The 57,671-nt window shown below is 36.7% G+C and carries 59 protein-coding genes and 1 pseudogene (1 of these 60 running past the window's edge); 5 read left to right on the plus strand and 55 right to left on the minus strand.

What is annotated here, in order from left to right:
* Positions 1-82: 82 nt before the first annotated feature.
* The 12 genes from BMW37_RS09175 to BMW37_RS09230 all read right to left on the minus strand — a co-directional run bounded on the left by BMW37_RS09175 (position 83) and on the right by BMW37_RS09230 (position 15,759).
* On the minus strand, positions 83-568 hold the full coding sequence (locus BMW37_RS09175; RefSeq protein WP_093320040.1) for a DUF2247 family protein: 486 nt from the start codon (positions 566-568) through the stop codon (positions 83-85).
* 218 nt (positions 569-786) lie between these two features.
* On the minus strand, positions 787-1,947 hold the full coding sequence (locus BMW37_RS09180; protein WP_093320043.1) for an SEL1-like repeat protein: 1,161 nt from the start codon (positions 1,945-1,947) through the stop codon (positions 787-789).
* Positions 1,948-2,314: 367 nt separating this feature from the next.
* Positions 2,315-2,713 (minus strand): hypothetical protein, encoded by a 399-nt coding sequence (locus BMW37_RS09185; protein ID WP_093320046.1) that lies wholly within the window; start codon positions 2,711-2,713, stop codon positions 2,315-2,317.
* A gap of 457 nt (positions 2,714-3,170) precedes the next feature.
* Positions 3,171-3,659, minus strand: coding sequence for a hypothetical protein (locus BMW37_RS09195; protein WP_093320051.1), 489 nt, complete (start codon positions 3,657-3,659; stop codon positions 3,171-3,173).
* Positions 3,656-4,015 carry a hypothetical protein gene (locus BMW37_RS09200; RefSeq protein WP_093320053.1) on the minus strand — a complete coding sequence of 120 codons (360 nt, stop codon included), beginning with the start codon at positions 4,013-4,015 and terminating at the stop codon, positions 3,656-3,658. The genes BMW37_RS09195 and BMW37_RS09200 overlap by 4 nt, the downstream gene beginning before the upstream one ends.
* 193 nt (positions 4,016-4,208) lie before the next feature.
* Entirely contained in the window at positions 4,209-4,397 is a 189-nt protein-coding gene (locus BMW37_RS14940) for a hypothetical protein (RefSeq protein ID WP_143047628.1), read from the minus strand.
* Positions 4,384-4,767, minus strand: a complete 384-nt coding sequence (locus tag BMW37_RS15960) for a hemagglutinin repeat-containing protein (RefSeq protein WP_093320244.1) — start codon at positions 4,765-4,767, stop codon at positions 4,384-4,386. The genes BMW37_RS14940 and BMW37_RS15960 overlap by 14 nt, the downstream gene beginning before the upstream one ends.
* Before the next feature lie 215 nt (positions 4,768-4,982).
* Positions 4,983-5,498: a DUF2247 family protein gene (locus BMW37_RS09210; RefSeq protein WP_093320056.1), complete on the minus strand. Its 516-nt coding sequence runs from the start codon at positions 5,496-5,498 to the stop codon at positions 4,983-4,985.
* A 99-nt stretch (positions 5,499-5,597) separates the two neighbouring features.
* Positions 5,598-6,638 carry a hypothetical protein gene (locus BMW37_RS09215; protein ID WP_093320059.1) on the minus strand — a complete coding sequence of 347 codons (1,041 nt, stop codon included), beginning with the start codon at positions 6,636-6,638 and terminating at the stop codon, positions 5,598-5,600.
* Positions 6,616-13,566 (minus strand): hemagglutinin repeat-containing protein, encoded by a 6,951-nt coding sequence (locus BMW37_RS09220; RefSeq protein ID WP_093320062.1) that lies wholly within the window; start codon positions 13,564-13,566, stop codon positions 6,616-6,618. The genes BMW37_RS09215 and BMW37_RS09220 overlap by 23 nt, the downstream gene beginning before the upstream one ends.
* A gap of 38 nt (positions 13,567-13,604) precedes the next feature.
* Positions 13,605-13,973 carry an ESPR-type extended signal peptide-containing protein gene (locus BMW37_RS09225; protein ID WP_093320065.1) on the minus strand — a complete coding sequence of 123 codons (369 nt, stop codon included), beginning with the start codon at positions 13,971-13,973 and terminating at the stop codon, positions 13,605-13,607.
* Between the two features lie 88 nt (positions 13,974-14,061).
* Complete coding sequence (locus tag BMW37_RS09230) at positions 14,062-15,759, minus strand: ShlB/FhaC/HecB family hemolysin secretion/activation protein (RefSeq protein WP_245711053.1); 1,698 nt, start codon at positions 15,757-15,759, stop codon at positions 14,062-14,064.
* Positions 15,760-16,996: 1,237 nt separating this feature from the next.
* On the opposite strand from BMW37_RS09230, the gene BMW37_RS09235 reads away from it, so the two are divergent.
* Positions 16,997-17,674 (plus strand): hypothetical protein, encoded by a 678-nt coding sequence (locus tag BMW37_RS09235; protein WP_093320068.1) that lies wholly within the window; start codon positions 16,997-16,999, stop codon positions 17,672-17,674.
* Positions 17,675-17,790: 116 nt separating this feature from the next.
* On the opposite strand, the gene BMW37_RS09240 is transcribed toward BMW37_RS09235, so the two are convergent.
* Positions 17,791-18,246 (minus strand): tetratricopeptide repeat protein, encoded by a 456-nt coding sequence (locus BMW37_RS09240; protein WP_177168629.1) that lies wholly within the window; start codon positions 18,244-18,246, stop codon positions 17,791-17,793.
* Positions 18,247-19,254: 1,008 nt separating this feature from the next.
* Here BMW37_RS09240 and BMW37_RS09245 point away from each other — a divergent pair.
* On the plus strand, positions 19,255-20,919 hold the full coding sequence (locus tag BMW37_RS09245; RefSeq protein ID WP_093320073.1) for an alkaline phosphatase: 1,665 nt from the start codon (positions 19,255-19,257) through the stop codon (positions 20,917-20,919).
* A 173-nt stretch (positions 20,920-21,092) separates the two neighbouring features.
* On the opposite strand, the gene BMW37_RS09250 is transcribed toward BMW37_RS09245, so the two are convergent.
* From BMW37_RS09250 to BMW37_RS15115, 5 genes and pseudogenes are all read right to left on the minus strand, one after another.
* Positions 21,093-21,515, minus strand: a complete 423-nt coding sequence (locus BMW37_RS09250; RefSeq protein ID WP_093320075.1) for a type II toxin-antitoxin system HicB family antitoxin — start codon at positions 21,513-21,515, stop codon at positions 21,093-21,095.
* Between the two features lie 61 nt (positions 21,516-21,576).
* Positions 21,577-21,760: pseudogene (locus BMW37_RS09255) on the minus strand (type II toxin-antitoxin system HicA family toxin).
* A 175-nt stretch (positions 21,761-21,935) separates the two neighbouring features.
* Positions 21,936-22,076 (minus strand): hypothetical protein, encoded by a 141-nt coding sequence (locus BMW37_RS15110; protein ID WP_177168631.1) that lies wholly within the window; start codon positions 22,074-22,076, stop codon positions 21,936-21,938.
* Positions 22,077-22,115: 39 nt separating this feature from the next.
* On the minus strand, positions 22,116-22,736 hold the full coding sequence (locus tag BMW37_RS15575; protein ID WP_093320078.1) for an antA/AntB antirepressor family protein: 621 nt from the start codon (positions 22,734-22,736) through the stop codon (positions 22,116-22,118).
* 172 nt (positions 22,737-22,908) lie between these two features.
* Positions 22,909-23,079 carry an integrase arm-type DNA-binding domain-containing protein gene (locus BMW37_RS15115; protein WP_177168632.1) on the minus strand — a complete coding sequence of 57 codons (171 nt, stop codon included), beginning with the start codon at positions 23,077-23,079 and terminating at the stop codon, positions 22,909-22,911.
* A gap of 344 nt (positions 23,080-23,423) precedes the next feature.
* Between BMW37_RS15115 and BMW37_RS09265 the strand changes: the two genes are divergently transcribed.
* The 3 genes from BMW37_RS09265 (at position 23,424) to BMW37_RS09275 (ending at position 25,051) form a co-directional block, all read left to right on the plus strand.
* On the plus strand, positions 23,424-24,323 hold the full coding sequence (locus BMW37_RS09265) for a tyrosine-type recombinase/integrase (RefSeq protein ID WP_093320080.1): 900 nt from the start codon (positions 23,424-23,426) through the stop codon (positions 24,321-24,323).
* A 78-nt stretch (positions 24,324-24,401) separates the two neighbouring features.
* Positions 24,402-24,593, plus strand: a complete 192-nt coding sequence (locus tag BMW37_RS09270; RefSeq protein WP_093320083.1) for a hypothetical protein — start codon at positions 24,402-24,404, stop codon at positions 24,591-24,593.
* A gap of 77 nt (positions 24,594-24,670) precedes the next feature.
* On the plus strand, positions 24,671-25,051 hold the full coding sequence (locus tag BMW37_RS09275) for a hypothetical protein (protein ID WP_093320085.1): 381 nt from the start codon (positions 24,671-24,673) through the stop codon (positions 25,049-25,051).
* Between the two features lie 33 nt (positions 25,052-25,084).
* Here the strand turns inward: BMW37_RS09275 and BMW37_RS09280 are convergent, their stop codons facing one another.
* The 37 genes from BMW37_RS09280 to BMW37_RS09460 all read right to left on the minus strand — a co-directional run.
* Positions 25,085-25,471 (minus strand): hypothetical protein, encoded by a 387-nt coding sequence (locus tag BMW37_RS09280; RefSeq protein ID WP_143047629.1) that lies wholly within the window; start codon positions 25,469-25,471, stop codon positions 25,085-25,087.
* Between the two features lie 169 nt (positions 25,472-25,640).
* Positions 25,641-27,305, minus strand: coding sequence for a pyocin knob domain-containing protein (locus tag BMW37_RS09285; protein ID WP_093320090.1), 1,665 nt, complete (start codon positions 27,303-27,305; stop codon positions 25,641-25,643).
* A 41-nt stretch (positions 27,306-27,346) separates the two neighbouring features.
* On the minus strand, positions 27,347-28,069 hold the full coding sequence (locus BMW37_RS09290; protein ID WP_093320093.1) for a hypothetical protein: 723 nt from the start codon (positions 28,067-28,069) through the stop codon (positions 27,347-27,349).
* A 2-nt stretch (positions 28,070-28,071) separates the two neighbouring features.
* A complete protein-coding gene (locus BMW37_RS09295; protein WP_093320095.1) occupies positions 28,072-28,365 on the minus strand; it encodes a hypothetical protein in 294 nt (97 codons plus the stop codon).
* A 12-nt stretch (positions 28,366-28,377) separates the two neighbouring features.
* On the minus strand, positions 28,378-31,800 hold the full coding sequence (locus BMW37_RS09300; protein WP_093320098.1) for a TipJ family phage tail tip protein: 3,423 nt from the start codon (positions 31,798-31,800) through the stop codon (positions 28,378-28,380).
* Positions 31,787-32,401, minus strand: coding sequence for a tail assembly protein (locus BMW37_RS09305; RefSeq protein ID WP_093320101.1), 615 nt, complete (start codon positions 32,399-32,401; stop codon positions 31,787-31,789). The genes BMW37_RS09300 and BMW37_RS09305 overlap by 14 nt, the downstream gene beginning before the upstream one ends.
* Positions 32,402-32,443: 42 nt before the next feature.
* Positions 32,444-33,145: a C40 family peptidase gene (locus tag BMW37_RS09310; RefSeq protein ID WP_093320104.1), complete on the minus strand. Its 702-nt coding sequence runs from the start codon at positions 33,143-33,145 to the stop codon at positions 32,444-32,446.
* Positions 33,146-33,196: 51 nt separating this feature from the next.
* Entirely contained in the window at positions 33,197-33,679 is a 483-nt protein-coding gene (locus BMW37_RS09315) for a DUF2971 domain-containing protein (protein ID WP_093320106.1), read from the minus strand.
* A 427-nt stretch (positions 33,680-34,106) separates the two neighbouring features.
* A complete protein-coding gene (locus tag BMW37_RS09325) occupies positions 34,107-34,856 on the minus strand; it encodes a phage minor tail protein L (RefSeq protein WP_093320112.1) in 750 nt (249 codons plus the stop codon).
* Positions 34,853-35,191, minus strand: coding sequence for a phage tail protein (locus BMW37_RS09330; protein ID WP_093320114.1), 339 nt, complete (start codon positions 35,189-35,191; stop codon positions 34,853-34,855). The genes BMW37_RS09325 and BMW37_RS09330 overlap by 4 nt, the downstream gene beginning before the upstream one ends.
* A gap of 63 nt (positions 35,192-35,254) precedes the next feature.
* Positions 35,255-36,187, minus strand: coding sequence for a reverse transcriptase family protein (locus BMW37_RS09335; protein WP_093320118.1), 933 nt, complete (start codon positions 36,185-36,187; stop codon positions 35,255-35,257).
* The gene (locus tag BMW37_RS09340; protein ID WP_093320121.1) at positions 36,153-36,473 is read right to left on the minus strand and encodes a helix-turn-helix domain-containing protein; all 321 of its coding nucleotides are present in this window, start codon (positions 36,471-36,473) and stop codon (positions 36,153-36,155) included. Before BMW37_RS09340 ends, BMW37_RS09335 begins: the two co-directional genes overlap by 35 nt.
* A 35-nt stretch (positions 36,474-36,508) precedes the next feature.
* Positions 36,509-36,655: a hypothetical protein gene (locus tag BMW37_RS15120; protein ID WP_177168633.1), complete on the minus strand. Its 147-nt coding sequence runs from the start codon at positions 36,653-36,655 to the stop codon at positions 36,509-36,511.
* Positions 36,656-37,184: 529 nt separating this feature from the next.
* Complete coding sequence (locus BMW37_RS09345) at positions 37,185-37,973, minus strand: tetratricopeptide repeat protein (RefSeq protein ID WP_093320124.1); 789 nt, start codon at positions 37,971-37,973, stop codon at positions 37,185-37,187.
* A 94-nt stretch (positions 37,974-38,067) separates the two neighbouring features.
* Positions 38,068-41,622, minus strand: coding sequence for a phage tail tape measure protein (locus BMW37_RS09350; protein ID WP_093320127.1), 3,555 nt, complete (start codon positions 41,620-41,622; stop codon positions 38,068-38,070).
* Positions 41,623-41,687: 65 nt separating this feature from the next.
* Complete coding sequence (locus BMW37_RS09355) at positions 41,688-42,092, minus strand: hypothetical protein (RefSeq protein WP_093320130.1); 405 nt, start codon at positions 42,090-42,092, stop codon at positions 41,688-41,690.
* Positions 42,092-42,871 (minus strand): hypothetical protein, encoded by a 780-nt coding sequence (locus BMW37_RS09360; protein WP_093320132.1) that lies wholly within the window; start codon positions 42,869-42,871, stop codon positions 42,092-42,094. The genes BMW37_RS09355 and BMW37_RS09360 overlap by 1 nt, the downstream gene beginning before the upstream one ends.
* A gap of 370 nt (positions 42,872-43,241) precedes the next feature.
* Positions 43,242-44,102, minus strand: a complete 861-nt coding sequence (locus BMW37_RS09365) for a BRO family protein (RefSeq protein ID WP_093320135.1) — start codon at positions 44,100-44,102, stop codon at positions 43,242-43,244.
* Between the two features lie 450 nt (positions 44,103-44,552).
* Complete coding sequence (locus BMW37_RS09370; RefSeq protein ID WP_093320137.1) at positions 44,553-45,047, minus strand: hypothetical protein; 495 nt, start codon at positions 45,045-45,047, stop codon at positions 44,553-44,555.
* 110 nt (positions 45,048-45,157) lie between these two features.
* On the minus strand, positions 45,158-45,631 hold the full coding sequence (locus BMW37_RS09375) for a hypothetical protein (protein WP_093320141.1): 474 nt from the start codon (positions 45,629-45,631) through the stop codon (positions 45,158-45,160).
* A 93-nt stretch (positions 45,632-45,724) separates the two neighbouring features.
* A complete protein-coding gene (locus BMW37_RS09380) occupies positions 45,725-46,123 on the minus strand; it encodes a HEPN domain-containing protein (protein ID WP_093320144.1) in 399 nt (132 codons plus the stop codon).
* Positions 46,107-46,895, minus strand: coding sequence for a hypothetical protein (locus tag BMW37_RS09385; RefSeq protein ID WP_093320147.1), 789 nt, complete (start codon positions 46,893-46,895; stop codon positions 46,107-46,109). The genes BMW37_RS09380 and BMW37_RS09385 overlap by 17 nt, the downstream gene beginning before the upstream one ends.
* Before the next feature lie 480 nt (positions 46,896-47,375).
* Positions 47,376-47,951 (minus strand): phage antirepressor N-terminal domain-containing protein, encoded by a 576-nt coding sequence (locus tag BMW37_RS09390; protein ID WP_093320149.1) that lies wholly within the window; start codon positions 47,949-47,951, stop codon positions 47,376-47,378.
* 152 nt (positions 47,952-48,103) lie between these two features.
* Positions 48,104-48,445 carry a DUF1799 domain-containing protein gene (locus BMW37_RS15755; RefSeq protein ID WP_093320153.1) on the minus strand — a complete coding sequence of 114 codons (342 nt, stop codon included), beginning with the start codon at positions 48,443-48,445 and terminating at the stop codon, positions 48,104-48,106.
* A complete protein-coding gene (locus BMW37_RS09400; protein WP_093320156.1) occupies positions 48,406-48,723 on the minus strand; it encodes a phage tail assembly chaperone in 318 nt (105 codons plus the stop codon). The genes BMW37_RS15755 and BMW37_RS09400 overlap by 40 nt, the downstream gene beginning before the upstream one ends.
* An 83-nt stretch (positions 48,724-48,806) precedes the next feature.
* Positions 48,807-49,466: a phage tail protein gene (locus BMW37_RS09405; protein WP_093320158.1), complete on the minus strand. Its 660-nt coding sequence runs from the start codon at positions 49,464-49,466 to the stop codon at positions 48,807-48,809.
* A gap of 65 nt (positions 49,467-49,531) precedes the next feature.
* On the minus strand, positions 49,532-49,933 hold the full coding sequence (locus tag BMW37_RS09410) for a phage tail terminator-like protein (protein WP_093320161.1): 402 nt from the start codon (positions 49,931-49,933) through the stop codon (positions 49,532-49,534).
* Entirely contained in the window at positions 49,933-50,346 is a 414-nt protein-coding gene (locus tag BMW37_RS09415) for an HK97 gp10 family phage protein (protein WP_093320163.1), read from the minus strand. Before BMW37_RS09415 ends, BMW37_RS09410 begins: the two co-directional genes overlap by 1 nt.
* Complete coding sequence (locus tag BMW37_RS09420) at positions 50,347-50,709, minus strand: hypothetical protein (protein ID WP_245711055.1); 363 nt, start codon at positions 50,707-50,709, stop codon at positions 50,347-50,349.
* Between the two features lies 1 nt (position 50,710).
* Positions 50,711-51,172, minus strand: coding sequence for a DnaT-like ssDNA-binding protein (locus BMW37_RS09425; RefSeq protein WP_093320166.1), 462 nt, complete (start codon positions 51,170-51,172; stop codon positions 50,711-50,713).
* Between the two features lie 8 nt (positions 51,173-51,180).
* A complete protein-coding gene (locus tag BMW37_RS09430; RefSeq protein WP_093320168.1) occupies positions 51,181-51,555 on the minus strand; it encodes a HeH/LEM domain-containing protein in 375 nt (124 codons plus the stop codon).
* A gap of 81 nt (positions 51,556-51,636) precedes the next feature.
* Positions 51,637-52,596, minus strand: coding sequence for a major capsid protein (locus BMW37_RS09435; RefSeq protein WP_093320171.1), 960 nt, complete (start codon positions 52,594-52,596; stop codon positions 51,637-51,639).
* A gap of 11 nt (positions 52,597-52,607) precedes the next feature.
* Entirely contained in the window at positions 52,608-53,411 is an 804-nt protein-coding gene (locus BMW37_RS09440) for a hypothetical protein (protein WP_093320174.1), read from the minus strand.
* Positions 53,412-53,480: 69 nt separating this feature from the next.
* Positions 53,481-54,560 carry a phage minor head protein gene (locus tag BMW37_RS09445; RefSeq protein WP_093320177.1) on the minus strand — a complete coding sequence of 360 codons (1,080 nt, stop codon included), beginning with the start codon at positions 54,558-54,560 and terminating at the stop codon, positions 53,481-53,483.
* Between the two features lie 8 nt (positions 54,561-54,568).
* Positions 54,569-55,936: a DUF4055 domain-containing protein gene (locus tag BMW37_RS09450; protein WP_093320180.1), complete on the minus strand. Its 1,368-nt coding sequence runs from the start codon at positions 55,934-55,936 to the stop codon at positions 54,569-54,571.
* Positions 55,936-57,426, minus strand: coding sequence for a terminase (locus tag BMW37_RS09455; protein ID WP_093320183.1), 1,491 nt, complete (start codon positions 57,424-57,426; stop codon positions 55,936-55,938). The genes BMW37_RS09450 and BMW37_RS09455 overlap by 1 nt, the downstream gene beginning before the upstream one ends.
* 3 nt (positions 57,427-57,429) lie before the next feature.
* Positions 57,430-57,671: the 3' portion of a terminase small subunit gene (locus BMW37_RS09460; protein WP_093320186.1), read on the minus strand. 796 nt of this gene lie beyond the right edge of the window; 242 of the gene's 1,038 nt are visible here — the last part of the coding sequence; its start codon lies off the right edge, out of view; its stop codon occupies positions 57,430-57,432.

Consider the following 57,671-nt stretch of genomic DNA (forward strand, 5'->3'; position numbering starts at 1 on the left):
GCTAAATTAACCTTTCCAGAGCGTTGGAATACTCGAGATACAAGAGACTGGGATTATGAAGATGAAATAGTATTTAACCCAGTTAAAGAAAATAAGGCAAATAGCAGTGAAAAAACGGACAGGTTGCTTGACATCTATCGTTTGGAGTCATTGTATTACTAACACCTTGAATTATATTTGGACTATTATTGGGTTCACCCCATTTATTCCAAAAATCATTTAGAGCCAATGGTCCATACAAACTATCGTCTGGTAAATGATTTATTAATTCTTTTATGGCAAATACAACCCACTTTTTCTTTGAAAGAGTTAAATCAATATTGTTCAAATCACAAAGTTCACTAATTGTAACAATAACCTCATCGTTTATTTCTGTACAAAAAGACAATTCAGAAACTGAAATAAAAGATGCATCATTCAACTCCATAACAGCTAACTGTCTACATGCAAAGTCACTAATATTATTTGGTGAGAATGTCCCTATAGGGAAACTTTTACAGCCTAAATAGAGCACTTCCCAGTCAACTATTTTGAACTTTTTAAGCTCATTAAATATTTTATTTACCATGGCTTAGATGGGATCCTATTTATTAGCCAATTTGGTACAAACATACGATGGCTTACACCTCCTAGTATAGGATCTGCTATCAATTCAAATCTATAAGTGTACTATTTTTTTAACATTGAGAATGTATTAAATGCGAGTCAATTAATCATGTATGCAATAGTTCATCATATGTCGTCTTGCATACATCGAAGCCTAATTAATTATTCACGCGTCAACATTTAAACCTTTTTTTGATTAGATCGCTTTAACTTGTTTAACCTAGTTAACGAGAGTCGTTTATAACATTTGCAAGCATCTTGATTTCCATTTTCACAAGCAGTTTGGTATAATTGTTCAGCTTTTAACAAATCTATCTCAACCCCGCCATCACCATACTCATAAATGATTGCTAAATTAAAACATGAGCTTGCATTATTACGCGCTGCAGCAAACTCATAATAACGGCACGCTTTTTCAAAATCTTGCTCAACACCTAACCCTGAAGTAAACATACACCCAAGATTATAATGCGCGACAACATGACCTTGACATGCAGCGAGTTCATAGTAATATTTAGCTTTGAAATAATCATTACTGCCTAAATATCCTCTTTCATAAAAAACACCAAGGATAAACATTGATTCCACATCCCCTTGTGCAGCTGAAGCTACAAGGTACTCCTCAGCTTTACGCATGTCTGTAGGAACCCCCTCACCATGCATATAGATAACGCCTAACATATTTTGTGCACTCGCATTACCAAGTTCAGCGGCTGCTTCATAATACTCAATAGCTTTAGGGATGTCTCTAGGGACCACTCGTCCCCGAAAAAAAGTTTCTGCGCACATATAAAGAGCGCCAGGCATGTTGTACAATGCTGAACGTTCAAAATATTCATGTGCTTTTGCTTCATCAATTACGACACCATGACCATAAAAATACATCAAACCCAAATTAAATAATGCTTCTGGATGTTCTTTTTCAATAGATGATTCGTAATACGCTCTCGATTTTGCATAATCAGGTGGGTAATGTTCTCCTGAGGAATAAATGACGCCTAATTGAAATTGTGCTTTTTCATTACCCTGCTCTGCTGCCATCAAAAAATACTTTATGGCTTTTTCTATATCGTAGTGTTTATCTTCCTTTGAAAAATAAATTAACGCTAAATTAAATTGTGCGTATTCATGCCCATGCAATGCCGCTTGGGTATAATGTGCAAGTGCTTTTTTATACTGACTTAAATCTTGAGGGTTTTGTGCAAATGAAAGCGCTAAGTTATAGTGTTCTTCCGGAGTTAAAGACAGGAAATTTTCATCTTTAAACATGATTTCATCAGAATTTTTACTAGATTTAAAACTACTTTGAATTTTATCAATATACGTCTTTATAAATTTCATTTGATACCTATTAAGCAATTATAACCAATTTAGGATTAGGTTAAAATAAATTTAGAGTGTCAATTGTTTGAATGCTTTTTCCAACAAGTCATTCAAGCTATGACAAGGCTAATATGTCAGATAGTTAAAATAATACAAATACGCTGTAAATTATACTGAAGTTACTTCAAATTGCAGGGGCAGAAATTACTCCGCTTGCCATTCAGCGGGCGTAAAGTAATACTAAAACCTGCATCTTGATTTCCATTGAGTATAGACTCAACTTTCGTCATGTTGCAGGTACAGTTTATCATACTGATTATCATAAAAGCACAATACTAAAACCTGTGCAATAATTTCAAATTAATATTTAAATGATACAGATTAACTAACGTTTCCAATATGGTATATCGTTGTTAGTCATTTTATCAATTTCCTCTAAGGGGATTTCTTTCAACATTGTATATTTAAAAATATTTGCATTAACGACCCTTGTAGGTGCAAGTATTTGATATTTTGTGTAATCATGTTCCGAAATATCAATCGCTATGAGTAATTTATTGATATAATTTTCATATCGATTATCAAACTTTAATTTTAATGATTGAATAAGTGGTTCAAATTTCTTTATGTCCTCAAATTTAATATAACGGTAATATAAATCATCAATTAAATAAATACAGTCGTCAGGCACCGCAGCATAAAGAGCCTTAAAAAAACTCTCCATTTCCTCAATTGTTCCTATAGCAAGTAATCTACAACCACCAGCAAAACCAGCATTGCTCATTTAAGTATCTCCTATATTATAAAAACTGTATATCGTCATTTTTAATTATCCTATTTGATTTTTGCGCAATCAAATCAGCATTTTTTTTAGTTGTGCTTTCGAGACAGTCTGCCCTCTGGTATCTAAAAGCACTTGCTGCTTTATGTTTTCAAGAAGGTGCTGCTGCCTCGCCGTTGCCTGCTCTGAAAGTTTATTCCTTAACCCATTGACATTCAGGTTCAAATCATAATTTTTTACTTCAATACATATTTCGGAGCTACAATAATCTGGTCTTGTACTTCCTGGTGTACCATATGGCACTTCTTTACGATTGAGCTAACTTACTTATGGTCTGAAATCAGTCATTAAACTTTGCATGACAAATTTTTCAGTTTCGTCAGGTCGAAACCTACCGCCTTTTGCCAAGTCTTTTGTTTGTGTAATTTTCATTTCACAGTTTCACAAAGTTTTTATCATTTCATTTCGAGTCTATATTTTCTATAACGCCATTTGTGTTCTCTTTATTTTTGAGATTCATCTTTCTCATTTCACTATGCTTTATAAAATTAAGTACTCTACCGACAACAAGCACTGTAATTCCGCCCATGATATAAAAAGGATATGTTGCTGAGCTTACTATGTAACTTACTCCATATCTCGATACGTCCAACCACCAACCTGGTAACAGCCATAACACACAAACTAAAACCCCAGAAATGCCGCATATTAACTCTTGAATGACATAATGCTTCTTTTGGGTTCCGACGTATATTACTCCAACAATAGTTGCAGGAATACAAAAGAAAATTAAACCCACTAAACCTATTACACCCATTAATGCAGGTAAATAATTTATTTTTTCAAATGAATTGGAGTCATATGGTGCAAAGATAAGAACTAATGCTAATCCTGTAAAAAAAGGGCTCATTGCAAAAATTGTGATAGATGTTGAGTTCGTTATTTTCATGGTCTGAACCCATCTGATTCTGAATACCCCATCTTATAACAGCCAAAATTGAAGCGACTTTTGTAGTCCATTAAATTAACACTATTTCCATCATTCAAAGCACCTGTGAGAAGTTCTCCTGCCCAATTGAAAAGAGGTTGTTCTCTTAAATGTGTCATATGAATATACTGTAACATGGTTTGTTCACTTCTTAATTGATTAATATCCCACTCCATTGCATTAGAATAGATACCGTTATACAGATTTTGAAAGTTATCAAAACCAACGTACATTAGCGCATTTCCAGCATCGCTATGCCATACTTGCAGTGGTTGTTTCCAATTTTTATCATTAAATAGGTCTAAATTTTCCTGCAATATCCACCTTAGTTGAACAGTACAATCTCTAATTATTGATGTGCGCTGTTGGTATCACGATTTAATTTGTCGATGTCTTGTGTATGTTTATCTTTGAGAGTAATATCAATATTACCGCTAATCGTAGCTTTGGTTTAACTCTCTGTGTTGTTACTATGATTGCTATGGGTTGCACAAGGGGTACTTAATCCCCCTAGGCAATATTGCTGTGCTGTTTTACCATAATTAAGTTTGCCTTTTGTTCATGCATATACTCAATAGAAATCAAGATATAGGTTTTAGCATTACTCAATACCCACAGAATGACAATCGGAATAATATCTACCCCTGTAACTCGAAGTAACTTCAGTATAGATACCAGCTTGTTATTAGACGTTTGCATAGTCACTGTCTATTTTTGTTTTGCTGTGACTGATACTCATACTGCCAGTACCCACGCTGACATTTTCGCTGAAGTCAGTTTGTTTGCTGTAATAGTTATCTGTATGCTGTAAACTTTCTATCCGTAAATCATTGCCTACGTTTAATGTTACACCATCCCCTTTAACTTGAGTGCCTATGATTTGGGTGTCTCGGCCACTATTAAGTGTGATGAGGTTACCAGCATTGAGTTCGCTAGCAATATTGGTTAGGCCTAGACTCCCCCCTTTACTCCCATTTTTATCATCTAGATTTGAGGTATCTTTTGCTACTTGTAATAAAATGTCGCGTTTGGCATCTACTGCTGCTAATTTAATACTAAATATTCTAATCTCTCAATCTTTTAATATCAGGCATCTTCATCGTTCACGAGTATAGCGGACTAATGAAAATATTTAACTTGATTGCAATCTCATTTAAACTGAGAACGCCTTTTGATTGAACTAGCTTCATAGCATTACTTTTAAATTCGGCTGAAAATGTTTATTTAGTCATCATTGCCCCTTTTTATTTAGAAAAGTACATGAGCATCTTTGTGACATCTATCCTACACTATATAGGTCAACACACAATTGTGAGCATACTTTTGGTATTTTGTACCAGCTTTATATAAATACTTTTCCCAATTCTTATAGAGTTGAATAATATTTTCTTCATGGGAATTATTTATAGACGTTTTATCCATTACAGGCATATACCTAACAAAGGACTCAATCTCTTCTGGATAGTCAAATTCAGCATATATTTTTTCTACGTCCCCAAATGGGTCTGAGATTGATGCACGATTATCGAAAATATATTTAAGCTCAATATACAACCACTTACCGACATCATAATTCTCAAGTTTTATATCAAGTTGATCTAATAAAGAATCTAATTTGAATACTGTACTTTTATCAATAAACGATATTTCGGCAATTAATTCATTTATATTATTACCTTCTAATAAACTATCAGAGGCATAATTAACTACATCTCTCCACCCTATTAACTTGTGTTTATAGCCCCAATGAATATCTGTCCACTCTAAAAAAATATATTTTTTCACTATCTCGTATTTCATTTGATATTCTCATTTTTATATTGATTTCTGCAGGATCTGGATGAGGGTTCATATGGATATCTTCCACATAAAAAGGAAAGCTACTTGTACACATTCGCGTTAATTCAATTGATAATAAAAAGCAATTTGCAATTTAACGATATATAAATAGGGTAGAATAAGCATAAGCAATATATACGCTATGATAAGATTAATTAATGCTATATTCGCAGGAATTTTTCTATAGTAATTTAAGCCTGCAGCGACTATAAAACCGCCTAAAAACCCCATGTAGCTTAATGGCTCAACTGCCTTAATGAACTCCAAAATATTCAATTCGCCCTTGAAATAACTTACAAGATCAGAGTAATCCGTTATAGCTGCACAAGTTATGAACCCGACCAAACTGCATAAAACATTTTGAATATATCTATGAATTTTAGTCGTGAGCATATAAAATATGCTAGTTGCTATTGTTGCAGGCATAAAAACAATAGCCCCAATCAAACCAATTACATACAGCATTATCGAAACAGGAAAAATACCTAATAAATCCCTTCCCCCATCTTTATCATCTATATGAATTTCAAACATAAATATGTGCATCATTGCAGGTCCTAGATATATTGGACAAAATATAAAAAATAGGAATGCATATAGTTTGAAATTAAAATTATCAATTTTTTTTATTATATAATGTGGAGCATATTTTTCTTTCTGCAATATATTTATAAAAAATAATAACATGACAAAAAAATACAAAAACTGCAACACATCTACAACAACATTTTGATGTGGGTAATTAAATATGTGAAGTAACGCTCTCCACAATACAAAACTAGTACAACTAATTTTCAAAATTTTAATTTGTTGCTTATATTTATCTTTTTCTTTTAAATATTTAAAGGTTAATCCTGCAATCAAAAAAGGCAAAGAAAAAGGTAATATTACAATCACGCCAACACCGTACTCTGAGGCTTTTGAAATTGAAATTTCACTAGGAAACCTAGGAAGAAATAGCCTAAGAACTCTAAATTCCATAAGCAAACTATATAAACTGGCTAAATGTGTATACACAGCCGAACTTAAAATAATGCTAAGCAGTATAAATAAATAGAACTGTTTTCTTTCGTTTATATCAATCACAACTATATTCCCCATCAATTTTCATTCCATTAAGTCCATGTTGCACCCTGCTATTACAATCCATAATATTAACCGAGTGTTCTCCAAAATTTTTTAATTTCAATTGGATTTTGGATTGAAGTGTAGGAAGTTCAAGAATGGTCACATTAAGAGGCATATCCTTAAGATAACTGACTAGTTTTGCTAATTCTGTAGTATTTGAATTATTGGAAGGCTGCTTTTCATCTTTTGTTGACAACATGTATTGTATAAAATTAAGCATGTTGATTTCTGCAGAATCCGAATAAGGGTTCATATGGATACCTTCCACATAATCAGGGAAGTTACCTGTAGCGTATGTACCCAATTCACCAAGCGGTGGGAAATTAGAGTTATTTGGAATATATTTTTCATGTACTGGTTGCAACATTTTTTGCTCACTTATTAACTGATCAACATTCCAAATCATTGAATAAACATCAGGGTTATTTGAGAATAAAGTATATAAATTTAATTTTACTGAATTCACCTTACCAGAATCATCAAAATTTAGTACACTTAGATTAACATTATCATAATTTCCATTGCTGAGATTATACAGATTGCTAAAATTATTAAATCCGCCTTCCATTATTTTTTTCCCAGCTTCTGCACGCCATGCATCCAAGTCGGCATCTAAAGCCCAATCATATAATTCAAATGTATATTCAGAACCGCAGCCTGTTGCTCCCAACCCAGTTAAACAAGCACGGCTGACTTTTTCTGCTTCCCCATACCATTTAATGGGGATGCCTAATTCGTCAAAATAATAGTCATTCATTCCAAAAAAATCAGCACGATTATCAATACTCTCTACTCTCTCACTGATTAACGCTTTTGCATCTTGTCCATTGTATAAAATATTTAGTGTGTTATTACTCGAATAAAAACGGTCACCTAATAAATCTCTCGCATCAATAATTTTATCATTAATACCACCATTATAAGCAATCGCATCTTTTAATGCTGCAGTACAAGCACTAGAATCTGGTTTTTCTTCACATACTGAAACTAAATCAACATCTTGTTCTAGACTGATTTCACTATATTTTTTAATTAATTCATCTCTACGGATTTTACATGCATCAGTAAAACAAATCCCCTCATAATTACTTATAAATTCCTCAGCTTGCATTTGTGTCAGATAATTATTTTCGACTGCATTCTTACCAACAAGTGCTCCTTGAGCAGCATCGCTAGAGCTACCAGCTGCTAATCCGCCTGCTAAACCTGCTGCAATTTGCGACAATGCTGAAATGTTTTGACGTTCCGCTTCAGTCAAATCCTCAAAAGGTTTATTTCCATAAAGTTGCTCTTTTACTAATTGCGCCGCAACTTTTGCTGATAGCGTACTTAACCCACCTGCAAATGCATTATTGCCATTTGCGTGACTGAGTAATGCACCTAAGATGGCATGCGCACCAAGATTAGCCTCAAGGTTAATGCTTCCATCTGGATTGGTGGTGGCTTTCTTAATGGCTTCTGCTAGGTAGGGTGCACTGCCATTAGCAAGGGCTTTGGTGATATCGCCCCCCAATGCGCCTTGCAGAGCACCGGTGAGGGCTTGGGTTACTTGTTGATATTTCCCACCTGTTCCCCAATCGCGCTGTGCATTGTTTTGAGCTCTTTGTTCTATCTCTTGTTTTGAGGGTTCTTTACCTTCTGCAAGGAGTTCTTTCTCGGCTTGTTTCAAGGCATTTTCATCACTCTTCGCTTTCTCTGCGCGTATTTGTCCTTCTGTACGAACAAGATTGCTCAGTTGATTGCCGATATCTGCCATCAGTTGTTGTTCATCTAATCTTGATTGTTCTTTATCTTTATCAAAGATGGTCTCTAATGATTGATGTGCATTATTGGTATCACGATTTAATGTGGCGATGTCTTGTGTCTGTTTATCTTTATCTTTGAGAGTAATGTCAATATTACCGCCAATGGTAGCTTTGGTTTCACTCTCTGAGTTGCCACTATGATTGCTATGGGTTGCACCAGGGGTACTGAATCCCCCTAGGCCATTTTGCTGTGCTGACTCACCAAGGTTAAGATTGCCATTTATTCCGATACCACTACTTGAAACGTCAAATTCGGCTTTATTTTTGATGTCCTCAAAGGTGAGAGTGCCAGTGCTTAGGGTGTTATGCTCTCCTTCACTTGCGATAATTCCCCCTTTGAGGTGAGTATTATTTCCAACTTCAATATCAACGCCTTTTGTACCAGCAAAAATCCCTGCTTGCTCTTGAACGCTTGCATAGTCACTGTCCATTTGGGTTTTGCTGGCACTGATACCCCCACCCATACTGCCAGTACCCACGCTGATATTTGCGCTGAAGTCAGTTTGTTTGCTGTGATAGTTATCTGTATCCTGTAAGCTTTCTATCCGTAAATCATTGCCTACGTTTAATGTGACACCATCCCCTTTAACTTGACTGCCTATAATGTGGGTGTCTCGGCCACTATTGAGTGTGATGAGGTTACCAGCATTCAGTTCGCTGCCGATATTGGTCACGCCATTGCCGTTTTCACTGCCTTTGCCTTTATTAAAGCCGGCATTCACCCCAAAACCACCGTTGTAGGTCACGCCTAGGCTGCCACCTTTACTCTCATTTTTACCATCTAGTTTTGAGGTATCCTTTGCTGCTTGTAATAAAATGTCACGCTTTGCATCTAGGGTCAGGTTATTTGTGGCATCTAGGGTGCTACCTTGTACTAAGATGTCTTGTTCAGTTGCGACAAGATTAATATCACCCCCTGCGGTTAAGTTACTACCAGTATGGTTAACTTGATTGAGGGTTTGCTCTGAGCGTGTGGATTGGGTGCCATAGCTTAGGTTGATGCCAACTGTACTGGATGTATTATTTTGTGCTTTCGCCAATCGATAGTCTTGAGCTGCTTGTGCGCCAGATAAGGCGCTACTGACACCAAGTAATGCATTTTTACGGTCACTGTTGTTTTTGCTGATTTGTGTAGCGTTACTAACTGCGCTACTGATAGCGCTGCCAACTGAGCCACCAAGACTGACTGTGAACCCAGAGCTTTTGGTTTCAGTAACATGTTTTTCATCATGGGTATTGGCGGCGGCTGTGATATCGATACTTTTGGCTAGCGCATTGATATCACCACCTGCGATGACTTCTGAGCCATGTATGGTGGCTTTATTGCCTGCTTGGATTAATACATCCCCATTGAGGCTACCAATTGTGCTGCCAACCTCTACGCCATCACGACTGCTATCGTCATTTTTTTGACTTTTTTTACCAATAAAGACGCCGAGGCCGCCACCACTCATTAATCCGGACCTTTTGGTTTCGGTAGTGGTTTGGGTATAATACTGCTCTTTTGCGGTAGTGATATTGACATCTTTTCCGGCTTTTAGGCTAAGGGTTTCATCTGCAATGATATCGCTACCTTGAACGGTTAAATCTTGACCTGCACTTAGGCTAATGGTGCCTCCATTAAATTGGCTGCCTATACTGGTTTGGTTATCAATTTGTGTTCGGGTAGTTGTAGTTGAGCTAGAAAGCAGTCCTTTATTAGACGCTTTAGTCTGTGAATCTAGGGTCTCGGTCGCAATACCTTCTCGTATGGTTAGGTCATTGCCAGCTTGAACATTCAAGGCTTTATCTGCAGTAACATTAGCTGCGATACTGTCAATATCATTACCTGCAATGATATTAAGGTCACCTGCCGCGTATATTTGGGTGCCTACATCTGTGGTGCTCTCTTGGCGCCAATAGTTATCTCCATCACCGACTTGTTCTTTATTTTTCGTTTGTACGGTATTAAGGGTGAGGTTATTACCGGCTTTAAGTTGGGTTTGGCTGTCTTCGCCTTGATTGACGATGTTTGCAGCGGTCAGGGTAAGGTCGTTCCCTGCATCTAATACTAATACGCCTTCATTGCCAGTGACACCCATTTGTCCGATTTGGTTGATAACGGTTCGTTCTGCGCCATTGGTTGGGGTAATGCCAGTGTTATTAGCGGTAGTGGTGATCACATTAATATCACCGCCTGCTTTTGCTATCAATGTATCGGCTGCTACTATGCTTCCACCTATGTTATTAATGTCTTGTTTTGCTGTCAGTCCGATTTCTTTACCACTCAGTTTCCCTGCGTTGTTATTAATGTTATTTGCATTCACTAACAAGGTCTGTTGTGTTTGTATTCTCCCGCTATTATTTAAATCATCTTTGAGATCTAACTGCATGTTTTTAGCGCTGAGCAAGGCACCTGCATTGGTTAAATCTTCTGGTTGTACTTTTGCATACACTTGAGGAACTAACACTTCTTGTGTTGTACCATCTGGCAAGGTTACGTTTTGGGTGACTAACCAAACGATATCGGTTGTCAGGCTAGCAACTTGCTCGGCTGAAAGTGCTATACCTGGGGTAAGGTTGAATTTTTCTGCAGCGGCTAGGCCTGCATCCATTAAGGCTTTATATTGTTCTTCATCATTAGTGTAGTCACCTAGATAACGATTACCTGTCAGGCTTATGATTTGGTCTTTTACGAGTTTTTGCTCGTAATATCCATCACCCAGTCGTTTATGCTGATTGCTATGATTGCTATTAAACGCTTTGAGCATGTAATCAGAGCCTAACCATTTTTTTTGATCGGTAAAGCGTGGGTCGGTTTCTATTAAATAGTCTGCTTTGCCATTGGGGTTAATTTGATATAGGCTATTTGTCGGTAATGTCAGTGATGGCAAAGTGGTGTTAATGCCATTTACCGTGCTTTCACTGATATTAGCGGTGTGTGTAATAGCTTGATTGGCTTTATATTCGGTTAGTTCTAAATCAATATTCACTTCTTGGTAATTATTGATGCTAAAACCATTTGAATCCTGATAAGTCCTATTTTGCAAAAAACCATGTTCTACATTGGAAAACCAATGAGTGCCACTTCCCTTTTCACTGATGCGTCTGATGCCGATGGTTTCAAAATTATTGAGTTCAACCGCATCCACGAGTAAGGATTTACCTGCTAAGATATGGCTATCTAGGTTATCTATTTTTTTTGCATCGATGACTAAATTACCGCCGGCTATGATTTCTCCTGGGTTAGTTTCTTGTATGACGTCATCAACAAATACTCGGGTAAAATAGAGTTCTTGCCAATCATTGCTTTTAGTGCCGGTAGGAACTGTGATGTGTGTTACGTCATATTTATCATTACAGGGTTTTATTTCATTATAATCGTATACGGTCGGGCTTCCCCATAACCCTGCTTTATGGTGAACTGTACGACTAGTCTCTTCTTGTGTGATAATTAATTGAGCATTCTTATTTAGCAGGTAGTCACTATTAATATACATGTCATTGAGGGATTCAATGCGTGCACTGCTATTTTCAACAATCGATGCGGCGCCACTGACTTCATAATCATCGGTTAAGGTACCGCCGATTGCTAAATCACCTCCACTGTAAATTAAACTATGCCAGTCATTGACGAGTATGGTAGTACCAATATTCAAAAGTTCTCGCGCGGCTAGTGTTGCGCTTTTATCTGCTTCACTGAGATTTTGTAAGGTATGTGTTTTAAATGCGATGATATCACCATAGATTCTTCCTGTGCCTATGTTACTTAATAATTCGGTTTGAATGGTGGTGGTGAGTCCATCTATGAGTCCTCGGTTAGTCAGGGTGTCGGTGAGATTCAGATTAGCCCAACCTGCTGTCACTTCGCCAACTAAATGATTATTAAATGATAGAGCATTAATGTTGGCCTGCTTAGCGGCCCAAAATGTCCCCAAATTATCAATGGTGCCGGTCGAGCTCAGGTTAAGTGTTCCGTTAGCAATCATGGTACCGGTATGTTCATAGCCGCTACCTAATGTCACCGCCATATTTCCTTCGGATTGGACTTTCCCTGGGCTCGTTAGGTATGTGGTTTCAATTTCAAGGTTGTTACCTGCGGCAAGTTCACCTATGTTATCAACGCGCTGCTTCGCCTTAATGTGAAGCTGCTGATTGGCAACCATCTCCCCTGAATTAGTTAGGCTTTGACCACTGAGCGTAATGTCACCTTTGGCTGCAACGAGACCGGTATTGTCTATTTCCTGCGCAGCCACTGCTACCGTATTTTCGGCATAGAGGGTGCCTGTGTTGTTGACGATATTCGCATTAACGTTCAGGGTACCTTTATTTTGTATGTCACCGGTATTATTGAGTATACGGGTATTCACTGAGGTATTTTTATGACTTTCAATGTTACCTTGGTTAGTCAATGCGCTCGACGTTAACTCAATATTGCCTTCTGCATAAAGTTGACCACTATTATCGATATGGTTGCTATGTGAGGTCAATGAGACATCGCCTTTCGCTTGTATTGCGCCGGTATTAACGAGTTTACCATCAGCGGTAATGGTAATGTTACTGGCTGAAGCGCCTATTTTCCCGGTATTTTTGACGCCAACTCCGTGTTCGGTACCTACTAAACGGATTTTACCAGCATACATGCCTCCTAAGTCGGAGACATCTATCGCTACGGTAGGTCTATTCACTTCACTTTGTACGGCATTTTGGATAACGGTCATGTTATCTGCATCGATTTGGTTTTGCCCAGTCGTCACGGTTAGTTCATTCGCCCAGACATCCCCATTGACTTCAACCGCCCTTGAGATTAAATCAGTTTTATCCTGCCGAGAGCTATCAAGTCCTGCTCCTTGAACGACAATTTTACCATCACTCACCTGATAGCCCGTCACTGCGCCATTTTCAACTACGACATTCCCGGTGGTTAGGGTTGCTCGGTGGCTATTAATAAATCCACATCCCTCACAAGTTACGCCGGCTGGATTGGCGATAATGACTTGGGCTTTTTTGCCCGCTACTTCAACAAACCCATTTAAATGACTAGGATTCTTACTGTTCACTTCATTCAAAATAATTCGTGCTTCACCTGTTGCAAGGTATGGATTGGCATCTACCATTCCACCTAGCTCAGTTTGACTGGGTTTGCGACCATTATTTAGAATAACCCCTTTTGATTAACGTCAAACTGGGAATATTTATTGTGTGAAACGCCTGAGGCGCTAGGGGTGTGTATGTTAACTTGAGGGGTACCATTAGCACTCTCAATGATGATGGGTCTTTGGTTACCAGGTGCATTCGCATCAGCAACAATATTCGCATCCACAGACGATACCCAAAGGATATTACCAAGTACCAGACTGGTCAACCAAACTAACTTTTGCAAGTTAAATACACTTGATATGGTGTTAACGCCCTCTATCACCGCATCATCTTTATTCGGTTGATGGATTTTGGCTAGCTCAGAGACTGCCGTCATTACACCTAAAGCTTGATTGAAGATCACGCGATAACGAAGTTTGTTCATTTGTAATTACCTTTCTCTGTTTTAATATGCATTAAGATATATTTAAGATGTATTATTCTTTTAAATTTAAATAATCGATATTGATTTGCTAGAATTCATAATTCAAATTAAAAGCAAACATTAAATCATCCGTGATGAACCCTTCTGGTTTAGACAATGGATGCCCCATATAGAAGTCATAACCAAAATTTTGCCTGCTGCCTCTTATGCCAAGTGCTCCACCTGCTAAATGGGTACCTAATAAAAACTCTGTATCAGGACCAGTTACTACGCCATAATCAGTTGCTAAGTAAACTTGATAAGAGCCTGTTGGTGCGTGCCAAGAGAATTCACCACGGGTAAACCACCCATTATCCGCACTTAACGTCCGTTCACCATCAAATCCTCTGACGCTATAGCGACTACCGATGGAAAATTGATCTTGTGAAGTTAACCGATTGACAGCAATCTGCTGTTGATGTTGTAGTGAAAAACTAAATTGATCGTTTTGAATCTTAAACGGTAAAGAAAGTCCCGCATCGAATCGCCAAATTTTTGCAAGCGCTGTACCCTCATCAAACAACTCTTCTGGTGCTGGCTTTGCACCAAACCAACGTGTTCCTCGTTGATAACTGATCCCACCATTTAACGTGAAATTTTCGAAATAGTGTTTGTGCTGTAATCCTAATTTCCAGGCGGAAGTGCGTCTTCTCTGAACCTCTATTTCAGTATCATCAATATAGTTTTTGGTGCTGCGATAATTAATGTCGTAACTAACGGTCGTTTTATGCGATGCGGCTCTGTGCAGCATATGAGCCACTTGAAGGTTTAAACTATTATTGTCTCCACTATAAACATAATCAGTTGTCAGCCCTGCTACGGTTTGATGGTAGTTATATCGACTACCTGTAAAGGAGAACAAAGTATCACCAAATGGTAAAGAATAATGCCCTGTTAGGTTTTGAGTTCCTTGTGAACTTTTACCATGTACGTCATTATTCCAAGAAACATATGCTAAATCACTGAGTGCCAATGGGTTATCAACATATAAGGTTGCGCTCCCTTGATAGGTGCCTGTTGATTTTGAACCTGAGTTATCAAGAGACAAAGCAACACGCCAGAATTTCTTCTGATGACGTTTTATGACGATATCACTCTCACCTTGATTTTCGGTTGGCACAATTTCCATCTCAGCTTGGACTGTCGAAAGACGCTGTAGGTTTTCTAAACCCTGTTCTATTTTTCGTAAATCCAATAAATCGCCAGACCTTGCTGGCATTGCTGTCCATAAAAATGCATATTTAGCACTGCCTTCTTCAAAATAGACTTGACGAACTTTACCTGGGATAATTTTGAGCGTTAAAATACCTGTGGTTAAATCTTGCTCCGGTGCAACGATACGAGTGGTAACGTACCCTCTATCAATGATTAAATTTTGTAAGTTACTAACTAACTGACTAATGCCTATTCCACCTAAGCATAATCCTTGCGCTGATTCTTTCACGAAATTAAGTGGAATAGCTTGTGGAAGCGATTCCTTATCTTCAATTACAATTTGATTAATGACAAAACAGATATCCTCAGTTGGATAATCTGAAGAAGACGCTATTCCTGTGCTAGCATCAAATCGCACAGACGGCAATTCTTGAGCAAGCGCTGCCTGCCTTGCTTCCTGCCTCTGCTGTTGAATAATTTGTTGTTGTTTAATAATTTCATTTCCATTTACATTCAATTCTACGGCATCAATAGAATAAACAAAGAATACGCATAAAAATAAAACAAAAGATTTAGAACAAATGGATAACACTGTAACCCCATTAAGCAAATAAACAACTTTTCAAAAAATAAGATATAAATAAGATAATATATTTTCACAAGAAATGGGTTACGCAACTTAAATCAAGGCACTTATAACCTCTTAAAAGAAACATTAAACAATTTTAATATAAAAACATAATCACACAAAAAATATAACAATTAAATAATTAAATAATTAAATAATTAAATAATTAAATAATTAAATGAAAAATTCACATAAAAATATAATACAACAAAGCAAATAAATTCTCCACTTTATTTTATGAATTATTTAAGTTATATATATTTAAGTTTTAAAAATAAATTACAGGTACATTTATATAAGTGTTATTCATATTGCTTATTTAAAAAAACCAACACAATACTTCAATTACAAACTAAAATATAAATTTAAAAGAAAATTATATAACCAGTAACATAATTACCAATAGTTTAATAAAAAAACAACACTCACCTTTCATTATTCAAACAATCACCAAATAAATAGAATCTAATTCATTACATTAATATAATTTAAAGTCAATTAAATATCAGCTATTTAAGTTACTATAAAATCGAATCATAGCTTAATAATCATCATGCAACCTTAGTTTAATCACCTATTAAACGTAATAAATTTAATTTAAACAAACATGCATTACATATATCTTTCAGAGTTATTTAATTATCAATCTAATTTTTTATAAACCAAGCTATATATCGCATTAACTTTTTAATAAGATATTATTTGCATAACTGAAATAATTAAAAATATTATAAAAATAAAAATAAAAATTAATTTAAAATAACTAACACCTATTATGATAATTATAAATAATTAGTAAAATAGCTATTGATAAATAAGATCTAGAATACGACATAACATAAAGGAAATTTGCTTATCAACGATAAAGAGTGCATTTATATAATTAACTGATCGATTATAGAATATTACTATTAGACACAGTAAAAGGCCAAGTAACATCCGAAAAAGAATGTATATTAGATCTTTTTATCGTATAAGTCGAATGTATCATAAGAATACATGTCTTGTTTACTACGCTACTAAATAGTTGCCATACTTATTTATTACTGTTTGTAAGTTTGTTATAATATTTGTAAGAAAATTACGAATACATATTCTTATGCTACTACATGATTTAAATACAATATCACTACAGTTTTACCATCTATAATAGAAAGATTCTAACCTACATTTTTAATGACATTTAATACAAGGATATATTATGAATAACATCGTAAAAGCATTACCTCTCGCACTTATCACATTAACATTCTCAGCATTTTCTAATGTAGAGGGTACATATGCTGGTCATAACAAAGCACGCATTCATTTATGGTCTTACAAAGATTCTGATATTTACCAATATCAATTAGTCTTTACGGACGCTTATGGCCAGCAACCAAATGCATTCCAAGCACCAAGTGCTGCTGAAATCACATTTGGTAAAACATATACATTCAAACAAAATGGTAGCCGCTATGATGACACCCAGCCTAGCCAATGTATTATTAAAGCAACGTTTGATGAGGGAATACTTACGATTGACACTCAAAATGGTTGTAATGACTATACAGGTCAATATTCTTTTTCAACTAAAGCATCATACATTCCAGAAGAATATCGAGGTACTTGGAGTAAGGAACCTGATTGCAATACAGTCGCAATCATAGATGAAACATGGTTTGCTGTAGATGCTGATTATGGTTCTGCATTTGTTGTTGATGTTGTAGATGGCAATGATCAAAGCCATAACATAGTTGGACTAGAGTATTATGAGGATTTCTATGGTTCAGCAGCGATTAATATAAAACGTATTGATGACAAACTTTATATAAAAGGTGAACATCATGCAATACCTTATGATGATATATTTTCACGTTGCAATAAAAAATCATTTTAACACCTGAAAATTCTGATTCATAAATGGTTTGAGCTTAATTAAGCAGCTATAGTTTTTGGGGGTTCTGCTAAGTTGCTAAGTAATTTATTATACTGTCAATGGTAATTTTAAAATCCTCACTTATTGATTTCAGAGTAACTGACACACGCTTCTGGAATTCCATTATTACAAGACAAATTATAAAATTCCTTAGCTTTTTGATAATCTTGTTTTATCCCATACCCCTTATGATAGATTACTCCGAGTAAGAATTGCGCATCTGAATCTCCTTGACTAGACGCTAACTCAAAATATTTTTTAGCTTTGTAATAATCTTGTATTACTCCTTCACCAACATAATACATAGACCCAAGTTTAAATTGTGCATCGGAAAATCCTTGATTAGCCGATAAATCAAAATATTTTTTAGCTTCTTGGTAATCTTTTTTTGTCCCTACACCATAAGCATAAATAACCCCAAGATTATATTGAGCCTTAGCGTCTCCTTCAATTGCCATAGCTTCTAATTTTTTAAAATCAGCAAATATTGAAACAGAAAACAAGCAGAGAACATAAAATAATATTTTTTTCATCATCACCTCAATAGCAAAAGAATTACAGTAAAATTTTCGCTGCACTAAATAATGCTTATGATACCGCATACAACTCACAATTATTGTTTATTTAATTGTGTTTTTGTTTAGTTCGCTAACAGCGGGAAAGAACAGTTCAACCACCTAATTTCTTAATAAATTTACTGCTTCTTTATGTCTGAAAGTAAAGCCTAAAAAGTCAAATTTATTGTGTTTCACTCGTTTATTTGTCCACACATCACAATTTACTATTTTGCTGCTGAGCCAGCTAAAACCATTATTGAAAGTCACGTTTAGCTTTGTTAGCGTGAGTGATTCGTACTCGCAGTTTTGATATGCAGTTTTGACATTACTTTTTACTTAACGACACGACATCAATGATTCATTTTCATTCAGCTTATTACTACAGAACTGACAATTTAAACATTGTTTTTTAGCTCCGCGCTCACCACGAAATCACTAAAATAACTCAGCTAGAGCCGATTTAACACCAAGTCATAAGAGCATAAATATTGAATTTTATTCTCTGGTTATACCAGTCTAAAGCAAGTTATGGTAACGTTTTTTTCAGTAAATTTATATAGGTGTATTCTTGTATTAGGTAATTTTTTAGAGGACTTATTATTTCTTTGAATGATAATCAGGTATTTAAATAACTTCCTTATTTAAAATGATTATCTCTATGCTTTAGAAATTACTTGATTATTTAGTATTATTTAGCTACTTCATTAAGTTAAGACAATGTTTTCTGTGATCTATAACTCAAATCAGCATTAAACTCACCTTTTATTAACACATATCTAACATTTCTAGAATATATTGATTGATATACTTATTGAAGTATCCTACTTTGTTTATACTCAATTCTCTAAATTAGCAGAAACTGAGCCTGTTCCAAGTATTATCCAAGATGTATTCGCGATTACTGAAGCCTGCATTTAAATTTTTTTATTGAGTATATGCTTTTAAATGTTTCATTTATAACTCTCAAATTAAAGGTGGCAAATTATGAATAGATTTAAATTGACTGCTATTATTTCCTATTTTTTATCAGTTCCCTTAATGTTTTTTCATGCACCAATAACAGCAGATACTGAAAAAATTTCTAATGTAAAAAATGTTATTTTTTTAATTCCTGATGGTATGAGTGGCACAAGCGCTACACTTGCTAGGTTATATAAAGGTGAACATTTAGTAATGGATGGTCTGGCAAGTGGATTGATGAGTACATGGAGTGCTGATGGTACAGTTGCTGATTCAGCTCCTGCAGGTACAGCTATGGCAACAAGTTGGAAAGCTCAAAGTGGTAATGTAGGTATCACTGGAGAAGTTTATGATTTCCCAAATGCTAAAACTCCACCAGAAACTGAAAGACTTAGACCAGTAGCTTCTTTATTAGAAGCGGCTAAGTTATCAGGTAAATCTGTTGGCATAGTTAGCACTAGCGAGTTTATGCATGCAACACCTGCGGCATTTACAGCTCATGATATCTCAAGAAAAAATTATGACAATTTAACTGAGCAAATTTTGCATAATGGATTGACTGTAATTCTCGGGGGAGGACTTAAATATCTTCAAGTTGATGAAAGAAAAGACAACGAGGATATGCAACTTATCGCTCAACAAGAAGGTTTTTCACGGGTTAATAATACATCTGAATTAATGGCATTCGATGGTCAAAAATTATTAGGTGTATTTGCAAAAAATCCTAGTGCTACCTCAATATCTTATGATATAGATAGGGATAAAGACTTAGAACCAAGTTTATCGCAAATGACAAAAAAAGCGATTGAAATTTTAAATAAAAATGATGACGGATTTTTTTTAATGGTTGAAGGCTCTAAAGTTGACTGGGCTGCGCATGCAAATGATCCTATTGCTATTGTAAGTGAGGTATTAAGCTTTGATTCAGCAGTGCATGAAGCTTATGAATTTGCAAAAAAGGACCAAAATACACTCGTCATTATAGTTCCTGATCACGGTAATTCAGGAATATCAATTGGTGATAGATCAACTAGTACATCATATAACAAGACACATTGGAGTAATTTTGTAGATCCATTAAAAAATGCAAAAATGACTGGTGAAGCTTTTGAGGACATACTTCCCAATAATTTTAGGGATCAATCAATAGAAGCATTCACACCAATTATTAGCCAACTTGTTGAACAAAATTTCGGAATTACAGATTTAACGAATGAAGAAATTAAGTCAATTCATGAGGCTAAAGTTGGTTATATGGGGTATGCAATAGGCCCAATAATGGCAAATAGGGCTAAAATAGGTTTTACAACCAATGGGCACACTGGCCAGGACGTTATATTATATTCATATGATCCCCGTGGTAAATTAATCGGTGGTTTACTAGAAAACACCGAACTATCTGAATTTATAGCTAAATCGATAGGGGTTGATTTAGATAGAACAACAAATGAATTATTTATTAATGTCGAAAATGAGTTTAAAAATGATAGCAAAGTAATTATTAAACAAAATGATGATGACCCTGAAAATCCGGTTCTGATTTTAACTAAAAATGATGATGTATTAATAATTCCTAGAAACAAAAATTATGTTACATTTAATGATGATAAAATTTTTTCTAAAGGTGTTAATATTTTTAATGGGACGAATTGGTTTGTATCTGAATCTATTATCTCACTTATGAAGTAAACAGCATATCTAATTAAAAGTGACAATTTCGAGCTAGATGTGACGTTACTCCTAGCTCGAATTCATTTGCCCAGTTAAATAATAACAAGTATAAGACACCCGTTTCGCTCGTTTGCGTTCACAGAACTGTTTGTGAAATTCTCCATTCATATAGCCCCTCTATTAATTATCAATCAGGCCTTAGCTTTCTGTAACTCTTTTCTAGCGGCATTCGCAAGAAAGTAACTCCTACTCTTATACTCAGCATTTGATTTAACAACTAAATCAATCTGATAAATTAACCTATGAGGCAAAGTAACATTAATTCTTTCAACTTTACCGTCATACTTTGATGTGTCTATGGAAACATTGAACCACTGACCATCTTGATATATACCATCTGAGTCATTTCTTAAATGCTCAAATACATTGCATGGCTGAGGTATATCGTCACCTTTCTCAGCTAATGATTCGAAGTGAAAATCAAGCGCACTTATCGCCTCGCTAAACAAATCTCCATCAGGCTCAATGGCAAAGTAACAGCCAACAACATCAGGAAAAAATCCACTCGCTGAACCATCTTCACCAAAATGCACATAAGCTGGGTAGATATTCATATTTGTACTCCTTAATTATAACTTATCATAAAGAGCGCGCCTTTCAGCGCTTCTCTTACAGTTATTTCAAATTTGCATCTTTCATAATTTTCTTAACTGTTCCAATTTGCATATCTTTTCGAGGGTGTGGAACAGTAATTGTTAGTGGGTTATCTGGGTGTTCGAATTGATGATGGCTGCCTTTTACTCTTTTTAACACCTAACCGTTTTTTTTCTAACAACTTTATCAATTCTGCACTAGTCAACTTCCCCCCTTATTTATTTCAATAGGCTTATTATACACACGATACACAACAAGTAAATATTTAATGTGTGTATAGTGTGTTTTATTTATCTTTGGTTTTATTGTTAAAAAATACAGCTAGAGAACCAATTAAACAAAAAACCGCCACTTGGGCGGTTGAATATTATTTTTTGTTTTTATTGCAGTATATGAATATCACTGTGGCTTATGGGATAGCTTTTAAATTCAACAGGCAAGAAACCCAATGTTTTACAAATCCCTGTCGCCATATCATTAAATGTATCTGATTCACCGGTAAAAAATACCCTCGTTTTCATTACATTGCCTGATACAAATACTCTGACTAAATAACGCTTTTAGAATGAGAACGGTATCAACTTATCAAAGCTAATGTCTTTTTTAGATTCTGGTTGCTCTGCTTCGAGTAGCTCGCCCACTAATGCCAACTTATGCACGTACTCTACAGCAACAGGAAGCATTGAAGGTTCTAGTTCATTAATATGTTTAACGTTGAATCTCTGATGAACGTATGAATACGCTTCTGGATAAAGAATGTGTTTTTTGCTTACTAAGAGGTTGATTGCGTCTCTTAGTGGTGTTCTGTCATCAGCTGTTGATTTGCTATTTGTGGTTGACTGATTAAAACTAGCTCTTAATCTTTTCTCGCACTCAATAAAGTACCGTCTAATTTCTCTTCCTTTATCGTTACGCTCAACCATCGCTAGTTCTTTTGCTGTATCGAGTGTTAGGTGGTAACCTTTTTTGTTGTGTCCGCCTCTACCTTTTTGCTTACCAATTTTGGTAAGCAAAATAAAGTCTTGATTTTCAATGAAACCGTAATCAGTTATACGTTCCATGATCCAACTTGCAAATTGCTTTCCGACCTGCAAGAAAGCATGCAATTCTCGCGCATCACATAGTAAATTAGTTTCATTATTGATTTGACTCTCAAAGACAGGGATTAATTGATTAGTCATAATCGATAAATTTCAAAGAAATCATATGTTACTTTCTCAAGAGTCTGTTTTTTGTTTTTTTGGATTTCGATTGAATTACGCGGATCATCGCCATTTGCTAAATGTTCTAAAAACTCTATTTTTTTATTTCTTGCATCTTTAAGTGATATGATGGGATATTAGCCAATTGTGATCACTGCTCTTTTTTTGTCGCCGGTGCATAGTACCTAAACCGCCAAGTTTTTGTACCATAAACCCTAATTAGCAACTCTAACCCATCACCGTCAAAAAGAGTACTATCAGAATCTGTTGGTTTAGTTTGTTTTATTTCTGCATCTATAAGAGGTCGAATTTTTTTAGCCATTTCAATGTTTTCCTTATTTATGGTAACACAAGGTTTTTTTCCTCATGCTGTGTTACCATCCATGTTACTATTATTGAATGCTACTATGGAATATGACCGAACAAGTGAGTACATTTGAGAACATAAAATTTACAAAAAACACGTTAAATATATGTCTTAAAAGGGAATTTTTAGGATAATAGAACAGATAAGAACAGGTGAGAATATTTGATTGGCGTCCCCAGCAGGAAACGTCTATCTATTTTATTCAATGGTTTATTTTAATTATGCGCCTTTCGTGCGTACGCAGTTAAAAATAAGATAAATCTGATGTGTCAATTCATTTCTATTTCTTGTGAGTCTTTATGTTAAAGCTAATTAAAAAAATATTCAATCGAGAAAAAACAGTCAACTCTTTTATTCCAACCTACATTCAAATCCTAGAATCAAAAAATCTTAAGCTTAAAACTCTAAATGATAAAAAGCTTCATTTAAGCAGATTCACATCTGCACTGGGTCATCGACTGCTTGATGATATTAAGCCAATTGATGTTATAAATCTAACACAACCACTTGTCGAACAAGGCAAGCATAATTCAGCTCGAAAACTGTATTGGAACATCAAAGAGTTTTATTCCGAAGCTATCATCCACGGCTTGTGTGAATCAAGCCCTTTGACGCATATCAAACCGCCCAGAGATTCAGTAAAAAGAAATCGTTTAGCTACCAAAGATTTTTTAACTATGCTGCAAGCATCAAAACAACTCAATCGTAAAAAATGGTTTTATTTGGCTTTGCTATTAGCAGTAATCACAGGCCAACGCAGACATGATATATCGAAAATGAAATTCTCTGATATTTGGGACGGCTATCTACACATTAAGCAGCAGAAGACAGGCGCTATGGTCGCACTACCAATTGATTTGCGTCTTGATGTAATTGGTATGTCAATTAATGATGTCGTTAGCTTATGCAAAATTGGTAATAATTCTGAATTTCTACTAGTACATAAAAATAGCAGTCAAGTGCGTCCTCATTCACTGTCAGACGGATTTAGAACATTGTATGTAGATTGCTTCGGAGAGTGGGAAAAAGAGGGTACTCAGCCGAGTTTTCATGAAATTCGCTCGCTATCAGAGCGATTGTATCGTGAGCAAGGGATTAACACCCAAGTACTACTTGGCCATAAAAGAGCATCAATGACTGATATGTATAATGATGATCGAGGTCTTAGTAGCAAGGATTGGAAAAGATTGAAACTTTAACTTGCTTGCATGATAAAATTCTTCATGTAGACTGCAGTCACCCTCACAGCAGTGAGTCTTTTCTTTTTTGAGGTATTTATGGAAAAAAAACATGGGCTAGTTGGCAAACCAAGCAACAATTCAAAAGATATAACGAAAAAAATGATAAGTATCAGAGTCGATCCTGTTGATTTAGAACGTTGGAAATCGATTGCAGAATCTAATAATATGAAGTTCACTGAATTTTTTGAACAAGCTCTTAATGAAAAGTGTGCGAAATATCACAGTTGAAATTTAAAATGTATTGACATGTTAAATATCAATCATTATAATGCCCCCATCAACTAACAAAAGTGGAGCTAACGAAAATGAATGTAATGACTAAAGCATGGGAAATCTCTAGAAACGCAGTGGCAAAATTTGGCGGTAAAGCTAGTGATTATTTTCGTTCAGCTCTAAAAATGGCATGGGGTATTATAAGAGGTGTTACTATGAGTACAGAGCAAAAATTATTAGATTTGGGCTTAGAATCTTGGAAAGGTAAAAGAATCTACATTAAAGATGACTTCTTTGAAGTAGTTTTCGGATTGAAATTGGATAGATACAAATCAGGACAAATTAAAAAAGCTTATCTTAATGGCGAAGAAATTTCCAATAATCAAGCTTGGAAATTGTCTCAGCGTGAATATATTTACTTTGATATTGAAAAAAATGTATTTGTTGGTACTGAAATGAAACCAATTATTTAATTGTTTTGGGGGCATATAGCCCCTTTTTTTTATTCAAACCGCCCCATAAAGCGCCTTTAGCTCGTCGGGCGCATTCCAGCCTAAATACAAAGCCTCAAAGAATAACCAATAGCTCATATCTGGCATTTTTTCTAAATCAGGAAACGTATCTGATTGTGGCCATCTTCTAAACTCATCTCTAACTTGAATCAGTTCTTCCCTTTCTTCTTCAGTCAACCTATGGTCAGCTATCGTATAATCAATAACAGTCATTCTATCCGTTGCAGATAGAAACGAATCTCTACATTGACGCGCGATAACTTTTGGGTCTGGTTTCTCTACCTCAACGATTTCAATCTCGCCAAATTCTCCCTCCATTGCTCGCTGATAGATGTCGAACGTACTATCATCTGGATTACTGATTGCCCCGAACGGATACATATACTCGCCATCTTGGTAGATGTCTAGCTCTATAAATTTTTTGATGTTAATAGTGCGAGGGTTATGGTAAGTGACAACGGGCTCTTTGATTTCTTTTTGTTCATCTAAATTTTCATATTGCATTGGATATTCCTTTTAAGTTGATGCAAGCAAATTAATTTTTATAAATTTAGTTTATTCGCGTCCATGTTTGGACATATAAACCTAAAAAGTAATCGTAGACATCAGATACAAATCTATAAGTTCCTGCTAGGTTCCAAGAAAGAGTTGTACCTGCTATCGTACAGTTTTTATAATTAGGGTCATCATCCATAGGTGAATCCCACATCCGAGTAACAGATGAACCAACACCATTAAAAGCACCTGCGTTACCTGTGTGTAAAACTTCATTTTTTGAATAAGTCAGCCTGTTGTCTTCACGGAGTGTTAAATCATGATTATTTTTGCTGTTATATATTACTATTCTATCGTAAAACTTAGATGTACCTGCCTCAGCTACTCGCCCTATATAACCGAAATTCTGACCATTAGTATCTCTAAACCATATTTGAGAATTTTGACCTGCCATATTAGGCTTGACAATTAAACCACCTCCACCAACTGTCATTAACTTAGTAAAATTTAGCGTTGCATTTTCATGAGCAACTTGAGTCCATTTTGACCATACGCTTGTTCCGTTTAAAACTCTAAAACTAATTACCTCGCCTACAACGGCAATTTGAGTAATATAAGTGGATTCACCATGTTGCAAAACTAGCATTGCCCCACCTGATGAAGTATTCGCCCAATTTTTAGCAGTGCTAGCTATACTATAAAAACCTGCTTTCAATAGTGTGTTTACATCATTCAATGTTGGTGTCAAGTCATGGGCTAACGCATTGCTTTTCATTGCACCTAAGTTCAGCAATGCCCTAGCTTTATCCTGGACATCATTTAAATCATTTTTAGCTAACAATGCGCCATCAAGGCTCATTTCTTCAACACCAAGATGATCTTTGATTGCTTGTTTTTCTTCATCACTTAACGCTTCAAATTCTTGAATCAGCAAATCTTTATTAAATCCGCTTGTTGCATTTAAAGCAGCTTGTTTAGCTTCTTCAGCACTGACCTTAGATTCAGATGCTGATTGAGCTGAATCATTAGCGCTAGATTGAGCGTTATTAGCATGACTGAGAGCGGTATCTTCACTTTGCTTAGCTTGAGTAGCAGATTGACTTGCATTACTTGCGCTAGATGCTGAATCATTAGCAGATTGTAGAGATTTACTCGCTGATTCTGCTGATTTAGTTGCTGAATCTTTGGATTGTTTAGCAGAATTAGACGCATTTAGTGCGTACTGACTTGCATCACTCGCACTAGATTGAGCGTGATTCGCTGAGCTTTCGGCAGCTGTTGCATAATTTGTAACAGTTTGTATTGTTTGGTTTAAGTCTTGAAGATTCACGCTTAGTAGTGAATATGGATACATCTCAATTTCAGTACCATCTGGTTTTATAACTGTGAATGGCTCAGTGCCAGAGTACATTTGGTCAAATACTTGCATCTGTTCTTGATAGTGAGCGAGTGCTTTAGATGCTTTAAGTGCCACATCGCCAAGTGAACCGTAAACGACGCTCATAATCACGTAAGCACTGTTTGTCACATCTTCAAGCGCTAATTCTTTGATATAGAGTTCAGTATCACTCTTTACTTCTGTTATTTCATAAATGTTGTTGTTGACGATTAAAGGCTGACCTGCTTCAACGTTCGCTAGTTTGTCCTGCCACTTCGTTCCCATTCCAAGCACTTTATTGGTGCCTTTTTTGAGTGTTACTGTTCCGTTTCTGTACCACATTTCCTTTCTCCTAAAATGCAAAAAGCCCTCGAAGTGAGGGCTTATTTAAGATTTGCGTATGTATCGTATTTATCAGTCTCTATATAAAATATTTTCTGTAGAACTGACGGTTTATTTTCGATTGGTTCGGGAATATTAAAACTTTCAACTATATTTTTTAAAAAAATTTCATTCTGATGAGCCCCTGTAACTACGTGCCAATATGATCTTCCATCGTACAAGTTATTATATACAGAAGCGATGACTTGACGGCTGGTAGAAGCAGTTAGAACAGCAACATTATTGGTTAAAATTTTAGAAGCGTCATGCTTATTCTGAATATCAATACCGACATCTAAACTTTTAAATTCCAAAGGCATCCAACTCGAATTAAAGACCTCTACATTAAATTTACTATTGCTTTTCTCACCATAAATTGACATGCCATATTTGCTTAACGTTTTAGGTTGTTGAGAGAACACATACAAATCAGCACCAAAAGACACTTCTTTTTGAGTAGTTATTAGATTTCTTGGTTTTATAGCATTATTAGTCTGCCTTGGTGTGTAAGAGCGATAATCATTTATGTTCGATTCAATTAAAACAGCTGCATTTCTTGATTTTGAACGCATAAAAATCATAACTGGTAAGTTAGCACCAACCTCTGGCAATGTAATATATTGACCCGGAACAACATCAACTGCGTATTTACCGTGAAAAAAATAAGGTCTTCTGTTTAAAGAAAACCATAACCTTTTAGCATTATTTATCTCTATACCAAACATATTTACTCCAAATAGATCATAAATTTATCCCATCGACCGCATACGACTAATACAGAACTACCGCTTATATCTATATATGAGCCAGTTTTAGGAGGCTCATCAACAAAGCAAGCTTTCAATGACAACCCCCTTTGAATTTCTATTTGACAAATAAGCTTAATTAATCCCTCTTCATAATATTCCCATTTAGCATCTTTATATTTATCTGCCCAACCATAATGTAGAACAAAATTAGGAGATAATTGTGAAACTATATCCCTTCCATCATCTAGCTTTATTTGTAATCCATATGACATAAATAACCCTTCTTAAAGTTCACCCATTCGGACACGTAAGACACCTTTCTCATCGAATACATCAATTCTATTATTTGTAATGCTTATTCTCCCCCCTAAGCCAGAGCCATTAATTTCAATCTTGCCGCTTTTATCAATTCTCCAACCTGTTTTGCCTGTTACAAAATCATTTGATTGAATGAAATCCCCAATTTTAGCGTTAGTGATCGAGCCATCTTGAATAACTGCATTTCTCATAAAGACTTGACCGCCATTGACAAAGAAAGGGCTAACTTGTGTACCGTTGATTGAATTTAGAATTGAGAAATTATCTGCAAGGAACACTACATTAGCTTGTGTTTTGCCGTTGACCTCTTCAACACCTAAGCTCATTCCAGCGGCATAAATAACACCATTTGAGCTTATTTTTGCTGAAATAGAGTAAGTTGAAGATAAATTCCCTTTCAAATCAGCTAGAACGTTAGATTGAGTATTTAAACTTGCCGACAAACCATCAATATTCGCTTCTAAAATCTGATTTGAATAAGCTTGGGCTTTTTCTAAGTCTACAAGTGCCTCGTTAAATGTTACTAATTTAGCAGTCACAATATCATCAAAATTCGCTTGTAATTGTTCAATAGACTTAGCTGTCGCCTCTTTCTCATTGGCGATAACTTGGTAAACTTGAAGAATATCAGCTAATATTTCATGATCTTGTTCGCTCATTTGAGCTTTAAGGTTTTGTATTGCCTCTGCCATTGCCTCAGATTCAGTTACAACCGTTTTTTCAACTCGAGTAATTTCGGCTAAAAATTTACCATTCTGCTTCCTCTGACGTTGGATGTCTTCATCATTAGCAGTGGCATTGGAAATAATTGCAAGTGATTGTTTAAGTAAATCATCTGCGTGTTGCTCTATTGCGTCAAATTTATCTGAGAATTCGTCATTCAGTTGCTTAAATACATCAGATTCTTTAAGTGCGTCAGTAACAACTTTTTCAATATCATCAACACTAGTAGATGAAATGCCCTGTATCCAATCAGTCCAATCGCTTTGATTTCCCAATTTGTCTACTAAGCGTGCTTTGTAGAAGAACATCTGACCAGCACTTAACCCCATTTGCTGATAAGTACCTTGCGGATAAGAAATATCAGCAAGCAATAAAGCTCCCTTGTCACTATCTTGAGTGTTGTACCAAATCTCGGTTTTTAAGGTATCAGTTGCTTCTGCAGGAAAGTACCAGTTTAACTGGATACCAAAAGTAATAGGATTTGTAGTAAATCCTACAGGCATAGGCGGTTTACCTGCTTTACCTGTAATAGTCATTTCATCAGCATAAGACCAGCCTGAACTAATATCAGACGCATTAATAGCTCTTACACGCGCCTGATAGCGACCTGAGTAGATGCCCTCTATATCGAACGAATTAACACTTGAGCGTAGAGCTGGTATCCAATTGCCATTGTCCTTGCGCCACTCTGATTCATAACTGATTGCGCCATCTGTTTTATCCCATTCAACATGAAGTGTGGCAATATTGATACCCTGTTCCACCCTTGATGATGACGTGATTACAACGTTAGCAACAGGCTTTTGAATTGATGAGGGTACGACTGAGATTGGTTTAGATTCAATCCTTGCGCCATTGTCGATTCGTGCGTATTTATCAGGATCGTGAGATGTTGCCGTGATAGCATAAGTACCATCATTGTTATCAGCGATAGAAACCACTCTAAACTGCTGAATTGCCAAATCATCAGCGTCAATACTCCAAACCGATTCTTTCATCGGCGCTTCTGAGTAGTCAGCTGAAACCGTTAAGATTTTGTCTTTAACCCCTTGGATAGTGCGTGCTTCTGCTTTACCGCTAGGTAAATTGATGATTAATCTATCGCCTACCTTTGCATCAGATTTTCTATCTAAAGTGATGTTGCGACCATTTACAGCACTGATTCGACCACCAAGCACTCGTCCTGATAATTTAGGGTCCGCAATTCCTATGATGCCGCCTGGTCTTGGGATATTACCGTCAAGCCCAACATTAAAAGAGATGGTTCTATCATTTCGATTTGTCTGAAGTATCCAATCTGCCCTGCGTCTGGCTTCGCTTTCCCTTGTGCAGCCAATTGCCGTGATTGATGTTTCTACGTAACCATAACGCCTAACCAAATCAGGGTCAGATACCACCGCGACCTCATCTTGGTATTGATTGTCAGGATTAGACCAGGAAACCATCACAGTTGAGTATTTAGTGTTGTGAGCCGCACCGGAGTAATTGAATTTGCCATCAACAACATTTGCAGGTGTGTAGATGTAATCAATGTCGGCTGGCATATCAGCAATAGAAGCTAAAATCCCTTTTGACCAGTACGTCATACCTCTAAAAATTGCTGCCAAGTCTCTTAGAACTGTGTAAGCTTCTGCTTTTGATTGAATATACACATCACATATGAAACGCGGCTCAGTACCACTTCCACCTCTACCGTCAGGTACCAATTCATCACAATATTGTGCGATTCTGTACAGTTCCCACTTGTCAATTTGTTCAAGTGAAATACGCTTACCAAGCCCAAAACGTTCATTAGTTACGATATCAAAGAAAACCCAAGCAGGGTTATTGGTCCATGCCCACTTGAATTGACCATTCCAAAGGCCTGAATATGTGCGAGTTATAGGGTCATAGTTATTCGGCACTCTAATCACACGCCCTTTAGGTTTGCAGCTAATCTTAGGGATAGACTGAAACTGCTTAGAGTCAAATTCAACATAGAGCAATGCAGTATTTGGATAACTCAACTTTGCATCAATAATTTCAGTAATTGCTTGAATATTAGTTTTATCCGCCACTTTTGCAGTACTCGAGTCAGCAGTTAAGCGTCTAACACGTATCATCCACCCTGTTGTGGCTTTTGGTAGGTTGATTCTATGTGAACGCTCGTAGAGTGATGTTGTTTTGCCGTCAAATGCGGACCTGATAATTTCTTGATAACTTCCACCGTCTGTTGCTACATCGATAGCATATTCAACTCGTGAGCCTGTCACATCTCCGTTATCATGTTGACGTTGTAATGCTTGCACACCAAGTCTTACTCTAACAGCTGATAATTGAGTGTTGGTTATTGATTTCGCATAGGGATTAGCTGCTTTAAGTTCGGTACCAATTGTTTGTTCATTCTCAACTGCAGGAAACCCTTGTATGTAATCTTGGTCTTGGGTACCAGTTCTTAACTCCCAAGATACACCCGTAAAATTCATTGTGCCATCAGCATTAGCTAGTGGTGTGCCGTCCAAGTAAATATCCTGCGCTGTTAATCCACCTGCGATTTCACCCTCGCATAAAGCTATTAGAATTTTAGCCTTAGCGACTGATAAAAGAGAATCAGGGGACTCTACAGGCGTATGCTGACTACCGCCACCACCTTTTTTGCCTTTAATCATTAAGTTATTGTTGGTCATCTGTGTATATCCCTGCTGAAATGATTGCCCCACCTATTTCTCGGTGACCATAGTACACTGCCACTGGATTGCCTTGTGCCGTAGTATTTACAGAACCACCAAAAGCGTAATTAGGTTTATTTTCTGGCGATTCTGATATGCCTAATCCTTTAGGTTGTGGCGATAGCATTTGGACGATGCCGCCTAGTAACATGGCAGCACCCATTAACCCAAATGTGCCTGCTGTGGTACCTGCAGCGAACATTCCAGCTGCGCCAAGAACGGTGCCACCAGTCATAATTGCTGCTACACCAAGTAACGCAACCCCTAAAATGGTTTGAAATAGACCACCAGATTTATTGCCAATCACTACTGGCACAATTCTTATCTCATTCTGGCCAACGTTATCGTGCATTTCATCAATGCCTATATTCCTCTTAGATTTAAAAACAGCAAACGTTAAGCCCATTTTTTTAGAGTCCAACAGAAACTTATCAAAGCCTTGAATTTGCGTTGATAATGCTCGAATTGCTTCTGCAGTAGTTGAAATATCTAACTCAAAGATCTTGCCAAATTTCCTGCCAAGTACTCCGCCTAGCCTAATCTTAGTAAGTCTCGCCATTTCCTTTGCTCCATAAAAAAAGCCCCTGATTTCTCAAGGGCTCTAAAGTAATGATTTATGTCTAACTATTCGTATCGTTCGGTCTCGATAATAACCGCCATACGGTACCCGTTGGCTCAATTGTCCGTACAGATGATGAAGTAACATTCCATTTTCAAGTAATATGCCTGCGTGATTGGCTACATCAGCTTGTACTTGCATGATGATGACATCGCCCACTTGCGGTGTATCCACTTCTATGAATCCAGCTTCAGTGAAATTATCTTCGTAACGATTTTCGCCTGCTTCCCACCACCTGTAATCTACTCGATAATCAGGTATTTCAATGCCGTGCTCTAATTTGTAGTAGTCCATGATTAAACCGTAGCAATCAGAATGACCTAAAACAAATTGACGACCAACTAAGGGTAAAATACCTCTCGGTTGAATGGTACCAATATCGCCCTCTGGCCAACTGAATATATGCCACGTTAGATTAGTAGCATCGCACATTGATTTATCTAACTCACTTGGTTGAGTAGTAGCGTCTGGGTGAGAGTGAACTATTGCGATGATCTCGCCCCAATCTTCCGCATTAGCGTAATCTTCTGGTGATAAGATGAATTGCTCTTTAGGTGATTGTGCTAGGTTTCGGCATGGTAAGTACTTCTGCACTCGTCCTTTAATTGCTATCACACCGCATGATTCTTTCGGGTATTCGGCCTTGACGTGTCGCCAAATTGATTTTTCTACTTTTTTTCTCATATTGTACCCAATAAAAAACCCTCTGGAGAGGGTTTGACTAATTTAAACATATCAAATAGGTGTAAATTTGATTTCTTGAGTATCAAAATCCAAACCCATTCTTTCGAAAGTTACATGCCTTAAGGATTGGTTTTCTTGAAATTTTTCGATGACATACTTAATATAAATTTCAGGTGTATAACATCCAAAATATATTTTTTTTATTGCGCTATGCCCGTATTTCACTAATCCTTCTTTTTCAAAAACAAACCTGTATTCATCCTCATACAACCAATCAGCTGTTTTCATAAAATAATTAGATATGAAATAATCAGCAAAACTAGAGTCTACTAGATTTTCACTCTCAATCCTTTTTTCACCACTTTCGATGTAAGAAATTTTCCGGTGATAAAATAATTTTTCTTCTTGCAGGGAAAGTTCAAACGCCTCAGGATCATACTCTATGCAAATTCCACGATAGTTATCTGTATACCTATCCCAAAGGCTTAACGACTTATTTGTTAGAGAAACGCAATAAATCCCCCAGCCATTCATATCTCCAATAATTTCATCGGAAATCTGACATGCAATACCATAGAATTGCGCATTAAATTTTTCTAAATCATCTCTTTTGGCATTAACAACATCAATATCTTGGTCTTTCAGTAACTCACGCTTTTTCTTATTTAAACGTCCTGGTATTTTGAGTGTGTTATGAAAACTGAGCGATGAAAAATTCGATATTTCACCAATAAGATACTGATAAAAAAATCAATCATTTTTTGCCTGGTACTTTTAGCAAATGCTCCTTCTTTGATATCGTTCATCTGATCTACTGTTGATGCGTATATCTGGCTCTTTAGGAGCATATCTAAATTTCTGCATTTCATATCTTTATCAAAATTTAACTCTCTATACTTAAAATACCTTAACTGTTTTTTATCCACGCAAACACCTTAGCTTATTAAAGTAAAAAATGATATCACCGCCTAATCAAACTAGACGCAGGAAACCCACCGAAAGGCAACTTGGCATCTTCACCAAACCTCGCCTTACAGTCAGATAATAACCCACCGCACGAATCCTTACTAGGGTCATCAGTCACATTTCCTTTCCTGTCGAAATATTTGGTACCCAAGTAATTACAACCATCACCACTGCGGTACTTTCCACAGTTAGCCCAATGGCATTGTGCGTGAATCTGCCGGTTAGGCAATGATACACCCTGTAAATCAAAAGGCGAGCCAAGAGTAAACTCGACTATCTCATCATTTTCAGCTGATTTCTGATTAATATAGAAGATGTGAATTCGTTCTTGGCTTGGGTCAGATTGTGGATTACCTTCAGGAAAATTGCGTTCATCTAAAAAGCATTTAAAGGTTTCATGAATTGTTACTTTGGCATTAAGCATGTCATCAAAACGCAAGCAAAGCGCTGTGATAAGTTGGTCCACATTCATAATGGATAACTTAGGTTCAGCAGATTGGCCATCAGTAGAAGCTTCTATACCCTCAATTTGATATGGAAACGGCATGTACTCATTACCCTGCCACCAGATAGACTTAACTGGAAGTTCCTTACCGCTTTGTCTTGCAAGCTCTAATTCATCTTGAGTGTAAGTAATTCTCTCATAATGAAAACGCATAATGTCAGCACCAAAAGCTTCACCGTCCACCTCAATCAGCTTAATCCTTGCGTCAGGCTGCAATAACTGTTCTTGTGCTGAAATCATACGTGATGCGCCTCTTTAAATGTGAAATTGAGCTTAACGTTACCGCCCACCATTGAGTACTTTATTGATTCTTTCTCTACTCGATAAGTACCTAATTCATTGAATTGATTGCGCCAAATAAACGCTTTCGTTACATGGTCACGCACAAAGTCTAGGATTGGTGATATCTGTTCGATGGTACCAATCTGACTTAACTGAATCGTTTTAGTCTCTGAGTTAATTCCCTTTTCGACAACTTGCTCGTAACCATCGCCGAATTTGACCTCTGAAACATCCTTAGTAATCGATGTCTCAAGGCCATCCTGAATCTGTACTTTGAATTTGAATTCGTCCATTTTGCTTGCTCCAGAAACGAAAAAACCGCCTTGGGGCGGTTTGTTTTTTGTATTTTAAATTCTTTATAAATTTGAAAAATATTCAATTTTGTGCTGCAGTCTAGTATCTATTAATTTCAGTGCGTTAACCCGACCAAGTAATCTTTTTTTAGTAATTTCATAACAACTAGGTGCTCCACCAGATAATTTACAGGCATTTATAACAGTCAAATCTTGATATATCGCTTTATGATGCTTATTCATTATTAAAATTTTACTTCCTTTAATAACCACACCAGTTACAATTTTATTTTCCTTACTCGCATACAATTTGGTTTTATTTGGATGAGGCGTATGATTATTAGAAATAATGATTTTTTTTACCACTGATAAGAAAAGGTTATTTACACTATTACCAGAAAATGTAATATCATCAACATACACCGTCATTTTGGCGTTATGCTTTTCTGCAAGCCCATTCAATTGGGAAAACATTCTAAAATTAGACCAAAAAACTAATGGCATGCTCAATTGGCTGCCAGTAGGAATATGATCATTATAAGTAGATAATTTTGATAAAATATCTGCTACATAAACAGAACATTTCATTATATTTAAGAAAAAATTAAAAACTTTGTATCTTAGAGTGGATGGGTAGAAACTCTTAATATCTGTTGATAATAGGTTTGTATCTCCAATGTGTACTTTGGCATTTGAAATATTTGAATGTTTTTTCTTGCCTGACTGTAAATATTCAGGGACATTTACCCTAATCAAAAGACTAGCAATACGCCAATGAACTTTTTTTAAAACCCCTATAGGAGTTTCAATTACTCTTGTTCCATTTAAAAAAACATTGTAATTTAGTGGAGATGTAATGCAATCTTTTAATTCTGCTTCATTTATACAGAGTAGCGCAAGTAATTTTTTTTTGCTTTGCAATTTATAAAACGGTGATTGATCTAAATGGTAGCACTTTTGATTAGAAATCAGTTTGAGTTTCTTTGTTTTTTTCATTTTTAGCAACCAACCATTCCATCAGTTTTAAAATTTTAGTTGTAGCCATCTTCTTAAATTTACTTGAGAGTAAATTTTTATTATGAATATTTTCAGAAAAAAACACTAAAGAAGAAACGGGCATATCAAAAATTTGCGCATATTTATTTAATAATTCAACGCTAACAACTTTTTTATTACCTTCAATTTCTGAGAGAAACGATTTTGATATGCCAAGTTTTTCAGCAAGTTCAACTTGCTTGTAACCATGATATTGCCTGATTAATTTTAAAGCTTTGCTTAACATAGCATCCTCACTTATGAAATTTAGGGGACCGCTAACTATTCATCACCTTCAAAAAACCTAAGAGCATCATATACTAGAATTGCTAAGCGGATAAGCATTTTCAACACTTTCCATGATGACCTTTCTTTTTTCTCTGGTTTCTTTTTACTAGCGTCTTTTGAAAACAATAATTTGATTAACATATATTTTACCTTTTGGTTTTCTACATACACTATGCATGTAGTTTCGCCTAACCAAGAAGCTGGAGATTTTCAAAAGTTAACCCCTAGATTCCGCGCTGCGTTTTCGCCGCAGCGCGGGACTTGCGGTTTGCTCTCCGTGATACGCCTGCGTATCACGGGGGGAGACCGTAAGAGAGTAGTAGAAAACAAATTCATGCTTTCCATTGAGTTTTCACTCAAGTTATTTGGCGATTATTTCTCCTAAATTATTGCCTTGCAATTATAGGGCGGACAGAATACTAAGTCAACAAAAAAATTCGCTCAAAGCGAACAAACTTAATAACAAATAGTGCATACTAAAATTATACAGATTACACATAACTCTTCCAATTAGCCTCTACAATTAAAAAGTAGCGCTCAAAAAATAAAGCCCTAAGCTAAATTTAGGGCTCTTGCCTTATCTTAATTTTATATCACACCACACAACTTTCTCTATCAAAGCCAAAAAGTCTTTTATAAAAAAGTATCTAACCATTTTCTTTGTTAGGATTTAAAAACCTTTTTTGTTCAACTTTGCATACGCATCACAACCGTATTGTTCGCCATTATCACAAGATAATCCAAAATACTCCTTTGCTTTATCAAGATTTTGCTCAACACCATATCCTTCAGCATACATTGACCCAAGCATTGCTTGTGCAATTGCTGATCTCTTATCAGCCGCTGATTCTAAGTACCATTTTGCTTTTTGATAATCTTGTTTAACTCCTTGACCTTCAGCATACATTACCCCAAGAATTGCTTGTGCAATTGTGATTCCCTTATCTGCAGCCAATTCTAAATACTTTTTTGCTTTATAAAAATCTGGCTCAGTGCCTTGACCATTATAATACATCAAACCAAGCATCTCTTGAGCTTTAATATCCCCTCTATCAGCTGCTAGTTCGAAGTATTTTTTTGCTTTGGAATAATCCTGCTTAATGCCTTGACCATCAAAATACAAACTAGCAAGCATCGTTTGTGCTGGAAGATTTCCCTTATCAGCCGCTAGTTCTAAATACTCTTTTGCTTTCTGGTAGTCTTGTTTTACTCCTTTGCCTTCAGCATACATCCCAGCAAGCATGGATAGTGCAACATCACTTCCCTTATTCGCAGCTAATTCAAAATATTCTCTTGCTTTATAATAATCTTGCTCAACATAACGGCCTTCATAATATTTAAAACCCAAAGTTAATCCCATATTTATATTATCTTGATCAATCTTATTTCCTAAACTTGCAACATCTGCAGAAACCGAGAATGACAACAAACAGACAATACAAAACAATATTTTTTTCATCACGACCTCAATTGTAAATGGATACAGTTCAATTTAAGTTACTATAATAACCCAAACCGAACAAAACTTGAATCCATAGACAATGAGGCCAGTTTTATCGCCCAATCCTATTGTTAATCACCTGATGAATAATCCCACCTTGTTTAGTCTCTTTCATGATTGCTTCACGAACGACACCTCCGATTACTTTACCTAGATTATCTCCACCGCCAGAAGTGCTTGATTGAGTCTCAGTGTTGCCACCGTTGTTGTTTACAACTACGCTGACGTGGATGTCGCCTGTGCCCAACCCTATCATAGAAGGGATATGAGAATTGTTGACTGTGGGAGCCATCCCACCTCCAACGGCACCACCTTGAGCATAACCTCCATGCGCCCTATTCATGATCTCATAAAGATTCCGAACACCTAACCTCTGTGTAGCCTCTTTGGTAAAAACAAATTCACCTTTATGAACAATACCAGCTGGTTCGTATTTATTTCCTGTTCCTGTAAATCCACCACTAGACTTACCTGGTAACCCCAAAAATGAACCAAAAGCGGTGCCAGTGAAAGCTGTTTGTATTGCGCTAAACATAGCCATTTTTACAATCATGCTTGATAAATCACGGATTACTGACTTAGCCAAATCAGCAAAATCTGCTTTACCTGTCATAACCATATCTGTTAACGCATCAGATATTCCATTGAACGCACCAGAACAGACCTGAGCTACATTGGTCGATACGCTCATAGCATTCGCTGCATAATCATTCCAAGCCTTAACAGCCCCATTTTTCCAGCTACCCTCAGCTTCAGATAATTCCGCATAGGCCCTCTTGCTATACTCAATTGCAGATTGTTGCTGTAATGCCAATGAAGCTGCATACATAGGACCAGCAATACCTGCGTTACCAATCTCCTCTCGTTTTTGAGTAAACTGATTTTTGATTTGCTGCTCCCTAGCATATTGAGCCGCTTGCTTGGAGCTCATTGTCAAGGTAGCTAATTGTTGCTTGAGATTCTCCTCTTGGTTTCGTTGCTCAAGAGAAATCTGTTTGCTTATATCTAGATAGGCTTGTTTTCCATTGACCATCTTTGCAATTATTGCTTCTTCTTGCAGTGATGATCTTATAAGTGACTCCTGAGCAAGCAATGCCAAATCATCTGCAGTTTGAGCCTTGCCTTTTATTAATAAGATTCGCTCCTCAAATTCAGCAAGGCGCTTTTCCTCTGCAGTTAACTTCTCGCTTGCTCTTAATTGCTCTGTCAGAGTTCGCAAGCGTTCTTTTGAATCAAGTAATGCCCTGATGCCTGAGTCGTCTTTAGCACCGCCACCGCCTTTAGAGCCCTTTTCTCTTTCAGAATTAAGTTCATTTTGTTTGTCAATTTTTAACCGAGTTTGCGCGGCTTGTGTAGCTGACTCTTCATTAAATCCCTCTTTTTCCAAATAGTCCTGTTTGTAACTTGCTAAAGTTCTTTTCTCCTTATCGACAATCTTCGTAATTTCAAGCTCTTTTTGTAATCTAGCAAGTTCAGCTGTAACACTTTCAGGAGGACCCATAGAATCAGCTAAACTCACATTCATTGCAGCTTGCATTTGTCCTAGTGCATATGCTATTCCAGAGCCTAGATTTCGCCATGCTACTGCTTGTTGACCTAAATTAATTGCTGCTTGAGTACCTTTAGTGATTGTTTGTTCTTGAGTAAAATTCAAAATTGATAAAGCCGTTTTATCTTTATCAACTAATACTGTGTGCTTAGCTGTTTCATCGTTTAATTTTTGCCGTAATACGATGATTTCTTGTTCCAACCTTGCATCTTTCTCATCTCTGAATTTATCTCCTTCGCCATAAGTTTCATTTTGAGATTTAATCTTAGCCCTTTCTAGTTTTAAGCTTGCAATTTTATCTTGTAAACCCTTTATTTCATTTACTGAATCAAGAATTGGTTGCTTGAGAGCGTTACGCAAAGCGCCTGTCTCATATGATATCTGCCTAATAGAATCAAGGGTAAGACTTGATGCGTTTGCTTTCATCTTTTCCATTTCATCATTAATTGATTTGTTAGATTCTTTTAGCTGAATAACCAGTCCATCTAATCCAAGCTTTACTAAATCTCTTTGTTTCTTTAGCTCAATAATCTTTTCTTGGGCTTCTTGATCGTTTTTAAACAATTTCCCAAATGTAGCTTTAGATCCTTCATAGCTAGAAATATCATTTTCAAGCTTATCTAACTCCTCTCTTTGATTTCTTATTTTTTCAATAATCGAAAATGAATCACTGTTAGATTTTACAATAGAAAAGCTTGCTACTTTCTTCATAGAATTAGCTAAATTTTCCATTTCTTTGCCTAAGTTAACCGCTTCCTCTCTAGCTTGCTTAGACTTTTCATAAAAGTAATAAAGTGCGCTAGCGGCAATTATAGCAACTCCAGCTTTCCCCCCTATTGCGCCTAAAGCTCTATTCATTGTAGATAATGATGCTGCCCTTGCTTGTGCTGCTGCAGTTGCGTTAGTTGCTTGGCCAAGTGCTTGCTCGCTTTGTCTTGCTTGCATGTTTGCTCTAACTAATCTTAGTCTGGCCGCCTCTAAATTTCTATTAGCTTGAGCGGCTCTATCAGTTCCTGCAGCAGCTTGTTGTTCAGCTAATCTCTGATTTACAAGATTTTGAATTCTAGCTTGGTTAGCGACCCTATCTAAATTTGTTCTAATTGCTTGTGTTTTAGCTGACTGAGCTTGAGTGACCGCTAATTGAGCCTCTGACCTTAATAATGTTAGATTTGCATTAGCCGCTTGAATTCTTGATTGACTAAATTTAACAGCCCAAACAACCGCAGACATCATTCCTACTGCTAAAGCTGTCTTTATAACTGTTGCAACCGTTGCTGAATTTTCCTCAAGTGCTTTCACTGCGCTGGTAGCAAGACTTACACCATCAGTAAATTCACTCATGAATGAAGCACCCATCTTCACTTTAAGATCATCAACGTAACGGCTCATTGATCGTAATTGTTTGCCAGCCTCGCTCATAGATGCTTCATAAGCACCTGATATCATTGCACCTCGTTCCATTACCGCATTAACACGAGCTTGTGTCTTTTCTTGCTCAGTCAATGAATTAGCTGTTTTACCTATTTGTGCAGCCATCTTCTTATAGGCTTCTTCAAAGTTAACCGTGATACCGATTGTTCTCAGTACATCTGTTTGCGCAGTCTGAACACCGTAAATCAAGCGACTGTAAGCCTCTGATGAATTTAAACCACCAATAACAGCGGCATCTTGCGCTAAACGAGCAAGACCTGTAGCTTTAGATAGGTCAATATTCGCTTGGATTAGATTCGCAATACTCGAACGAGACTCAAGCGCACTGATCCCTGTTTTTTTCAGCGCACCTTCAACATCTAATAATTGCTTGGAAGTATATCCTGCATTCATACCAATCGCTTTCATCGTAACACCAAGCTCACGGTATCGAGCATTGGCCATTGTTGCTTCTTTAACGATTTTAGTGAGACTGGTACCAATGATGAATCCCGCAAAGGCCTTACCTAGCTCTTTGACTGTCATCGCTGAGTTTTTGCCTGTTTCATCTAAATCTAATAATGCTTGTTTCGCATCCTTAACTTCTTTTGTGTTGATCCTTAAGTGCAGGTTTGCTATGTCTGTCATTTTCTATGCTCCAGAAACGAAAAAACCGCCTCGAGGGCGGTTGAACTTATGAATTATCTTACGTATTATTTTGTTGCTACTGTATTTATTATAAGCTTGCTTGCTGCTTCAATTGTATTTTCTGCGTGCAAAATAACAGAATCAACTGCCATTTGAGATATATTTCTATTTAGATCGTAGTCGCTTTCATTTCTTTTCTTCCTCATAAAAGCTAACATATTCGCTATAGCACCCGCAGTTACTTTATCATATTTTGTTGGTAATGCCTTATCATTAAATTTACCTTTAAGATATTTTATCAAGTTATCATGTGCTGAAGGTCTTAAATCTGGTGGATCGATTAGTTGAGACAGAACCTCATGATAAGCTGAATAATAAGCCCTTGATATAGAACACCGAAAGTTAACTTCATTTTTTGTTTGATTGCATTGTTTCGCAAAATCTAAAAATTCAGATGGCTTTATAGACATTAATTAGTAGCTCCATCTAAATGATCATAATCATCATAATCAAAACCTATAACTAGATCAGATTCAAGCAATCCTCTTTTAGATAATTCAAATGATAACTCTAAATTCATATCAGCAATATCTTTTGGCTTTGCTACTACATAAAAAATCAAGGAAAAATCATTGCTTGATGGTTGAGAGACTTGTCCAATGTAGGCTTTATGTTTTTGAGCGTAACTTAAAGCTATTCTATGAATTTCTTTATACTGAGTTTTATCAATAAATCTCATAACAAAACCCTCAACATTGGCTGTTTCATCAAAATTAATACCGTGTTTACATAAATCAATCTTTAATTTGTGTAAATTAGCGACAATAGACTTACGAAAATCAATATCCCCAAAAATTAATGAATAAAAAAATAATTTCACTAAAACCATTTCATCAAAAGGGTAAGTTTTTAATGCGGTTTCCATAGCATTAGGCATTTTTTCATACTCTGATAGCATCCATAGCGTTGTTAAATAGTTATAACAACAATCAGCGTCAACTAATGAATATGATTGTAATTTACAAATACCTGAATTTATATTCCCTCTAAGTATATCTAGAAAAGCATCACAAGTAATTGCCCGTATGCTATTTTCTACTAGTAGCTCATCTTTTATTTTTTTGTGCATTTGAGCTAATTCAATTTCATTTTCAACGAAATCATTTTTAAAGTCTCTAAACTTACTTTTCATCAAAAATTGAAGTCTTTCAAAAATAACACTTGAATTTGTAGCTGGTTGTATTTTCATTATATTTTCTTGGATATCTGAAAAAAGCCTTAAAACTTAAAGAAAGTTTCCAAAATAGCAATTATCAGTAATCTGACATTATTAGTTAGATTGCTGGGTAGAGGTTGTTAAAAAACAAAATAAGCGCCCTAGGCGCTCATCCATGATTGTTTTTGTCTTAAAGAGCAATAGCTAAGCTATTTATATCATTTTTCCACTTTAAACACAGCTTGTGTTTTAATGCGTATTATAGGGCGCAAAGAGCAAAAGCGCAATGAAAAAACATCTCAAAAAGGTTGACATTTTGATAAAGCAAACCGCATAAGGCTTTAAACCCTGCAATACATTGCATCACAGGATTTCTTCTAAGGTGAATTTTTTATTACAACAATCAGTTTCTCAAAGACTCCAACGCATACCGCCAATTAGAATGAGACAACCAAGTCGGATGCGGATTGATATCTCGAGTTTCACGCTCTAAGGTTACTTTGGCTTTATTAATTACTCGCCTGTATTCCATTGACATTGAGTAAAAACTAGCGGCATAGCCTGATTTTAAAGACCTCAATGGCGCTTCAACTTCTTCAATGCTACTTCGCATACGTTCAGCTGCTTTCCATAACCAAGCAAGATTGCATAACTCATCATCTGTTAAAGAAATGGTATGCATTAATTCCTGTTCGCCATTTTTAACTGGTGCGTCTAAAACCTCTCCAGTTAAAACAAGTTTATGTACGTACTCTACTGCTGTGGTTATTTCAGATGGCTCTAGTTCATCAATATGTTTAACATTGAATCTCTGATGAACGTAAGAATATGCCTCTGGGTAAAGAATGTGTTTTTTACTTACTAAAAGGTTGATTGCGTCTCTTAGTGGTGTGCGGTCATCAGCTGTTGATTTTGATGTCTTGGTATTTTCTGCTGTATATGAACCTGTTTTTCGGATTGCAGGTAACACTTCGTTTGTTACCCACTTTCTGAATAATTGAGCTTCTTTTTTTCGTGATTTGAATAATGCGTGATATAGGCCTGATTCATTGATGATAAGCATATCTTGGTCTCCGGAGGGGGTACGCATATTGTGCGTATCCCTCTCATCACTATCTAATACACGCGTTAAATCACTCGCATTCCTATATTCAAGCACTTTTGCTACATCGGACGCAACGAACCAGACAACAGAGTCTTTAAAAACTGTTCTAACTTCGTGTGAATTAAAATTGAATACTGCAGGTGTGGCTTGATTAGTCATATTGACCTCGTTTTTTCTTCTGAAGGAAATTTACTACCTTAAATGGTAGTGCCAGGAGGTTCAGAACAGTAAACGTACTGCGGACTTATTTCTCTTTCGAGTATTGTATTAGTCGCCCTCCCGACATAGATCGAGAAAGTGATTGCTTTTGCTAGGATACAAAAACAAAAAATCCAACACTGACGGGGTTGGTTAATTAATCCGCGTTTAGGGTTCTGACGCCTACAACAAATATACTAACATCTCGGAATGATGTCAACAAAAAAGCCCCAAAGGAGCTTTAAATGCGAACATGTTAATATTAAACATAATCAGAAATTGTATAACGACTCAAGCTTGAAAGAGATTTTAATTTACATACATTTAATCACTAAAACAAGGGCTACAATTGATATTTCATATTAAGTGAAATTAGATTGCAAATCTTCTACACCAGCCGTAATAAAGCCCTTATTTGATTTTAGGCGTTATTCTTTTTTCAATACTTTTGAGTGTTTTTTCAGCAAGATTTATTGATTTTTTATCTCCTATCTTTATAGCGGATTTTAACATCAACTTAACCTCTGTAACTTTAACATTAGAGTAACTTGAAAAATAGCCAACTGTTCTCTTTTTCTTATGAACACCTGACCAATATCTAGCCATCTCATTGAGCATTGCATCATTTAAATGGATAATTTCCGTAACCATCTCAATAACAGTTTCCAGTTCATTATTTTTAAATTTTAGCTTAATTTTATCTCTTAACAATTTAAATAGCTCTCTATAGTATCCATGTGCTATTGTTGGTTTGCTTGTTAGATGCCTTAATATTATTTCCGCTTTTTCTAGTTCACCATTTTTTATTAATCGTACCGCCTCGTCATACTCTGCAACACTGCCTTGCCATTTTGAGAGTTCACTAACTACTTCGTCTGTAAGATTATTAATATCACCAACGTTCATAAGCCTATTTCCATTAATCTATTCATATTACCACTTTAATTATTTGCATTACAGAAAATTCAGGTACGATCATCACGAATTAATTCATAACTTTATTGCTTCATAACGAATTAAGTTTGCATTACTATAAATGCAATTATGGCTGCAATCGCTAATAAGAAAATCCAAACACCATAAGAATTTACTTTCTCAAACTCTTGCTCTGCTTTTTCTTGATTAGTTCTATCATTTAGTATTTTTTCCATTTTATGAGGGTCTAAATATTGCTCTGGAGTTAGGTTGTTTAATATGCAAAATTCTTTTGCTTCTAAAGCCTGCATGATTGCTTGATGTAAGTCATATTTGGATGATTCTTTATCATAAGGTTGATAGAGAGTTTCATTCAATTTAAAGTAAAATTTGTCCTCATCCCACTCACAAATGGAAAGCCCATTACCAAAATCCTTTAATGCTGCAAAAATCTCTGATTGGGCATTTATATCTAACGTAACTTTATATAGATCATCTAAAGTAAAAACTCCACTCTCAGGTATAAATTCAACCAGAGCTAAAACTTGCTCTTTTGTAGCTATTCTTAAGCTCATAAAACACCCCAAATATCAGTTAAAAGTTCCTTATGATAACTTACAAAACTAAACATTTAAAGGGGGGTCAAATTGTGTTCCATCTTAACTTAGTTAATTTTCTTGAATATTATCTTTTATGGATTTAACTTTACTAATGAACTTATTGGCTGTTGCAATACTTTGCTTTGCGTCAAGCTCATTAAGCTGAGAATCTAATTTGTAATCAGCAATAATTCTTTTATTTCTTTCGTTTTCTAAGGTGTAAAGTAGCCGCTTAAGTTTTTTTTCATCTGCTTCTTTAACGTTTAACCTGCTTAAATTTATGGCTAACTGCTGATGAACCCCTTTTTTCGGTATCTTTTTAAATGGGCCAAACTCATTAAGAATGCAGTGGTACATTGCGTAATAAGATCTTGATACTACATTCCTGTTGTAAATCTCTGAATTATTCAGACCTATTATTGATGTAGCAAAATCCAAAAATGATAAATAATTAATTTGCGCTGACATTTATCCCATACCCTATTTTGCTGTTTACTGAGAAGTAAATTGGGAATTTAACGTCTCCCTCATACAAATCGACTATTTTATCCGCTAGCTCGAAATTAAGATCAACTACTGTATCAACATCAGCATCAAGACAGATGAACATTGTAGGAGTTAACTCATTAGGTAAACAAACTCGTGTGATATTGAAACTAGATGTTTCGATTAAGCTTAGAGCCAACTTTATATTACGCAAAATATTATCTGGGTTTTCTTTGGTTGCCTTTATAGCTTTCTGAATAGCTGTCGTATATTTTCTTTGCATTTTAACATCCACCTTTGCATCATCAAGAATCTCTTTTTCTTCAGTAAATCTGACTTTATTAATCACAGCAAAAGCACTTGTTATTATTTTTAGGTCACAAAATAAATACCCTATGAAAATTACATTTGTCAAAACCCCGTTATCTAAATGAAAGTCAACTTGTTCTAATTCCTTTATCAAATTATATGAGCTAATATATTGATTTTTCATATTAAGTGCAAAAAGATAATTATTGGCAACAAGACCTGAAATATGTGCTCCTCCTGAAAAAATGGACATTGCTTCGTCTAAATTTCCTAAATAGGCACTCAACAAGCCCTCACAGGAAATTCTGATTTCTATATCATCACATAAAAGGATATCTCTTTTTATCATAGCTAATTGGAATTCAGTAAGTACTGATTTATTTTTCAATGCATCAGCCAGAAGCACTACATGCTCAAAAGCTTTGGGTTTGGGTATCATGCTCATCAGTATCACTCCAATAAATTTATTCAAATTGTTGCAATACTAACTTATACAGCTCCATATTTAAAGGAGGATTTAGACTGGTTAACTTTTGTACTTTGATAATCCAAATTTGGAGAACCAAAGTGTGAAACGTAGACATCCATTTGGGTATTACGGTAAAATCAAAGTGGTAGCACATCAAATTGACGTTAAGGAATAATATCAATTACATAACAAGGCTAACGCCTAAATGGTGTTAAGGAACAAAATCAATAAATCAGATGATGTGCTTTTGTTGAGGTCGTCGAATCAACGACCCGAGTAATTCCATTGGTAGTCGAATCAACTACCAATGACCACAACAACTAAATTAACCCGCAACTTTTCGCAGGTTATTCCTTGTTATTACATAAACCAAAACTGATATTTATAATAAAATCAATATACTAGATTGCTAAATTCTAGTATTTACTTTAAATTCAGTTAACTAGATTATATAGCTTATTTCTTTTCACCAATAAGCGCAAATTCGAACTGCAATTGATAGCGTTTCGTCCAAGCCTCAACCCTTTCTTTGATTTCTTTCTTAGCTCTTTTACGTACATTCATAAATACAGCGCCTTTACTTGCGTTCTCAAAAGTCTCTTTGTCGTACCGAGCTATTTCTTGGGCTTCCACTTCAGCAGGACTAAATGACCTAGGTTTGACCTGACCAGTAGTCCAGTATTCATAGAGAACATCATCGCACTGTTCTTGGTACTGAATAACTTTATCGCGTATTTCAGGTTTAACTTTGCTTGGGCTGATGGTTGCCAACCAACCAGCTAATTTGCGGAGGGCAAGGCAGGTCATCATCTGATCACCTCCTTTTGAAGGTATAACGATTTCCGTTACACCTTTTGTAAAGCGCCGCTTTAACTTCTCATTTTGAGATTGCCAAGTTAAGCCCATACCTTCAACAACAGGTTTCATGGGAACAAATGGTTCACCATTATGTTCAACAACAAATAAATCAGCACCGTGAAATGGAACTCTGATAGTCGAATTGGTATTAACTGTGCTTAATTGATTTTGCATAATAATTCTCCTTATGGAATGAGCCAAAGCGCACGGATATGTAGCCCACAGAGTTAGAATTAACTACTTACCCCATTGGCTCATTCCGTAAAGCCCTGTGATTATGTCGCGCCGTGCGTGGCGCATAAAAAAGCCCCGAGGATTAGTCGAGGCTATTTGTTTGATTTATGGATTTCAGCGAGTGCCGTATATTCCATAATTTGAAGATCACTAAAAATTTGCGGTCGCTCTTTCTTTTTGATACCAAGTAGATCAAAAATCGCTGGCAAAGCGTTATAGTCCAAGCCTGTTGCGCCACCGAATGAATAGCGCCATTGAGAACCCATTCTTTGAAATACTGATACACTCAATTCATTTTCAGGATAGATATCGACACTGAAATCATCCTCAGTGAAGCCTAAAAATTCAAGACCTGACTTATCAACTTGTTGGTATAAAGCCTTAGCGACCTCGACTAGTTTTTTTCGCGTGAACCAGTCATTTCTTCTGAATATGCGCTGATAATTGCATGAGCAGAGCGAGGGTAATTATCAAGGAGTATTTTAAAGTTATCTTCATTAAACTTATCTTCTAAGTCCCAATCAGATACAAAGCGAGAAAGGTATTCTGCGTCATGAACATCCTGATCATCTTCAATTTGCATTAATTCAATTAGTTTTTCTCTTGGGTGATGTTTAAAAGTAAATTCAATATCAGCGTTGCCTTTCCCTGGTACTGGTATTTTTACTTTTAGTTTGAATGTTGGATTTGGATTTAGTGTTATTTTAGCCATTTTGCACCTTTAACTTTGTTGATTATTTGCGCACCCTAAAATGGAGAGCGCAAAATTTAGACTTTTGTTTTTATAAACTTTATCTATTCGCTGTATTTATGGAACGTTAAGCGAGATGATTCAACGTTGATACCTGCTGAAATCGTTTCTGCTTCGTTCTGTTTTGATGTTGGAGTGTCATCAAAAGAGATTGTTCCAGCGAAGTATCTATTTTCGCTTGCTTTCGGCACGTACATCTTAATTGCATGAATGGCTTGTGATTCATCAGCCTTACGCATTAATGGATAGAATGGCAAAGTAGAATCATGAACAATCGTCAGTTTTACTGCCTTTGGAGACTTATAGGTGTTAATTTGGCGCGCTTTATCGTCAGATAGAAATTGAACCTCAGTGGTTTGCTGTTCCCCACCTGAAAAATCAATATCTTTAATCTGTGAGATTTCAGTCCAGCCCTCAATTTTCTGAATAGAGCCTATACCACCACCTTCATTGAAACGGTTGGTGTTAGATGTATCTACACCCTTAAGTGTAATTTGGTCTCCTGTAACTTCAATTTCAGTTACTAACTGATTGATACCAGACCAGCCTGATTTTATGAGAACCACATCACCAGTTTTTAACGTATGAGTATCTTCAAGTGTTACAATTGCATTTTCAGCATTTGAAATCTCTGAAAACGCTAAGGCAGTCGCTAACAATGTACTAGCGGATAGTGTTGCGCCATTTGGTAATGAAATAGCCATAATAATTTCCTCGTTTAGAAATAAAAAACCGCCTCAAGGGCGGCTATTAATGTTTAAATAATCGTTTAGGTATCAGCTCGATAATTAAAGCTAATTGATTGTGTGAAAATGAAATTCTGTGTTATTGGTGGAAGCGTATAAGGAACACTGATGACATGAACTTTAGTGCCATTTTTTTCTAACGTGCTATTAAAATCAAACAATTGAATTAACTCATTTGCGATCTCAAGCACTTTGGATTCTCCAGTACCTGCCTGAGTGTTAATGTTAATCTGACACACACCTTTGTAAGTTCTCATGCCACCGGCAACATCTATAGAAGTGGTTGTAGCCGGCATGATATGTAATTCAAGATGTGTTTCTGATTTACTATCAAATGATAAATTTGGATAAGCAATCTGTAGCCCTTTTGTATCAGCATAGTGAGCTAATTTAGAACGAATCAGGTTATTGATTTCTTTTTGCATTATCTATTCAGCTCCCTTGCTATCTCATCAATCCAGTCTTGAATCTCAATTGCAGTAATTCGCACCATGCCTCTTGGAGCTTGTTTAGAATGGCCGTCCTCCAATTCAATTGCATAAGGCAAACTGTTTTGAATATAAATAGCCTCAACACCTGAATTAAAAGCATCTAAAGCGGCCTGCCCAGTGCTAATTACAATGGCTCCTGTTTTGTCTAGATTTTCAAATTGGGTCATATCTTCTTTATTGAAAGATACGTGCCAATTTCCTCGAAAGCGTCCAGTATCAACGGGAGATTTCATAACTAATGAGCTTAAGACTCTTAAACCTAACATTTTAACGAAATCGTCAAGCCTATCCGAATAACTTTGAAGTAAAGATGATAAATCAATATCCCAACCAGATTGATTAGACATTTAACACCTCAATTGCAACTCATAATAGATAACAATATCAGCAGGCTGAAATGGATTAGGAGATACAACGCGCCATTTTTTACCATCCATAATGACAAAATCACCTACTCGTATTTCATTATCTGCAGTACACATCAGTTTTACATCGCCTACTTGTATAAGTGAACTTGTTAACTCCGATGGGTATTGAGTTTGTCTTGGGCCATATGAGAATCGTACACCTTTAACTTCAAATGTTTCGTCTTCTTTGGGTTGCTCGATTCCATTAACAATTTCAACACCACCGCCGCGCACTACTTGATAAGTAATTCCATTTTTACTTATCATTCTCATGGCTGTTTGCTTTGCCTTTGAATAATCCATACTACCCCCTTGTAATTGCTGCTGATCCAAAGCTAACTTTGGTTGTGAAAGGTTTAAGTAATTCATCAACCACAGGAAACTTCTTTTTGAAACCGTCAGAGTTGACTGCGAACGTTGTTGACATAGAGCCGAGTGATTCGCTGACAACCTGAGGCTCATGCTGTGACGGCATTAAATCCCCTTTATCAGCTTCAATAGCTAGAATTAACTGAGCGGTGATGATTTGCCTCGGTATTGAGTTAATATCAACAGCGTCAATTCCAATCCTTGGAAATGACAGCGGTTGACTTGCTTCCATGCGTGAGCCTGAGTATTCCTTTGATTCGAGATAATCCATTGCTCTTATCAAAAGATGTTCAAGCTTTCCATTTAATGTGATACCGCGCGCCTCAGCGTAAAAATTCAGCTCATCAACAGTAGCGTAGGAATTGAAACCTAGTGAATCGATATCATTATCAATCATGTTAGCTCCTACTCGCTTGCGCCCTGCTTTTCAACCTGTTGTGTTTCTTCAAGCAGTTTAGATAATTCAGCTTTACTAGCATTTGCATTAAACTCAATGCCTTTTTCAGCTAAAAGTGCCTTGATTTGCTTTGATGTTAACTCGGTTTGCTTATCTGGTTTATCATCATCACTTGATTCTAAGCCACTAAAATCAATATCAGCCACATCATATTTATCCAAATAGGCTTTTGGCGCATCACCACAAACCGCATCAGCTTTTTCGATTAAGTCACCGTCTTGATAAGCAGTGCTATCACGGATAGTTAAAGCGTTACGTCTAGCAAAGTCGATTTGTAATGCTGTGGCGACACCAGTAATAAACCAAAGTGTTTTTTTGTTCATAGTTAAAACCTTTAAATGATAAAGGGGCTTTCGCCCCTTATTTGTTGATGTTATGAAACTTTGTGATGGCAAAAGCTTTGATTAGCCTTTGCTGATGTAGAGAACACCTGCCGTATCTTTGTGACTAGAAGCAGAGCGCTCCCAATTAGCAGATGTACCGATTGAGGTATCTGTTGGTGAAACACCGCCGTTCTCTTTCAACCACTTATAGCCTTGAACGCTAAGGTTGTAAGACCACTCAGACTGGTACTTGCTTGTGATATTTTCTTTACCAGTTGTACGCTCTAAAACTGCATCAAAATCATCATTGCTTGCGACACGAACAGCCGCATCAGTTAAGCCAAGCGATCGGAATTTACGAGTATCGCCAGTACCTTGAACGAGTGCCTCTGAGTCAGTAACTACTATCAAGCGGCCGAATGGGTCACGTTGAATGTTTACACCTTCGTAAGAGAACAAGCGTTCATTATTTGTAAGGGCATTTTGATAAAGTTGGCTTGCTGCACCTGAGTGCATAATCCACGCTTTAATTGCACTTGAGCGGTCACCAAATTTAAAGCCTGCATCAGTTAAACCTGCAAATGATGCATTGTTTGCGCCGCCGTCGTGAGTTACATCTGCATTGCCTGAAATTGCTGCAACTGCTGCTCGAACACCACTATTTACCATATCAAGTGTTCTGGCGCGTGCTAATTGCTCACCGATGGTATAAGCCGCTAACTGTGGATTTTGACGAACCCAGTTGTACTGCGCGTTATCCCATAATAGCGTAGGTGTACCCGCTGCGACTTTAACAGCGATATCTACAAGCTGTTGTAAGCGAGTAGAGTTGATATCAGCATCGGAGTTCACATCACGTCTACGAACAAGACCGTTGACAAGCTTGAAACTTGCGCGGACTGCTTCGTCACCTGTAATAGGCTTGTTCTCGATGATAATGGTACCGGCAGATGCTTCATTAAAAGCGTTGATATTTTGCGATGCTAATTCAGTAATCGCAGTGTAAGTTTGTTGATTAAATTTAGCTAAATCGAAAGGCATAATTTATTTCCTTATTTTGAGTTTGCATTAAGCCACGCAACGCGTTGCTCATCTGTTTTGCATTCTGCTAATGTTGCCGGCAGATTGCCATTTGGCTTACCTGTACCGCCTGCCCCAGTGCCCTGAGCCTGTGGCCAAAGATGCGGCGCTGTTTCTTTGGTTGATTCAATCCACTCTTGCACGGTTAGCGGTGTTCTGCCGTCCTTGCCATAAATAACTGAACCGTCCTTATCTAGTGCGACAGCCTCGCCATCATCACTGATTTTAAATACTGATTGAGCACGTAAAAGTAAGTCTTCATCAGCTCCAGAAAGGGCGCCGGCCTTGCTAGCAATCCCACGAACTAAATCCCCAAGCATTCTTCCTTTGAATTTATTAGCGAATTCCCTCGCTGCTTGGAGTTCAGCATCTTTTGCTTGTAGTTGCTTTTCTGTGTCACTTCTAAAACGCTCTGTACGACGATTTATAACTTCATCAAAATTGCCCTCGGCAATTAACTTAGCCTCTTCATCGGTTTCAACGCGTTTCATTAGAGCTTTAAGGGCGACTGGATCGAATCCCTCAAAGTTTTTGAGTTGTTCAGCTTGCTCCTTAAGCTTGCCGTGCAACTCAGAATTTTTATTTTTAAGACCAGTAGTAACCTCGTTAATTTTCTTATCTATAATCGCTTGCACTTCTGGTGTAATTTCAGGGGCTTTTGGAGGGTTATTACCTCCATCACCAGAACCGCCACCATCACCATCTCCATTTGCAGCATCTCTATATAAACGCCCTGCTGATTGAGCTTCAATAAGCATTCTTAAAAATTTATTCATTATTAATTTCCTATGTCTATAAACGAAAAAACCCACTACGATGAGTGGGTTAGGTTGATTTAACTACTATTATAAAATCTGTTTTAATTGCTCAAGTGTCAAAAACTCGCCATTGTCAGTGAACATCTTCTCGACTGTTACACCATCTTGAAGTAGCTTTGCTCGCTCTTTACCAAGTACTTGCACTTGGCGCTCAAATGATTGTCTTTGTAGCCAATCGCTGTACTTAGTATCTTCTGGTACTTGACCATCCATTGAAGCTCGTGTGCTAGGTTTAAGTTCTTTGAAATCAAACCCCATATCTTTCCATGATTTGAGTATTGGTACCATTGTGCTTCTACAACAAAAGTGTGCTTTACCGGCACCGCCTAAATATGGTAATTCATGACCAATAGGCTTACCAGTTAAAGTGTATTCCTTACCATCTCTAGCGATACAAATTTTTGTGGTCCTTGTATCGAGAGTCGAACACCAAACTTGACCCTTAATATACTCCTCATTCTCCTTGAATAACTCAGCTCTTGTTGTAGATGCATAATGAGAAACTGCAGTTCTAACAATTGAATTCACATTCTTCCTGTTAATCTCAAGAATGCCATCTTTGTATTTATTTTTCTTTGTCCCCATGATTTTTCTAGCAATCTGCTGATTAGTTAATCCCTCAACATATCCACTATAAACTGTTTGAACTATTTTATTTAGGCTTGTCTCTGCTAATTTAGCGGCCCATTCACTTAGCAATCTACCTTGGAATGCCTTTTCTGCCGCAGTAATAGCAATAATACTTTCAGAAGCCGCAACAAATACTATTTGAGATAGAATTTCAACTGGTATCAATGCTGTAAATAAACTGTACTGTTTTTCATTTAGCGTACTAGAAAACTCTTCAAGCTCAGATTGCAACTCACTAAAACTCTTCTCTAATTGAGTAGAATATAATTCATTAATTGGCTCTAGGGCTGCTTCTATCTGAGATAAAGTCAATGAATACACATTTAAGTTATCTAAGGCATCTAGTAGCTCACGTTCAATTATTGGATCTAACTTCAATAGCAACTTTAGTATTCTTTGAGCTGCTGAACGACCATATCTATCTATGAATACATTTTGATAAATTAAACCATCTAATATTTTCTGACTAAGGCTCATTTATCACCTCACAACAATTGCGTCTGTTGCTCTAACTCAGCCATTACCTCGTCAGGATTCGCCTCTGGGTCGATGATTTCAGCCTTTTGCAACTGATTAACCATATCGACTTTACGAATCGCCCCTTGTTGCCAAGCAGATACAAGCGTCATAACGTTTTGAGGATTGATTTCGGTACCAATAAACTTGCGGTTAATCTCGAAAAGTATTTCTTCATCTTTGATGTTCATGTACTTAGCACAAAACTTGATAGCCTGAGTGTAGGCCTCTGAAACGTTTGATACGCACGTCGCCAAAACAGATGTTTGAGCGCTTGCGTCATTCTCGGCTTGTGTCGCTGTTTTATTGCTACTTTTAGCCTCAACCAATCTTGCGCCTAACATTACCATCAAATCTTGTTTATCTAACATAGCCTCGCGTACAAGTGGATTGGGTTGTGCTTGTGTGTAATTAAAAGCCCCACCTACAGGCAGTAACAAAGCATTCCTAGAGCCTATTTTTACACCTGATTTTTCAAGATGATTGCGCCACTCTTCAGTTAAACCACTAATTGACGGCTGAACTTGACCACAGAAAAACACACTATCTTCATAATCCGCTGAATTACGATAGTGAGCAATATTCATATTCGCCAAATCTAATAGCGGTGATTCATCGATTGAAGAATCGTTATTTTGAGCCCCAACAAATGTACAAGGAATCTCATCCCATGCGCCACCTGCGGTAACATTTGGAGTGTATTCAGCATCAACAACAAACTCGCCTTTATCGTTTGCACGATGAACCCGACAAATAAACTTTCCATCTTCAATGGCCAGTTCGCGATATTGAGTAATTGATTTGAATCCGTAACCGTCAGCGACCTCAACAATTTCTTTTAAAACCACCAGCACCAACTGATTACGGCCATTAACTCTATCTACTCGCCAGTTAATCACGTTTTCAGCAGGGTACGAGAATATTTGTGCTTGTTTCGATTGGTCGTTATAGTCAATGTAGAGAAAGTGCCTACCAACCTCTAAAACGTTCTCAAGTACGTTCTGCGCCTGTTGATAGATTGAAGTTCCCGAACCATCAGCATTAGTTTTCAAAAAGTTTAATTTATCACTTACATTCATAAGTGGGTTCTTTCTAAATGCCATGCCAAGGTAACCATTTTTTGTTGTACCTGTGGCATTGAGAAATACAGCTCTTTCTAAATAGGATTTGTTTCTAGCATCGTTCTCTGGACTATCGTTAGTTGGGTCCAATTTAGGCAAATAGTCATTGCCCTTCTCTTTTACTGCTTGCTGACCACGACAAACATCTCTTACCAGTTGCCAAACTGGGTAAGCGCTTGTCAGCTCTGGTCTTGTAAATGTGATGTCGTTAGCCATTAGTAAATAGTTCCTAAGTTGATTTCTGTCGCAAACTCGACCTTGTTTTTAACTGACACAGCGAAATATCTGAAAGCATCAGCACCATGCGATGTGTGATCGTGAAGTGGTTTATCTTTCCAACAACCGCGCTTGTCGTCCCATTCCTTGCGATAACCTTCAAGGTGTTTTATGCCCTGGTCGCACTTGGCGCTATCGAATACGCAATGAGGTAATAACTCACGAACTGCCTCAATACCTGTATCCACGCTGACTTTAGGCGCAATCTTGAAAGAGACGCTATATATCTCACCGTCAATTTCATAACCTTGCCTTGCTATTTCTAATCGTGATTTAGCGTCACTCATCATTTCACGATTTTGAATATCATGCGGTGCGGTGTGACTGCCATACTCATAGCCTTTGTCTTTAAGCACTTTGAAGTAGTGTTTCATGCCCTCGCCACTGTTCTCGTAATAGTCAATGACGTGCCACTCGGTACCAATTTTCCTAACAAACCAAATCGATGTAGAATCGCCCACACCTAAATCCCAGTAGGTATGCACTGGTTGATGTGAGTTTTCAGGTAGATTCTCAATTATTCGCTGATTAGCGTAGAGATATAAAAACTGTTTAGCGTAGTAAGCGCCCTCGATAGATTGCTTAAATGCTTCCTCTGGGATTGATGGGTACTCACGCATGATGTCCGCACCGAGCGTCTTTTCTTTCGCTTGGTACCACGCTTTTTGTTCTGGTGTTAATTTGATGCCATACTTTGATTCTAGCTCATCAAAGTACTCAATTAATCTGTCTGGTAACTTACTCGTCACTTCAAGCGAGTATTCAGGATTAAGCCACCATGAGAAGAAAAAGAATTTCCAGTCAAGTGGACTTAATGTGACACCCATTTTCAGCATTTTTTCGGCTAATTGAGAGAACTCGAAGAAGTAACCACTTCGCCCCTCGGCTGTACTTTCAATTGTCGCAAAACAATCCTTTGACACTGCTTCAAGCGCACCAGTAACAATCTCTTGCGCCTTGTGCGGATACTTGGCGCATATCTTCCCAAACTCTGAAATGTGCAAATATCGTAAGGTACCGCCACGGAATGAGGTTGATACGGTTACCGAGCCGCCTTTTTGAAAGACTAGCTCACCTGCAGCATCGTTACTAGCAGGATTGGCTGCTTTGATTTCATCGGGTAGCTTATCGTAGGCGAATTTTACTTTCTCACGGAATAAACGTTTAGCATCAGGCAAGGTATGAGCAATCAGCGCACATTTAGCACCCTCAAACAGCGCCGCATCAAGTTGCATGATACAAACCAGTGTCGTGAAACCTAACTGCCTTGCTTTTAGAATGATGTTGCGGTGATGAATACCCTCAAAATAAGCCAATTGCTCGGCTGTCATCTTGAATCGGACAATTTTACCTGACTTATCGACGATAAAGTAAAGATGGTTTAACCGCCAGAACTTATCGCTCAATAACTTGATATGTTCTGGTCTCATACTCTACTCCGATAATCTATCCATTAATTCAGATAATGCGTTAACTGTGGCGTCACCTTTACCCTCTAAAATATTTTTAAGTCTCTGAATCTCTAATTGTTGTTTTTCTATACTTGTTTGCAGCGCTCGCTTAGTTAATTCACTGTCCTGCATACCTAAGTATCTGGCCAGCATTTTGGCAACTTCAACCTGTGAGTTCATCATGATTTCGGTGCCATTTTTAGTTTGTTTGATACCTGCATACA

The sequence above is a fragment of the Thorsellia anophelis DSM 18579 genome (assembly GCF_900111395.1).
GTDB lineage: Bacteria > Pseudomonadota > Gammaproteobacteria > Enterobacterales > Thorselliaceae > Thorsellia > Thorsellia anophelis.

Coding starts and splice junctions, on each gene's coding strand:
- BMW37_RS09335 (WP_093320118.1), bottom strand. CDS start 36,187: ATGAAAAAAACAAAGAAACTCAAACTGATTTCTAATCAAAAGTGCTAC.
- BMW37_RS09275 (WP_093320085.1), top strand. CDS start 24,671: ATGAATGTAATGACTAAAGCATGGGAAATCTCTAGAAACGCAGTGGCA.
- BMW37_RS09420 (WP_245711055.1), bottom strand. CDS start 50,709: ATGGATTATTCAAAGGCAAAGCAAACAGCCATGAGAATGATAAGTAAA.
- BMW37_RS09285 (WP_093320090.1), bottom strand. CDS start 27,305: ATGTGGTACAGAAACGGAACAGTAACACTCAAAAAAGGCACCAATAAA.
- BMW37_RS09345 (WP_093320124.1), bottom strand. CDS start 37,973: ATGAAAAAAATATTGTTTTGTATTGTCTGTTTGTTGTCATTCTCGGTT.
- BMW37_RS09210 (WP_093320056.1), bottom strand. CDS start 5,498: ATGAAATACGAGATAGTGAAAAAATATATTTTTTTAGAGTGGACAGAT.
- BMW37_RS09330 (WP_093320114.1), bottom strand. CDS start 35,191: ATGGACGAATTCAAATTCAAAGTACAGATTCAGGATGGCCTTGAGACA.
- BMW37_RS09235 (WP_093320068.1), top strand. CDS start 16,997: ATGAATAACATCGTAAAAGCATTACCTCTCGCACTTATCACATTAACA.
- BMW37_RS09215 (WP_093320059.1), bottom strand. CDS start 6,638: ATGGGGAATATAGTTGTGATTGATATAAACGAAAGAAAACAGTTCTAT.
- BMW37_RS09225 (WP_093320065.1), bottom strand. CDS start 13,973: ATGAACAAACTTCGTTATCGCGTGATCTTCAATCAAGCTTTAGGTGTA.
- BMW37_RS09195 (WP_093320051.1), bottom strand. CDS start 3,659: ATGAAAATAACGAACTCAACATCTATCACAATTTTTGCAATGAGCCCT.
- BMW37_RS09245 (WP_093320073.1), top strand. CDS start 19,255: ATGAATAGATTTAAATTGACTGCTATTATTTCCTATTTTTTATCAGTT.
- BMW37_RS15115 (WP_177168632.1), bottom strand. CDS start 23,079: ATGGCTAAAAAAATTCGACCTCTTATAGATGCAGAAATAAAACAAACT.
- BMW37_RS15120 (WP_177168633.1), bottom strand. CDS start 36,655: ATGTTAATCAAATTATTGTTTTCAAAAGACGCTAGTAAAAAGAAACCA.
- BMW37_RS09440 (WP_093320174.1), bottom strand. CDS start 53,411: ATGAATAAATTTTTAAGAATGCTTATTGAAGCTCAATCAGCAGGGCGT.
- BMW37_RS09175 (WP_093320040.1), bottom strand. CDS start 568: ATGGTAAATAAAATATTTAATGAGCTTAAAAAGTTCAAAATAGTTGAC.
- BMW37_RS09380 (WP_093320144.1), bottom strand. CDS start 46,123: ATGTCAGCGCAAATTAATTATTTATCATTTTTGGATTTTGCTACATCA.
- BMW37_RS09250 (WP_093320075.1), bottom strand. CDS start 21,515: ATGAATATCTACCCAGCTTATGTGCATTTTGGTGAAGATGGTTCAGCG.
- BMW37_RS09390 (WP_093320149.1), bottom strand. CDS start 47,951: ATGCAAAATCAATTAAGCACAGTTAATACCAATTCGACTATCAGAGTT.
- BMW37_RS09425 (WP_093320166.1), bottom strand. CDS start 51,172: ATGATTGATAATGATATCGATTCACTAGGTTTCAATTCCTACGCTACT.
- BMW37_RS09450 (WP_093320180.1), bottom strand. CDS start 55,936: ATGGCTAACGACATCACATTTACAAGACCAGAGCTGACAAGCGCTTAC.
- BMW37_RS09290 (WP_093320093.1), bottom strand. CDS start 28,069: ATGTTTGGTATAGAGATAAATAATGCTAAAAGGTTATGGTTTTCTTTA.
- BMW37_RS09360 (WP_093320132.1), bottom strand. CDS start 42,871: ATGAAAATACAACCAGCTACAAATTCAAGTGTTATTTTTGAAAGACTT.
- BMW37_RS09430 (WP_093320168.1), bottom strand. CDS start 51,555: ATGAACAAAAAAACACTTTGGTTTATTACTGGTGTCGCCACAGCATTA.
- BMW37_RS09325 (WP_093320112.1), bottom strand. CDS start 34,856: ATGATTTCAGCACAAGAACAGTTATTGCAGCCTGACGCAAGGATTAAG.
- BMW37_RS09370 (WP_093320137.1), bottom strand. CDS start 45,047: ATGAACGTTGGTGATATTAATAATCTTACAGACGAAGTAGTTAGTGAA.
- BMW37_RS15110 (WP_177168631.1), bottom strand. CDS start 22,076: ATGAAAACGAGGGTATTTTTTACCGGTGAATCAGATACATTTAATGAT.
- BMW37_RS09375 (WP_093320141.1), bottom strand. CDS start 45,631: ATGAGCTTAAGAATAGCTACAAAAGAGCAAGTTTTAGCTCTGGTTGAA.
- BMW37_RS09305 (WP_093320101.1), bottom strand. CDS start 32,401: ATGGCGAGACTTACTAAGATTAGGCTAGGCGGAGTACTTGGCAGGAAA.
- BMW37_RS09435 (WP_093320171.1), bottom strand. CDS start 52,596: ATGCCTTTCGATTTAGCTAAATTTAATCAACAAACTTACACTGCGATT.
- BMW37_RS09270 (WP_093320083.1), top strand. CDS start 24,402: ATGGAAAAAAAACATGGGCTAGTTGGCAAACCAAGCAACAATTCAAAA.
- BMW37_RS15575 (WP_093320078.1), bottom strand. CDS start 22,736: ATGACTAATCAATTAATCCCTGTCTTTGAGAGTCAAATCAATAATGAA.
- BMW37_RS09220 (WP_093320062.1), bottom strand. CDS start 13,566: ATGGTAGATGCCAATCCATACCTTGCAACAGGTGAAGCACGAATTATT.
- BMW37_RS09455 (WP_093320183.1), bottom strand. CDS start 57,426: ATGAGACCAGAACATATCAAGTTATTGAGCGATAAGTTCTGGCGGTTA.
- BMW37_RS09385 (WP_093320147.1), bottom strand. CDS start 46,895: ATGAGCATGATACCCAAACCCAAAGCTTTTGAGCATGTAGTGCTTCTG.
- BMW37_RS09310 (WP_093320104.1), bottom strand. CDS start 33,145: ATGAGAAAAAAAGTAGAAAAATCAATTTGGCGACACGTCAAGGCCGAA.
- BMW37_RS09355 (WP_093320130.1), bottom strand. CDS start 42,092: ATGTCTATAAAGCCATCTGAATTTTTAGATTTTGCGAAACAATGCAAT.
- BMW37_RS09295 (WP_093320095.1), bottom strand. CDS start 28,365: ATGTCATATGGATTACAAATAAAGCTAGATGATGGAAGGGATATAGTT.
- BMW37_RS09340 (WP_093320121.1), bottom strand. CDS start 36,473: ATGTTAAGCAAAGCTTTAAAATTAATCAGGCAATATCATGGTTACAAG.
- BMW37_RS09180 (WP_093320043.1), bottom strand. CDS start 1,947: ATGAAATTTATAAAGACGTATATTGATAAAATTCAAAGTAGTTTTAAA.
- BMW37_RS09315 (WP_093320106.1), bottom strand. CDS start 33,679: ATGAATGGCTGGGGGATTTATTGCGTTTCTCTAACAAATAAGTCGTTA.
- BMW37_RS09415 (WP_093320163.1), bottom strand. CDS start 50,346: ATGTCTAATCAATCTGGTTGGGATATTGATTTATCATCTTTACTTCAA.
- BMW37_RS09185 (WP_093320046.1), bottom strand. CDS start 2,713: ATGAGCAATGCTGGTTTTGCTGGTGGTTGTAGATTACTTGCTATAGGA.
- BMW37_RS09300 (WP_093320098.1), bottom strand. CDS start 31,800: ATGACCAACAATAACTTAATGATTAAAGGCAAAAAAGGTGGTGGCGGT.
- BMW37_RS09265 (WP_093320080.1), top strand. CDS start 23,424: ATGTTAAAGCTAATTAAAAAAATATTCAATCGAGAAAAAACAGTCAAC.
- BMW37_RS09410 (WP_093320161.1), bottom strand. CDS start 49,933: ATGCAAAAAGAAATCAATAACCTGATTCGTTCTAAATTAGCTCACTAT.
- BMW37_RS09350 (WP_093320127.1), bottom strand. CDS start 41,622: ATGACAGACATAGCAAACCTGCACTTAAGGATCAACACAAAAGAAGTT.
- BMW37_RS09365 (WP_093320135.1), bottom strand. CDS start 44,102: ATGACTAATCAAGCCACACCTGCAGTATTCAATTTTAATTCACACGAA.
- BMW37_RS09240 (WP_177168629.1), bottom strand. CDS start 18,246: ATGAAAAAAATATTATTTTATGTTCTCTGCTTGTTTTCTGTTTCAATA.
- BMW37_RS09400 (WP_093320156.1), bottom strand. CDS start 48,723: ATGGCTAAAATAACACTAAATCCAAATCCAACATTCAAACTAAAAGTA.
- BMW37_RS09405 (WP_093320158.1), bottom strand. CDS start 49,466: ATGGCTATTTCATTACCAAATGGCGCAACACTATCCGCTAGTACATTG.
- BMW37_RS09445 (WP_093320177.1), bottom strand. CDS start 54,560: ATGAGCCTTAGTCAGAAAATATTAGATGGTTTAATTTATCAAAATGTA.
- BMW37_RS09280 (WP_143047629.1), bottom strand. CDS start 25,471: ATGTATCCGTTCGGGGCAATCAGTAATCCAGATGATAGTACGTTCGAC.
- BMW37_RS14940 (WP_143047628.1), bottom strand. CDS start 4,397: ATGCAAACGTCTAATAACAAGCTGGTATCTATACTGAAGTTACTTCGA.